Raw genomic sequence first — 56363 nt, 5'->3', positions numbered from 1 at the left:
CGCACCGGTGCCACGACCAAGACGATCCAGGAGTTTCGCTACGCGGCGCAGATGTCGGGGTCCGACGTCGCGACCGCTGATGCCGCGCTAGATAAGTTCGCCAAATCTCTCGGCCTCGCGCAGAGCGGCAGCGACCAGCAGGTGAAGCTCTTCCGCGAGCTTGGCGTCACCAGCAAGGATTTCGACGGTGCGCTGCGGCAGACGATGGACGGCCTGTCCAAGCTGCCGACGGTGCAGGAGCGCAACGCGACCGCGCTGACGCTGTTCGGGAAGTCGGCATCAACCCTCACCGTCCTATTGGGTCAGGGCACAGCGGCGTATGATGCGCTCGCATCTTCGGCCAACGAACTGGGCATCGTCCTGCGCGACGACGTGCTACGGAACGCCGGGCAGGTAAACGACAATCTCGACCGCCTGAAAATGATCATGGACGCGCAGTTTGCGGCCGCGATCGTCGCCAATGCCGACAAGATCGCGATGTTGGCGCAGATCGCGGCGGACTCGTTCTCGGCCATTACCCGCTACGCCTCAGACGAGGCGGATGAGATGACCGCCATCTTCGCGGGGCTAGGGTCGGTGTTCGATCCCCTGCTCGCGGGCGCGAAGGATGCGTTCGGCGGCATCCGCCGCGAGGCCAACTACGCGCGCGACACGATTGCCAACATTCTCGCGGGCGTCGACAGGGTCCGCAACTTCTTTCCCCGGATCCAGAACTGGGCGAATGGCGTCGACCGGAAGCTGTTCAGCAGCTCGTGGAAAGCCGATGCGGAGATCTCCGATCTATCGGGAGGCTTCCTGAGAAACGAAGGAGACGCTCGGCAACGACAGGAAGAGCAAGGTCGCCGCGCGCTCGGCCGCCAATGGAACCGCGGCCTGTATGGCGGTGGCGCGCGCGGTGCTGGCGGTGCGCTGCCGACCCAAGGCAACGGTGAGGCAGCCGCAGCAGCGAAGAAGGCTGAGAGCGATCAGAGGCGGGCGGCGGCGGAGGCCAAGCGAGCCGCCGAGAAAGCAAAGCGCGACCGCGAGCGGTACGAACAGGAGCTTTATCGCGCGTCAAACGAGTCGCTCGCCGCTCAGAAGGATCTCGCCATTGAGATTAGCGACCGTGCAGCGGTCGAACGTGAGCGCTTGGCCAACGAGCGCGCCGCTGCCAATCGCCAGGTGCAGGCCGATGATGACCTAACCCAAGCGCAGAAGCAGGTTCTGCTCGGCCTCAACAAGCAGATCTACGATCAGAAAGAGGCGTTGCTGCTGCGACAGCAGGCCGAGGATGAGGCCAAGGAAGCGCTCACCGCCGTTCAGGCTCGGGGTGACAACGAGGCCGACATCCTGCAAGCGCAGGTCGGGCTGGCGCGGACAGCGAAGGAGCGCGGCCGACTAGAGCAGCTGATCCTCGACGGTCAGTTCAAGCAGCTCCGCCTCACCCAACAGGCGATCATCGACAGCCAGACGGCGAGCCAGCAGGAAAAGGACCTCGCGACCGAGCGATTGAAGACCTTGGGAGTGCTGGAAGGCTACGCCCGCGAGCGCGCCAACCGCGACAACGCCGGACCGCTCCAGCAGTATTTCGACAGCCTGCCGCGCAACGCCGACGAGCTCAACGAGGCATACGAGCGGGTCGCGGCCGATGGCCTGAAGAACCTGAACGACGGCCTCGCCGATGCGATCACTGGCAGCCGTTCGCTGGGCGACGTGTTCAGCAGCATCGCCGATCAAATCATCGCCGACATGGCTCGCATCGCGATCCAGCAGATGGTGATGAAGCCACTCAGCCGGCTGCTCGGTGACACCAGCGGTGACGGCGGTGACGGCTTCTCGCTGCCCGGTATCTTTGGCGGCCAAGGTGGCGGCGGCGGTTTCTTCGGCATGTTCAAGACCAAGTCGCCAATTTCAGGGATGGGCAACGGACCCACGTGGGGCATGCCAGGGCACGAGGGCGGCTTTTTGCCAGGTCTCGCGACCGGCGGTCACTTCAAGGTTGGCGGGCGCGGCGGCATCGACCGCAACGTGCTCTCGATCAACGGCATCCCGCGCGCGATGGTGAGCGCGGACGAGCGGGTACACGTCAACTCGATCGGCAACGGCGGTGCTCGCCAGCCGGCTGAGTTCGTCTTCTACGCCGACGAGGGCTCTACCTTCCAGCCGCGGGTGCAGCAGATTTCGGGCGAGCAAGGCATTCAGATCCAGCGCGCCAGTAGCCGCACGTCAGCGGTGCGCGCGCGCCAATCGCTGGTGCGCTGATGATCGACCTTACCGCTTTGTCCGCGCAGGCGTCGGCGCCGCGGTTGCTCGACTTCGGCGGCTTTCTGACGCCAACGCTGGGTGGACCGATGCAGCGGGTCGACCGGCTCGGCAATCGCCACGCGCTCGACGTCACCCTGCCGCCCATGAGGGCTGATCCCGAGGGGCGCGTGTGGGTGTCGCGGTTGAAGCGCGCGAAGACCGAGGGTGCGTTCATGCGGTTCCCGCAGATCGGGCTGCGCAACGGCGTCAGCGGTGCACCCGTCGTGGCAGCAGATGTCGCTGCTGGCCGCACCGTGCCGGTGGCCGGGTTGCAGCCGCGCTGCGAGGTGAAGGAGGGCCAGTGGCTCTCGGTCATCCATGCTGAGCGCCGCTACCTGTACAGCGTGGACGCCGGCGTGCTGGCTGGCGCCGACGGCACTGCGATGCTGGCAATCACGCCCATGCTGCGCACCGCGCTTAGCGCCGGTGACGTGATTGAGCTCGTGCAGCCCCACATCGAGGGGCTGATCCTGGAAGACTTCGGCTGGACCATCGACAAGGCGCGCACGATCGGCCTGTCGTTCACAATCACGGAGGCGGCATGATTGAACGTATTATGCTTGCCGGCCTGATGCGGCTCGAGCTGCCCGGCCGCACCATCCGTCTCTGCGATGGTGGCGTCGTGCCTGCGTTCGGCGAGACGTTCGTCGGCGCTGATCCCGATTTCGGTACGCTCGCCGGCTTCGAGGCGCTGACCGAGGGTGTGGGCGACGAGGCGCCCGCGGGCACGATCGCCATGCTGCCTCCGTCACCTTCCGCCGCTACGATGCTATCGCGACCCGAATATCAGAACAGCCGGCTGCGGCTCTTCGTCGCGGAGCTCGATGTGGCTACTGGGCTGCCGATCGCCGAGCCCGACCAGCAGGCGGACTGGCAGACCGACACCACCGTTCTGCGCATCGGCAAGGGCACTCGCTCGCTGGAGATCGGCTGTGTCAGCCGTGCGCAGCGACTGCTCGCGCTCAACGAGGGCAACGTGCTGTCGAGCACCGCGCACCAGCGCGTTTTTCCAGCAGAGACAGGCTTCGACCAAGCGACTGGCCTTACGAACCAGGTCGCATGGGGCGAAGCCGCCCCACCGCGCGGTGTCGCATGAATCTCGCTGCGCGCGCGGAGGCGACCGAAAAGGTGGTCGCACGCTTCCGCAACCGGCCATTCGACTGGAGTGATCGCGCCACCTGCATCCATCTGGCGCGCGCGCAGATGCGAGCGCTCGGCCACCGCCCGCCCGCGATCCCGGACTTCCGCTCCGCGCTCGGCGCGCGCAAGGCGCTGGAGCGCACCGGTTACGCGAGCCTGGAAGCCCTGCTCGACAGCATGTTGCCGCGCATCTCGCCGCTGTCGGCGTGGGTGGGCGACCTGATGCTGGTGCCGGGCAAGGAGCCATTCGGCGAGGCATTGGCGATCAACGCGGGCGGCGCGCTGCTGATGTATCACGCGGAGGCGGACGGCGTAGCGAACGTGGTCGACGCGATGGTGCACGTGCGCGCGGCTTGGCGGCTATGAGCGAGGCGCTGTCGAAGGTCGGCAAGGTGGCCGGCGTGGTCGCGACCGTTGCGGCGTTCATCCCGGGCGGCCAGACGATCGCGCTGGTTGCTTCTGCGGTCGCGCTGGCAGCGAACATCGGCGCTGAGATCACGGCGGTAAAGCCCCCTGCGCGCGGCTCGGTCAATGCCATCGCGATCGGCAGCGACAACCCGACGCCGTACCTGATCGGGCGAACCTATTACGGCGGCACGCGCGTTTACCAACGCGGCTACGGTCCGACAATTGACCAGTTGCCGAACCCGTATCTGCTGTTGGTCGACATCTATTCGGGCGCCGGCCCGGTCGACGGACTGGAGGGCATGTACGCGGACTTTCAGCCGATCTCCTTCGCGGGTGATCAGGCCAGTGGGTACTTCTCAGGCTTCATGTGGCGGGACACGCAGGTAGGCGTCGCGCCGGAATTATCGGCTCTGACGCCGCATTGGTCAGGCGCGCCAAACTGGGGTGCCGCGGCCAAGCTCAGCGGCAAGGCGGCGATCGCGTGGTCGTTGAAGCGCGACAAGAAGGGCAAAGTGTTCGCCAGCGGGGTGCCACAGACCGGCGCTGTGTGGCGCGGCGTGCGCTGTTGGGATCCGCGTCTCGACTCGTCTTGGCCAGGTGGCAGCGGACCGTGCCGCTTGGCTGATCCGGTGACGTGGCCGTGGACGCGCAACCCTGGCCTGCACGGCCTGAAGTATGCGCTTGGCACGTACCATGCCGGACAGAAGGTGTTCGGCATTGGCATGCCGATTGACGGCCTGATCGTGTCCGACTTCCTGCATCTGGCCAACGTGTCAGACGCGAACGGCTGGCACTGCGATGGCGTGATCTTCGAGCCTGGCAACAAGTGGACCAACCTCAAGGATATTCTCGCCGCGGGTGCGAGCGAGCCTGTATTCGTCGGCGGGCGCCTGGGCGTCATGGTTGCCGCGCCGCGCGTCGCGCTGGACACGGTTACTGCTGATGACCTCGCCGATGACGAGATCGTGGTCGGCGCCGGTCGTGGCTGGGAAGCGCGGCTGAACACGATCGTGCCGAAATATCGGTCCGAGGCGCACCAGTGGGAATATGTGCAGACCGAAAATGCGGTTGCGCGCGCGGACCTGATTGCGATCGATGGCGAGGAGAAGAAAGAGGAGCGCCAGTATAATCTGGTGCAGGACGCGACGCAGGCGACCCAGCTTGCCGCGCTCGAGCTGCTCGACCGGCGCGAACTGGGCGACATCGAGATCACGGTGAAGCCACGCTTGCGGCGCTACGGTGCTGGCACGCTGGTGATCGTCGACCTTCCCGAGGCGGGTCTCGCCTCTACGCCGTGCGTCATCCTGAAGCGTACGCTTGATCCGCAGACGATGACGGTGAAGTGGGTGCTTCGCGGCGAGACGCCAGCCAAATACGCCTACGCGCTCGAGCAGACGGGCACTCCACCTGCCACCCCGGCGCTTCGGACGACAGCCGACTACGACGATGTCGCCACCGGAGCTGCGGCGATCAATCGCGCCGCGCACTGGATCCGCGCGCAAACAGTCGAATTTCCAGCCACGACAACTGCTACGTCGATCGAAGTGGTAGCATTTGGCGCCACTCTCGACGACGGCAGGGTCATCAACCTGCCCGCCGGTCAGATCGATGGCCTCGATGACGCGTCCAACTTCCGCCTGTTCTACGCGCTGGAGGATGCCACGCCCGCGTACACCGGGGCGACCGGCGAGGCGTTCACCGGGGCCGACGGTCAGGCATTCGCGGGCATCATCCCGGCCGGCAGCTACTATGCCGCACCGTCCGACTCGCTACTCGACGCCGCAAACCCCGCCTTCGTGGCGATCCGCCTTGTGACCACCGCAAACGCCGACGGCACGACCTATCCGCCGAGCGAGACCCCGCCCGCGGGCGACAGCGGCAGCGGCTATGGTGGCGGCGGGCGGTACCAGCAGCAGGTGGCGCAATGACCGAGCGCGTTCCCGAGGTCCGCCGATTGTGGGCGGTGATCAAGCCCGGCACCGCCGGCCGCGAGGTGCTGCACCTGACTGCGCGCGAGCCGGACTGCACCGGCATGTCGGGCGTGCTGCTGCTCACCGGCATGCTCGTCGACGATGGGCTCGAGCTGCAGCTGGACCTGGTCAGCGATCCGAAGCAGGATCCCGCGCTGACCGGACCGAGCGGCCCGAACGGCTGGACGCCAGTGCTAGCTGGCGAGGCGGACGGCACGCGGACGCTGCTGCGGGTGACCGATTGGATCGGCGGTCGCGGCGACAAGCCCGCCCTCGGCTACGTCGGCGGTAGCGGCTCGACAGGGCTGGTCGCGAAGGCCGACGCGTTCAACTTCAACGCCGTCAAACGCGTCGCGATCTTCAGCGGCACGACCGGCAGCGATGGCATCGCGACGATCGCCTTCTCGCCCGCCTTCTCGACCGTGCCCGCCACTGCCCTGCCCTCCGCCGTGCCGAATGTCCTGACCGGCCCGGTCAAGGCTGAGCTCGTCGCCGGTAGCCTGACCAAGGACGGCTGCAAGGTGAAGGTCACCGCCGCGGCGCTGTTAACTGGCGTCGTCGCTGCCCTCGCCGGCGCGACCGCGTCCGTCATCGTCATCGAAGCCTGACACCCTCCACCGGAGATTACCGACCATGCTGACCCGTACCGTCGCGGCGCTCGCCGCGGTGCTGCTGACGTGCGCGCCCGCGGCCGCGCAGCTCGACACGCGCACCATCCCGCAGGCACAGCCGCTCACCAGCACCGAGCGCATGCCCGCGGTTCAGGGCAGCGGATGCGCCGCAAAGACGACGCCGTGCGCGAGCGTGGCGATCACGCCCACGCTGATCTCGACGTTCCTGGCACCAGTGTTCCAGCCGCTCGATACCGACCTGAGCGCGATCGCAGCGCTGACCACCGCCAGCTTCGGCCGCTCGCTGCTCACCCAGGCCGATGCCGCCAGCGCGCGCTCGACGCTCGGCATCACGCAGCAGGGCAGCACCACCGTGCAGACCTTCACCGCGTCGGGCACGTGGACGAAGCCGGCGGGCGCGAAGACAGTGCGCGTGATCGTCAAGGGCGCGGGCTCGGGCGGCGGGTCGGGCAGGCGCGGCGCGGCGGCATCGGTGCGCACCGGCGGCAGCGGTGGCGCAGGTGGCGGCTATACCGAGATGGAGCTACCCGCGGCTTCGCTCGGCAGCAGCGAGACGGTGACGGTCGGCACCGGCAGCGCGGGCGGCACGGCGGTCACGGTCGATAGCACCAATGGAAATGCCTCGACCGCGGGCGGCGCGTCTTCCTTTGGTACGTGGGCCGTCGCGCGCGGTGGCAACGTGGGTCAGCCGGGCGGCACCACGACGGGCAGCGGTTCGACCGGCGGCACGGGTCTCTTCGCCGGCGGCAGTGGCGGGGCGACCACCACGACAGCTGGCATCGCGACCGCGACCGCGCTCTGGTCGGGCGGTGGCGCGCCGGGCGGCAGCATCACGGCTGCGGACGCCGTGATCACGCCTGGTGCCAGCGGCGCGCCGCTCGTCTCGGGTCTCGCCGGCTCGAGCAGCAGCCAGTCCGGCACTTCGCTCGGCTGGTCCTCGACCGGCGGGGGCGCAGGTGTCGCATCGACGTCCGCTGCCGGCGGCAATGGCGGCGACGGTGTGCTCGGCTCGGGCGGCGGTGGAGGCGCGGCGTCGGTCAACGGCTTCGCATCCGGCGGCGGCGGCAAGGGCGGCGACGGGGTCGTCGTTGTCATCGTCTATTTCTGACCTCGATCTCGCATCGGAGTATCTGCATGCCTGACACTACCGCTCGCCTTGACCTGTCGGTCTGGCGCAACGACGACATCTACGAGTTTCCGCTGCGCGTCGTGGGTGTAGATTTGTCCGGCGAGCCGGGTGTTGCGCTCGCGATGCAGGTTCGCCTTGGCCCTGACACTCCGGGCGCGCCGCTGGTCGATCTTATCAAAGTCACCAACGGCAACGCCGAAGGCCTGCGCGTAGCAGGTGTCACGGTCATCGACGGCGCTCCGGTCAGCGACGTACGGATCCGCATCAACAAGAGCACCCGGCAGGCGCTGCCTTATGCGGGCGAGGTGGGCGACTCCGCGCCACTCTCCTACGCACTGCTGATCGCGGGCGTGACGCGGCTCGTCGGCAGCTTCATCGTGCTGGCGCACACCTATGGCTCCGACAATGCGCCGGCGTCGCGGCCCACTGGGTACGGCGCGACCTCTACGACATCGGGTGTCAGCAGCGGCGCCACCCTGACCATCTCGCAGGATGGCGGTGCGACGCTGGTGATCGACGGCGCGGCGATCGTCGCGGCCGCAGCGGCTCGCGCGGAGGCAGCCGCTGCTTCGGTCGTCGCTGCACAGCGGGTGCTGACCGACAGCCATCTCGCGGACCTGTACCGCAACCTATGGCCGGAAACGATCGCCTTCGGCCCCGGCGAGTGCATCATGGACAGCGCCAATTTGTACGGCGGCGGGCAGGGTTTTTACGTGCCTCGTTCAATCGAGGTGCGGCGCGGCGATACGATCTACACCGCTGATCCGGTCAGCAATGGCGAGAGTGCTTCGGTGGGCGGGCACGTCTTCTTCGCTCGGGCTGCCAACGAGCTCGTCACGACCGCGCTCTGGTACGACGCGCGCGACAACTCGTATCAGTACAACCAGATCGGCTTCCTGACGCAGGCGCTGGCGGCCGGCTACAGCAAGATCGTCCCTCTGGCGGTTTTTCCGCCGCGTACAGGTTTGATCCACTCACCGGTGGCGTGGCGACGCAGCACCGACGATGTGGCCGCCAACGCGACCACCTGGGGCCCGGATATCACGGCGGCCCCGGTACGCTTCGCGGCGATGACCGAGGTGGCGGTCACCGATCAGACGCTGCTCAGCTGGGGCGTTACCAAGGCATTGAAGGCCGCGAACGGTCGCATCGCGTTCGTCGGCGCCAACTTCCCGGCATCGCTCGGCCAGTCGCGCCTGTTCTCGCGCATCGCCGTGATCAGCGGCGTGGACGGCACCTTCACACCACCTCAGTTCCAGTTCTACGGCTCAAACGGCTACATCAGCGAAGTCGGCATGGCACTGGATCGTGTCATCTCGCCCCGCGTGCGCACCTACACCGTCAGCGTTGAAGCACCTGCGGGCACGAGGCAGATCCTCGTTGGCACAAACCAGGGCGGCGACGATCGGCCGTTGCAGGGCATCGCGGGTTGGCAGTTGTCCTATACCGGCGCGCCGCGCTTCATCCGCTTCGGTGACTACGCGATAGTGGCACCCGTCAGTGCAGTCGCAAAAGGCGTGCTCAAGCCTACGGACACGACCACCCTGACCGGTGACAGCCGGATGTCGGATTATGATTTTCGTGCTCCGAATTGGTCGAGCGTGCTCGGCTGCACCGTGCTCGCGCGCGGGCAGTCGGGGCATACGGTCGCACAGAATGCCAGCAACGCCGACTTCGCCGCGTACTTCGCCGGGTCGGTTGTGCCGCGGCTCGTCGTGCATCTGCCGGGTGGAAACGACCTGGGCGTAGCGGGCTCAGTAGGCACGTTCTCCGGCACCAGTCCGAACGGCTTGGCGGGCGAGCCGATCGTCACCGAGACGGACGTGACGCAGGATTACGCCGTCTTGAACGCGAGCAACAACTTGTCGTTTGTCCAGGCGATCAGCCACTACATTCGCAAGTTCCGGCTGCAATTCTACGACATCCGCGCGCGCGCCGGGCTGACCGGGACGGAGACCGAGGACCAGAAGAACGCCAAGATCGCGGCCGTTGTGTCGCCGATGCTCGTGCTGCTGACCGACATTCCGCAGAAGCGACAGGATGGGCGTGCGGGCGATCCCGCCAACCTCGAACGCAAGCGGCAGGCCGTCCTGGAGTGCGCGCGCGAGTATCAGGTGCAGGTCGTGGATACGATGGGCGAGCTGTACTTCGACATGACCAAGGAGGTCAGCTATCCGCCGAGCGGCAATCCTAACGACAATGCGGGCGTGTTCTTCCTAGACGGGCTGCACCCGAACGCCTTCGGCGATCGGCGCATTGCTGACTTCGTCGCATTGAAGACGGGATTGGCGTGATAACCACCAGCCCGGCGTCACGATGATGCCGAGCGTTACTGAACGGCCGGGTCGCCCTTCGTGCAAGCCGCGTAGGCATTGACCTGGCTGTCTGTTGGTGATGTCGACGTGGTGACAGCTACGACGCTGCGGTAAGGACCGGGATTGTCGTTTAACTGCCGCGCCTGGTAGCTTGCGGGCAGACCGGCGCTACGCAGGCAGGCGTCGACCTGATCGGCTGGGCGCTGCGAATAGATGGCGGCGTATGCGTCCTTCGGCATCGGAACGGCGGTCTTGCCGCCGCCCAAGCTGATGCATCCGCTGAGCGCCACCAGCGCGCCTGCCGCTACGATCGCCTTCATACCTGCCCCTTCTCGCTGTCCTGCCGACGCTAAGCTCGCAGGCACACGCCGAGGTTCCACGGAGACACATCGATGGACAACGCATCCCTCGCGGCCCAGGCGGTCGCGAACAGCCCCGGCGTGATCGCGCCGGCCAGCTTCAATGGGGTCGAGTGGCTCGTTGCGCTCAACCTGGGGCGATGACAGCGGCCTTCCTTGTCGCGCTGATGGTCATCGCCACGTTGCTGACGGATGGGCGTCGCTACAAGGCATACGAGACGCCGGGCGTATCACCCGCGCGCACCTGGCGCTTGATCGGCCTCCTTGTGGCTACCGGCATTATGCTCCGCTGCGGCGCCGAGGCGCTGACGTTGTGGGGCTGGGACATTGAGCAGCCGGCGAAGACCGGCACGTTCCTATTCATCAAACGTCTGATCGATCCTTTCGCGGTGGCGAGCGGCGTGACTGCGATGATCCTGTTCGTGCTCTCGCTGCCCGGCATCATGCATCAGCTTCGCCGCGAGCCGCTGCCGTTCGACATGTGGCAGGCCTGGCCAACTGTGCGCCGCATGCTCTGCGTGGCGGTGCTCTGCTTCGTCGCAGCCGTCGGCGTGACGGTGACGCGATGATCTGGCGCGTGGGGGCACTCGCCGGCGCAACCGTGCCTGTCGTCGCGGCTGCGGCCGATCTTACCAAGGGGGCTGCCGTGACCGGACCTGTCGTATGGCACCTGCTCGGCTACCCGTTCGAGGCGGGCAGCATGATCGCCGCCCTGTGTGCATGCGTCGCGGTCCGCTTCTACGTCGTCCAGCACGGCGCCGGCGCAAACCGCTGGCTGCTCGACATTCCGGTGTCGGCGCTCGCCTTCATGTTCACGGCCGGCATCATCGTGACCGCCCGTCCCGCCCCGCTGACCGCGCTGCTGTTCGGCACTGGCGTCGGCGCGCTCGGCGCGGGCATCATCAAGCTGGCTAAGGGCTACGTCGACCGCTGGCTCGGCGAGAACACCGGAGGTGTGAAGTGATCGACGCACTCAAGCTCCAGCGCCGTCTCGGCGTCACGCCCGACAATCAGATCGGCCCAGCCACCCTGACTGCGCTGTTCCTGCGCTTCGGCGCCAAGCTCGACGTCGCCCAGGAACTCGGGCTTGCGGCAGCCGTGCACTTTCGCACCTATGGCATCCTCGACGCGCCGCTGCGGCTGGTCCACTTTATCGGCCAGTGCGGCCACGAGAGCGGCAGCTTCCGCTACATGGAGGAGATCGCCAGCGGTGCGGATTACGAAGGCCGCGCGGATCTCGGCAACTCGCAGCCGGGCGACGGCAAGCGGTACAAGGGTCGCGGGCCAATCCAGCTGACCGGTCGCGCCAACTACCGCGCGGATGGTGCCACGTTCGGCATCGACTTGGAGCGTCATCCCGAGATCGTCGCCATGCCCTCGATCGGTCTGCTAACCAGCTGCCTCTACTGGTCGCGCACCGGGCTGAATGCGCTTGCCGACACCGACGACGGGATCGCCATCGGTCGCTCGATCAACCGCGGCAACCCGCGATCGGCGAAGCCGGCCAATGGCGAGGCTGAGCGCACCGCCTTCACTGCTCGAGTGCGCGCTCTCGTGCTTGGATAGTGGCCCAGGTCGCTTTCAGCACCGCGCCGATGAGCAGACCAACGACGAACGGCCATCCAAACCGCAGATCTGCGTGCCGGAACATTGCCATCGCACCCGTAAGAGCGAATGCGATCCCTACCGGCCAGGCCAGCACCGTCGCGAACGTCTTCAACCAAGTCATCAGCATCCGATCAGTTTAACCACGGAGAAGACGCATGCCCAAGATCAATCTCGCCGCCATCTTCCGCATCGCCAAGGCGCTCGCGCCCGTTGCAATCGCGGTGGCGCCTGCCGTGAAGCAGGCGATCAAAAAGGCGAACAAGCCGGCTGCATGAAGGTCGCCGGCCGCACCAAACATCGCCAACGGCGATGGAGGGGGTGGTGCGGCCGACTTCGCGGGACATTTACGAGAAATGGGTGCCGCGCTCACCGATGATGAGCGCTCACTGTTACAGCGCAAGGACTGGCATGGCGGGTGTAAGGAATAGCCTGTGTGAATTAGTGGATGGTCCGACGTTTATAACGTCGCGCTGCATCGCGCATTGTTTCGGCATCTGCTTGCACCCGCGCCCTCTGCTTCGCGGTGCGCCAGCTGACCCATAGCAGTGCACCAATCGCGAGGATTAGGAATCCGAGTGCCAAGATAATTGAAGCGATCATTTTCAAGCCTCCAGCGAGCCTTCTACTTCTCCACAGCTACGCATCCACCTCGATCATCGCCTTTCAGGGAGGTGTCGACCTGCATTGGCTTGCGAGAAGCGGCTAAACGCGACATCATCGTTCCATGTGGCCAGCCTCGCGGATCTACGCACTCTGCACGACACTGCTAGCCATAGCTGCGATTGGCTTGGGACGAACCGGTTATGCGTTCGGCTTGGCCGTCATGTGCGCGATCATGTACCCGCGCATCAAGCGCCGCGAAGTTGAAGCGCCTGATTAAGAGCGGCGCTAGACCGGTCGCCCCTCCACTCTCGCGAACCTCGCGCCTGCCAGCTGCGCATATTTCTCCCGCCACACCCCGCGTCCGCCCAGACAATCTCACCATCTTCACACCGGCGCCACCCTGCGCCTGACCGCCTACACCGCCACGATCACGGCAGCGCACGCGTGGAGCGCATCGGGGCAACTGGTACCGTCCGAGGTGATGCCGGATATCGCCGGCCGCGTGTTTACTGTCCGTAGTGAGGCACGCGGCCGACTTCGCGGCGGCTCCCCCAAGGGAGGCGCCGCCACGCGAACCAACCATGCCCTTCTTGTCGGCGAGATACTACACCCGAGCGCGTCGCTTCTGCGCCGATCGCTGCCGCCTCGCCTGCTCCATCCGACGGCGCCGCTGCCTCACTGCCACGGTACGCGGTCGCGCGTTCGGGCGCTTTCTGCCCCGCCACGCACTGACCACCAGCATGCCGGCGAATACGGCCACCTGCGTCACCCAGGCCGCGAACAGCGCCCAGGCTCCCATCACAATCCACCACATCACTCGATCCCCAGATACGCGGGTTTCACTGGCCACGGTTAAACCGTGGCGCTGCAGCCTGTAACCGGCGTAATCTATGAAAGGTGCCGCGCATGACCGCGCCTGCCTCTCACCTCACCCCATGGCAGTCATTAAGCTAGATCAGCGTGCGATAACGACTTGCAACGACCTAAGTTAGCGATAGCATGCCGAGTTATGGAGAGAGCCTACAAAGGGCGTCCCGCTGCGCGCGGGTTCGCGATCGCCGTTGCATTATGCATCCCGTTCTGGGCGACAGTCGTGTTCGAGGTGATTTACTGAAGTTTAGTCATTCTTCTGCCGGCGAGCGGTTAGGGCAAGGTGGCAGCCGCTAAAGGCAACTGCGGCGATCAGCTGTATGAGCACCCACCTCACGGCAGCTACTCATGCATTGCGAAAGATTGTGGCGGTTCCATTCCGAGTGTAGGTTTTCCTTACAAGTCGACAATTTGCTAATATAGATTAGGTCGATACGGCTTCATGCTACATGTCTTATAAGTTACTGACTTATATCAGTTAAGCCGGGATTCGTCATGAGCGGAATGGTTGAACCACGGGACGTAGCACGGATTATTGCTACGCTCACCGACTTCTCTGTAAAGCTGGATATGCAGAAGAAGTCCCTCATCAGCATCGCGATAATTCGAAGCCGCGTGAGGAAAGACCAGCATTGGCACTAGCACGCTCGTTGATACGCTCCCGAGCAGCAGCACAGGCGCTCTTTCCACAAGACCTCTTTCAAGATCCAGCATTTGATATTCTGCTGACGGTGTTCGTGTCAGATGAGGAAGGGCATGACATGCCCGTCTCAGCTGCCGTGACGAGCGGTGGAACACCTATGACCACCGGGCTGCGATGGCTGTCGAAACTTGAGAAGCTTGGCATGATCTGTCGTCGTGGGGACAATTTCGACAAGCGTAAGCAGTACATCTCCCTTACTGAAGAGACGCGTTCTCTCGTGATTGAATGGCTGACGCCTCTGCCTTTTCTAGAGAACCGCTGAGAGCGTGCAGAGCCGAATCGAGATAAGGCGCAGCGTCCAGTTCTGACACCTCATCGAGTATGGCCAGCGCCTGTTCCATCAAATCGCGGGCTTGGCATAAGCGGTGCAACATCATGCCGGTATGCTAGGCTTGTAGCTTGGCACCAGCAACAGCGAAGCGTCATTGCGGCAGCGTAATGTAACGATCACTGTAATTAGGCTGTTACCTCGCAGCGCTCGCGTCGCCCCCTTTTCGGAGCCATAATGCATCTCGATCGTCGCCTGGGGCGGCCGAGTGTGGACTGTAGCAGCGGTGTCACACTTGAGCGAAGTTAAGACCACAGCGGAACGGTGCATACCTGGCACCGTTGTCAGCGTTCCAACGGAGACGCCGACCCATGCCGCTATGCCATCACACGATTGACGCTCGGCATGCCTATCTTCGCCAGGTGAACGCAAGCTGGGGCCTACTAGCACGCGAACTTGAGAAGATCGCGGATGAGGAAACGCCGCACTTCACGCCGTCTCGCTACCAGTCCGCCCCCGTCCAGCCTCAGGGCCGGTAGTTTGAACGGCGAGCGCGACACCGGGCGAAGATCAGCCCTCCAACGACTGTGACGACGATAGCTGCGATCAGCAGATAACCTAGAACAGAGTGCATCAGCACGATTTAGCGGCGCAGCGTGTAAGTGCCGCTTGCAAATATGTATTAGAATGCGCGCCCCTCCAGCGAAGCAAAACCCGCCCCGGCTAGCATCGCGTACTTTTCCCGCCACCACCCAGCATCCGCCCATACCATCTCACCCTCGCTGCGCCGACTCTCCCACAGCTTCTGTCCGACCGCCTAGGCAAGCCCATCCCGGTCATTGCTGGTGCACAGCAGGCAGCGGCCGTGCCGATCGGCGTCAACGCTGTCGGCGAGGACGCCAGCGAACCCGCGGTAAATCGCGCGGTACTCCGGGTAGCCGTCCCAGGAGAACCAATGCGTGCCGTCGCAGCGGGACTCGAACATATCCTTCGCGAGCTGCTCCACCAGCGCCGGCCGATCGTCCGTGCGGCACAGCGCGCAGCGGGTGAAAGTGCGGTGGTCGTGCTTCACGCGACCGGTCGCCACGGCATGCGCGCGCCAAGCGAAACCTCGTCTACGTCGAGCGCCATCGCCATACGCAGCCGATCATCTTCGTCGAGCTTGCGCGGCGTGCCTTGCTCCAGCCACTGCTGCACGAAGGCTTCGTTGCGGCCGATCATCCGGGACAGCGCGGCGAGGCTGATGCCACGCGCCTCCACGCGCGCGCGGACCACGGATCGCGGGTCCGCCATCAGTATGCCCGCCAGTCGATCTCGGCTTCGTCGACTGCCTCGAACAGATCGCCCTCGGCTTGCATCGCTGAAAGGTGGCGGCGCACGTCCTCAGGGCTGCCGTTGCGCGGAAACTTGCGGTCGACCTTAGCGCCGGCGACCAGCTGGCCAACCAGCCCTTCACGGTCGACTTGGACGCGCAGCCATGCGCCGAACGTTTCGCCGTGATGGTTCGTAGCGGGTGAATGCGACTCGATCATGCCCCCATGATGCCGCCCACGATCCTACAAAACCAGACTTTTGTTCGCGTTCTGTTCCGTGTCACAATGACGCATGGTTGGCGACCCGAAGACCCTGCACGATCTCGCCCGCGTTGACGGCGCGGTGCACGTGCAGTGCCGCGTCTGCGGGCACGTCGAGCTGAAGGATCGCGAGGAGATGATCCGCGGCCGGCTGTTCCACCGGTTGTCGTGCGACTGGGAGGTGGTGTGCCGAAGCCAGCGCTGCGGATCGCCGAAGTGCGACAGCGCCGACGTGCGGGTGTCGGTCGCGCCCTACTCGCAGGACATGGACGTGCTGAAGCGCAGACGGGGCGCGATGATTACGATCGGCCTGGCTCTGCATATCCTGCACCGTTCGTCGTACAGCGCGACACAGGCCGGCATACCGGTCGAGGCGGTGCGGCTCGTTCTGCGCGCCCTGCACCCGTTTGTTGGCGATCGCTCGCTACTCGAGCGGTACTGGGAGCTCTATTCGCGAGAGCGGGCGCCGCATGAAACGCTGACGCTGCCGTTCGGGTGGATTGTGCAGCGGCTGGTGGCGCGGGGGTATTCGGTCCCAGGTGAGATGCGGACGGGCTAGTCGTTCGAACGCACCAGCTCGCGGCACACATCTAGGCACCTCCCGGCGATCTCGCGCGTCTCGGGCGCGATCGCCGGATCGGCGAGCAGTCGTTCCTGGTAAGCGATCGCGTCGAGCAGTTCGGGCACGTCCATCGCTCCATAGGCGAGTGCCGCGAGTGCGACCTTCTGATCGAGGTCAGTCACACGCGCTTCTGACACGTCGGTAGGCCGCGCGCGTCGCGGCGGCACGTGGCTGTCGGCGTAGAGCTTCTCGCCAGCGCGGGTCACTTGTCGTTCGCCGAATTACCGAGTGTCGACCGAGGTCGGGGAGTGGCTTTCGGTAGCGGCACTGATCCGACAGCTAGGTCCGACACACTCGACTTCCCTTCTAACGCCTGAACGCGCTGGTTTAGCAGGTCCAAGTCAACCTGCTGCGGTGCGGCCTCGAGTGCGCCTACGCGTTTATCGAGATCATCGACGCGCCGTGTGAGCGCCTCCCGGAGGACGTTATCTTCAACGCCAGCGATGTCGCTCTTTAACGCTGCGACCTCGGCAGCCGCAACGTTCGTCGGGATGTCTTGGGTGGTGGTCGTTGGCTGGCTGCATGCGGTCAACAAAGCCAAAGCGACAGTCAGGATCGAGTAGCGCATCAAAAATCCAAGTTCCGTCGCTCCATCTCCGCGGGGATCGCGTCGGCGGTGAGATCGCCTACCTCCCAACTGCTGCGCTTCCACGCGTCGGCGCTGGCGTCGTCGGTCCATGTGGCGAGCGTTTCCGGGGTCAGGGACGAATCGATCATGTCGAGCGATCGTAAGCCCGATTCGCGCATTATAACAACGATCACCGTCACGAGGGGGAGCGTGCGGGGGACGAAGCGGGAATATGTATGAAGGCGCGTTGAAAACGCACGATTTCTACTCGACTGTTAATCGAGCGGCCGTAGGTTCGAATCCTACTCAGGGAGCCATTTTCTGCTGCGAAGGTCAGTGAATAGCGCACTGATAACGTCACTGATTGGCGCTCGTCTGTAAGGAGTCAAAGCAAGGTTGCCGCCTTTACGCTTATACGGCGCCTGACATCAAAGATTAGCTAACTTATACGCCCATGTTCGTCGACCGGACTCGGCCGTAAGATCATCGCACAAGCGTGTCGGTGGCATATTGTGCGATATCGCCCGACGTCACGCGACGCCGGGCGAACTCGTCTTAGTTGCTGTCCGAGTCGTCGTCGCCGTTGACGATCGCGATCACGCCAATTGCAACGATACCCGCTAAGATGGCAAGGCCGACGAAGCCGAAGCCGCCGTTGAGCTCGCTCGACTTAGCAGTCGGCGCGCTGGTGCGCGCAACCTTGGCCACCGACAGGTTTGCCGCCGGGTTGGTGGCGGCAAGCGCCGGCGAGATCGACAGCGATGCGACCGCGACGGTAGCGAGAATTCTCTTCAGCATGGTTTATGTTCCTTCAATGGTCAGACCAGCCTGCCGCCAAGACACATTCAGTCGTGGCGGCGCACAGGTTCAGGTTATCGCTCAACGATCCACGGCGCCTGTGGTGCCCGTCGCGACGATATCTCCGATTGCGTCCTGCTTTTTCTTGCGGCTTTGTTGTGTTCGCGTCACACTTGAGGGTGCAAGCGGCGAAAGACCGCGCAACAAGGATGAGGAAGAATGATGCTGTTCATCGAAATTGGGTTTGGCTTGGTCGCGGCTTCATTCGTCGCCGTTCCGGTCGCATTGGCGATGTTTCCGAATCCTAAGTCGACTGATCGTAAAACGCTGTAAAGACAGCAGCTTCGGCACGTCTGGAGCTATTCCGTTCATCGCACGTTCCACTCGCATCGGCTACGCGACTTGGGTCGCGCCCAGCCGGGCGTGAGCGGAGAGACGTGAGATGTTGAGGAGATTGATCCGCGGAGCGCTGGTGGTTGCGCTTGCCGCGAGTACGACCATCGTCGCAGGATGCGCGACCGAGACAGCCTACCGCCCGGCGACCGGGTCGGGCTTCTATCGCACTGGCTTCACCGATACGCGGATCACGCCGGATCGCTACCGTGTTACATTCGCGGGCAATTCGGTCACCGATCGCGACGTGGTGGAGCGTTACCTGCTGTTCCGCGCGGCGGAACTGACCACGCAGAACGGCTATGATTATTTCGTGATGGCGGATCGCGACACCGATCGGCAAGCACGGACCTATTCGACGCCGGGCGCGTGGGGACCGGGCTTCGGACCGTATAGCGGGCTCTGGGGTCCGCGCTGGGGCTTCTACGGACGCTTCGGTTACCGCGCTTGGGATCCCTTCTGGGGCAATGGCTGGGGCGGTTGGGGCGGCGGTGCGGACGTCCGCACGGTCGATCGTTACGAGGCAAGCGCCGAGATCGTCATGTTCAAGGGGCAGCCGGAACGTGGCAACGTTCGCGCGTTCGACGCGCGGCAGGTCATCGCCACGCTCGGCCCCACGATCAAGCTGCCCGAAGCGCGCTAACTTCTAGCAGGTACACGAAAGGCTCCTTGTCAGTCGACAGGGAGCCTTTTTTCTGTGCGCCTGGCAGAGGCTAGTCGGCACAACCTTGGCAGTTACCCATCGCCACCCGCGCTCACCTGCTAAGTCAGCCGACCCGTGGCACGAACTTTACCGCCGAACAGGACCATCGCGCCTTGCGGCAACAAACGGCGCGGCTATCCGCACGCCGCTTGCCATACCTCACCGGTCACACCGCGCCGTGGCAATGCTTGTACTTGCGCCCCGACCCGCACGGGCACGGCGCGTTGCGGCTCACCTGCCCTTCCCACTGCGCAGGATCGTCGCCGACGTCGACGGGGCTCGGCTGCACCATCTGCATCGGTGGGATCTGCGTCTGGATCAGGCCCAGCGTGCCCGCATCCACATCGGCGGAATTGTCCTCGCCGGTGAACGGATCGAAGTGCGTTGTGATGAAATCGGGTAGCTCGGGCAGTTCGGGCAACGCTTCCATCCGGAATTGCGCCTGCGCGATCGTCCTGGTCACGTCGACGCGGATCGCATCGAGCATACGCTGGAAGAGCGAGAACGCCTCCTGCTTATACTCGTTGATCGGCGTCTTCTGCGCATAGGCGCGCAGGTGAACGACCTGCCGCAGCGCGTCGAGCGTCGCCAGATGCTCCTTCCAATGATGGTCGAGGTTCTGGAGCAGGATCGACTTCTCGACCGACGTCCAGGTTTCGGGCTCCAGATCGGCCGCCTTCGCGGCGACCATGGTATCGGCCTCCGCCTGAACGCGCTCGGTTACCAATTCCGGATCGATCGCCTCTTCCTTCAACCACTCGTCGATTGGCGGCTGGATGTTGAGCACCTCGGCTAGCTGCGTCTTCATCCCCTCGATATCCCATTGCTCGGGATAGGAGTTGGGCGGGCAGGCATCGCCGACGATCGCGTTGACCGTCTCGGCGCGCATGTCCTCGACCACGTCGCCGACCGTGTCCGCGTCCATGATGTCGGCGCGCTGCTCGTAGATCACCTTGCGCTGATCATTCATGACGTCGTCATATTCGACGACCTGCTTACGCACGTCGTAGTTGCGCGCCTCGACCTTCTTCTGCGCGGTCTCGATCGCCTTGGTCAGCCACTTCGACCCGATCGCCTCGCCATCCTCCAGGTTGGAACGCATCATGCGCGCGAACAACGTGTCGGGGCCAAAGATGCGCAGCAGATCGTCCTCGAGGCTGAGGTAGAAGCGGCTAAGCCCCGGATCGCCCTGGCGTCCCGACCGCCCGCGCAGCTGGTTGTCGATGCGCCGGCTCTCGTGCCGCTCGGTACCGAGTACGAACAAACCGCCCGCCTCCAGCACACGCGCCTTCTCCGCCGCAATCTCCTGCCGGATCTGCTCCAGCGCCTGTTCGCGCTCCGGCCCCTCGGGCATCCCGGCGAGTTCGTCCTCGGCGCGGAACTCGAGATTGCCGCCCAGCTGAATGTCGGTACCACGACCCGCCATATTGGTGGCGATGGTGACCGCACTCAGCCGGCCCGCCTGCGCGACGATGTGCGCTTCCGACTCGTGGTAGCGTGCGTTCAGGACCGAGTGATCGACGCCTTCCTGGCGCAAGAACTCGCTCAGCAACTCGGACTTCTCGATCGACACGGTACCGACCAGCACCGGCTGGCCCTTGGCGGCATGCTCGCGAATCTTCTTCGCAATCGCGCGGAATTTGTCGTGCGTGTCCTTGTAGAACTCGTCCTCCTCGTCGACGCGATTGATCGGCCGGTTGGTCGGGATGGTGACGACGTTCATCTTGTAAATGTCGAAGAACTCGGCCGCCTCGGTCGAGGCGGTGCCGGTCATGCCCGACAGCTTGGGATACATGCGGAAGTAATTCTGGAACGTGATCGAGGCCATCGTCTGGTTCTCGGGCTCGATCGTCACGCCCTCCTTCGCCTCGACCGCCTGGTGCAGACCGTCGGACCAGCGGCGACCGTCCATCATGCGCCCGGTGAACTCGTCGATGATGACGACCTTGTCGTCCTTGACCAGATAATCGACGTCGCGCTTGAACATCACATTCGCGCGCAGCGCCTGGTTGAGGTGATGGACGACCTGCGTGTTCTCAAAATCGTAGAGGTTGGCGCCTTCGAGCAGGCCGGCACCCTCAAGAATACGCTCGACCTTCTCGGTCCCGTCCTCGGTGAGGACGATCGTCTTCTGCTTCTCGTCCTTCTCATAGTCACCGTCGTCGAGCTGCTTCACCACCGCGTCGACGCTGATGTACAGATCGCTCTTGTCGTCCGTCGGGCCGGAGATGATCAGCGGGGTGCGCGCTTCGTCGATCAGCACCGAGTCGACCTCGTCGACGATCGCCATCGCGAACGGGCGCTGCACCATGCTGCTGCGCTCGTACTTCATGTTGTCGCGCAGGTAATCGAAACCGAACTCGTTGTTGGTGCCGTAAGTGATGTCGGACGCATAGGCCTGCCGCCGCTCCTCGTCCGACAGGTTCGGCACGATCACCCCGGTGGTGAGACCCAGGAAGCCGTACACCCGGCTCATCCAATCGGCGTCGCGCGCGGCGAGATAATCGTTGACGGTGATGACGTGGACGCCGTCACCCGGCAGCGCGTTCAGATAGGTCGCGAGCGTCGCGACCAGCGTCTTGCCCTCGCCCGTGCGCATCTCGGCGATCTCGCCGCGGTGGAGCACGATGCCACCGACCATCTGCACGTCATAGTGCCGCTGACCGAGGACACGCCGCGCCGCCTCGCGCACGGTCGCGAACGCCTCGGGCAGCAACTGGTCGAGTGTTTCGCCGTTCGCCAGTCGCTCGCGGAACAGCACCGTCTGGTTGGCGAGCGTGGCATCGTCCATCGCCTGCAACGCGGGCTCGAACGAGGCGATCTTGGCGAGGATAGGATTAAGCGACTTGACGTAGCGGTCGTTGGACGAACCGAAGAGCGATTTGGCGATGCCACCGAACATGGTGCGGATCCTGTATCTGGAAGCGACGCGTCTCCTGCTCGGGCAGGGCGCGTGGGGAAGAATGACGAAAAAGGGTGCGGTGCCGCCGCGACGCTACTCGCGCCGACGCGCGGCGTAGAGCGGATGCACCGACCGAAGCACCAGGCTGCGCACCGATGGGATCGCGACCATGGCGACGATCGTCGGCAGTTGCTGCACCGGTCGCGCGGTGGCTGCGGCGCGGCGCAGCGGTGTCGCGAGCGCAACGCTTCCCTGCGCGACGGCCTGCACCACCTGAGTTCCGCGCGCGCCCCCACCGATCCCGGTGATCGCAGACAGGAGCGCAGACAAGAGCAGCAGCAGGTTCACGTGCTTCGACATAAGGCGCGTGTTCGCCACCGTCCACTGTTCAGCGCGCACGTCGCGTCGCGGCCGCTTACCGTGCAGACAGGCGGAACAAGGCGCTGTCGGCATCACGGTAGAGCGGCGCGCGTCCGGGCCATGGATCGCGCGCACCACGGGTGTTCAGCACCCACAAGTAATCGAAATACGCACGCGGTGTCGCCGCGATGCGCCGATGGAGTGCACTCAACCCCGGCGTCCCGCATCCGAACGCCGGCACGTGCTGTGACGGATCGTGCACCCACTGCACCGGTGCCGGGTAGACGACGCGCAGCAAGGGCGCTCCGACCAACGGCCATTGCGAATTGACCAGCGCGTCGCGTCGCACGATCGCCAACCCCGGCAGATGCGACCAGCCGTTCGCCGCCCACCCGGTGTGACACGCGTCATCGAGCACCACCGCGGAGATGCGCGCACCGCGCGGCACCAGATCGAGGGCGGTGAGCGCATGCGCGTAGCGACGATCGGCGGCGTACCAGCGCCCCGTCATTTCGGCGGTGCGCACCACGAACAATGCCGCGGCGAGCAGCATCAGCGCCCAGGCGTCACGCGCGCGCCCACGCGACCGCAGCGACAAGGCCAGCGCGATCGCCGCCGCAGGCGCGATCCGCTCGTCCGCCGCCCAACTCGAGAAGATCGTCGCCGGCATCACCGTGCACGCGATGCTCAACAGCACGCCGCCCGCCGCCATCCGCGGATCGATCACGAGCGACCGTCGCCACAACAGCACACCGACCGCGAGCAGCAGCAGGATCGGCACGCCGATGTCGAGCACCGGATCGCCGCCGCGCAGGATCGTGACCCAGGTCATCACCTTGCGCTCGATCAGCTCGGACGTGTCGCCATAGCTGAACAGCGCGCCACCGCCGCCCTGCCGCCACGACAAGGTCAGCACCACCGGCGGCACGAAAGCGAGCACCATCGCGCCCACCTGCCGCAGCGCCGGTGCACCGATGCCGCGCTGAACCAGTCGCGTCCCCTCGAACCCGGCGACCAGCAACGCCAGCACGGCCCAGCCCATCGCGTGCGCGACCCATACCAGCAGGACCAGCGGAGTCAGCACCAACAATCGCGACACGAGTGACCGCTCCGCCATCCGCACCCAGGCGGCAAAGACGAGCAAAGCTAGACCGAGCGACAGGCAGTAATTGACGAAGCCGAAGTGAAACGGATTGCCGAACACGAAGCAAGCGGCGACCACCGCCGACGGCTGGACGCGCCCGTGCACCGCGCGGCTCACCGCCGCGATCCCTGCGATCGTCAGCAACGGCACCAGCGCGACCATCGCGCGTGCCGCCGCCTCGACACCCAGCACCGGTCCGATCACCGCAACGATCAGGTCGCCACCGAGATTACCGACGACGTGCCAATCGAAACGGTAGTAGCGCGCGCGCCACGGCGAGCGGCCCGCATCCAACATGACGTGAAAACGCCCCACATGATCGAACAGGTCGGTCATCGTCGGCAATCGCACCAACGCGAACGGCAACAGCGCGCACAACAGCAATCCCGCCAGCACGAACACGACGCGACGTTCGGTCAACGCGTGGGTCGTCGGGTGATCGTCCGGATGGCCTATGCGCACGATGGTGGTTCCGCGTTCATCCCGCCGTTGCTGCCACACGCGTGGTCAAGATCAGGTGAACGCGGGAGAACAGCCAGTCCCGTGCGACATGGGGGTTATCGGCGCAGTGGCAGTCGCTTGGTTGCTGAACGAAGTCTCGTTGCAGATACTTGTAAGCGGTCAGTCGTGCGGCAAGACCCAGCGTACGGGGATCTGGCGCGTTGCTTCGATCGCCCTGCCGGCGGCGTCACGCGCCGGCTCGAACGCACCGCGTCGGACAAGTATGTCGCACGTTGCGGCGTCGAGGCGTGGATGACCACTCAACGTGACGATGCCGCACGATCGAACGCGGCCATCGCGGCCGATCAGGATGCGTGAAACGGTGCGCCCTTCTTCCTCGTTCCTGATCGCTTCAGCCGGGTATGCCTCGGCCCCGAACCACGCCGCCGGGCTGCCCTTCGCCGTTGCCGCCCGCGAAGGCGACGCGATCGCAGCAGGCGGTGCTGCGATGGGTGCAGGCGGCAGAAGCACAGGCGCAGGCGCAGGCGCGACCATCTTGGGCTTGCCATGTGTCCACCATCGCCACGCATCTTGCGCGAGCCACACCGTCGTGACCCCGCGCAGGCCGATCAGCACGGCAACCAGCGCCAGTACGAGCAACATCAGCCCCTTGCCCGAACCGACGAACCACGGCTGCGGCCGCGCGTGGCTCGGATCGAGCCCGTTCTGCGCGCGTGCCTGGCGCCGTGCGAGATCCTCCAGATCGTCCATCAATCGCCCTACCCAGTGCTGCCGACGCAGCCTATGGCGCCCGCATGTCTCAGTCCACGTCCGCTTCGCCGCTCGCCCTGCCGTTTCCTGACATGTCGCCGATCGCAGGCGTGACGTTGCGCACCGCGCGCGCGCGCTACAAGGCATGGGACCGCGCCGACCTGACCTATGTCGAACTCGCGCCCGGCACCGCGGTCGCGGGCGTGCTGACGCAGTCGAAATGCCCCTCACCCGAGGTCGAATGGTGCCGCCGCGCTTTGGTGATGGGTGAAGCGCGCGCCCTGGTCGTGAACGCGGGCAATTCCAACGCCTTCACCGGCAATCGCGGGCGCGCCGCGGTCGAGGCGATCGCAGCGCGTACCGCGAGCCAGCTCGGCTGCCAGCCGTCCGACGTGTTCATCGCCTCGACCGGCGTGATCGGCGTGCCGCTGCCGATCGACAAGGCCGAGGCCGGGCTAGACGCCGCCTTTGCCGCGGCCCCGACCGGCTGGCGCGACGCCGCCGACGCGATCGCCACCACCGATACCTATGCCAAGGGCGCGAGCGCGACCGCAATCGTCGATGGCCGCACGGTCACGATCGCCGCGATCATCAAGGGATCAGGCATGATCGCGCCCGACATGGCGACGATGCTCGGCTTCATCTTCACCGATGCCGCGGTCACGCCGGGCTACCTCCAAGCTGCGCTGTCAGCCGCGAACGAGCGCAGCTTCTCGTGCATCACGGTGGATGGCGATACCTCGACCAGCGATACCGTGCTCGCCTTCGCGACCGGCCAAGCGGGTAACACCCCGCTCGCCAGCGACGACGACGCGGGCGCCGACGCGTTCCGCGCCGCGCTTGCCGACGTATGCCGCCAACTCGCGCTGCTGGTGGTTCGCGACGGCGAAGGCGCGTCCAAGCTGATCGAGATCACCGTTGAAGGCGCAGAGAGCGACCGTTCGGCGCACCGCATCGCGATGAGCATCGCCAACTCACCGCTGGTCAAGACCGCGATCGCGGGCGAGGATGCGAACTGGGGCCGCGTCGTCATGGCCGTCGGCAAGGCCGGCGAGCCGGCCGAGCGTGACCGGCTGTCGATCCGCTTCGGCGCGACGCAGGTGGCGAGCGCGGGGCTAGCGGTCGAGGGCTACGACGAGGCACCGGTCGCCGCGCACCTGAAAGGTCAGGAAATCGAGATCGGCGTCGACCTTGGGCTCGGCGACGGCACCGCGCGCGTGTGGACCTGCGACCTGACGCACGGCTACATTTCGATCAACGCCGACTATCGTAGCTGAATGCCGGTGGACGCGCTCGACCAGACCATCCTCCGATTGCTCGAACGCGTCGCCGCGGAGGTGATCCTGCCGCGCTTCGGCCGCCTCAGCGCTGCCGACACCGCGGAGAAGACGCCCGGCGACTGGGTGACGATCGCCGACCGCGAGAGCGAGGCGATCATCACTGACGAACTGCTACGGCTAGATCCGCACGCGCGCGTCGTCGGCGAGGAAGCCGCGTCGGCCGACCCGTCGCTGATCGACACGGTCGGACACGGCCGCGTCTGGCTGGTCGACCCGCTCGACGGGACCAACAACTTCGCGGAAGGCCGCGAGCCATTCGGCATGATGGTCGCGCTGGTCGAAGACGGCGTCACGCAAGCCGGCTGGATCTACGCGCCCGTTACGAAGCGGCTATGCTCGGCGCGGCGCGGCGCTGGCGCGTTCATTGACGGCGTGCGGGTCACGGCCGCGCGCCCGACTGACCGAGTGCCGGTCGCGACCTACTCCAATTATTGGTTCTCACCCGGAGAAGCCGCCGCAATCGAGACCGCGGCCGCTGGCGTGCTCGACCTGCGCCACGGCCTACGCTGCGCGGCGGCGCAATATGCCGCGCTGGTCGACGGCACGCACGACATCGCGCGGTTCGAGCGCATCTATCCCTGGGATCACGCCGCGGGATCGCTGTTCCTGACCGAAGCCGGCGGCCACATCGCGCGCCCAGACGGTCAGCCCTATCGCTCGACCGACACCGGCAAGGGCTTGCTCGCGGCAGCGTCTCATGAAATGTGGGAGTGCGGCGCGCGCGTCCTCGGCCAACCGCTGGCCTAATCGCCCGACGACTACGTGCCGATCAGCGTCGCCGCATTGGCAGGATGTCGGAGGCAGGTCCAAGGTCTTCCTGCGCGACAATCTCGATCACGTCGATATCGCTCGCCTGGCCGGAGGTAGGCGGACAAGGGCCGTGTCGGTTGAACGTTTCAATCGATGCCGCGCGCTCGACACCGATGAATTCGACCCGGAATACATGGTCCAACGGCCACAGTCCGACGGAGGCGTGCTGCCGCGCTTTGTCGCGGTTGAACCATGCAAACGGCGTCATCCGCGATATCACGGCAACGTCACCATTCTCGTAGAAACGCTGCGCTTCGAACTCGTTTACGAACACACCAGTCATGCGGCGCGGCGCAGACACCGGCCCCCAAGCGCAAGGATCAACCGGCGCTGCTGCCTGGAGCAGCAGCGCCGCCAGGATCACGCCAGCTCGCCCTCAAGCCAAGCCTTGATGCGACCCTTGGGCTCCGCACCAACCTTGGTCGCGGCCGGCACACCGCCCTTGAACAGGATCATCGTCGGGATACCGCGCACGCCGTACTGGCCGGGCGCATCGGGGTTTTCGTCGATGTTGATCTTGGCGATCGTCACCTGCTCGCCCAACTCGTCGGACAGCTCCTCCAGGCTCGGCCCGATCATCTTGCACGGCCCGCACCACTCGGCCCAGAAATCGACCAGCACGGGCTTGTCGGCCGACAGCACGTCGTTCTGGAAGCTGGCGTCGGTGATCTTCTTGGTAGCCATCGTAAACTCCTTGTGTTGCCCAGCATCTAGGATGCGCGCGGCCAGCGCTCAACCATCCGCGACCAAGCTTTGCTCCGCCGCCGCCAAGCCGCGCTTGCCGCGCGCGAGTGCCGCATCGTCGAGCGGGATCAGCACCGGACCACCGGTATACAACAGCGCGACCTCGACTGCGTGATCAGGGAAGATCACCGCCAATGCCGCCTGATACGCCGCCATCTGCTTCAGGTGATAGTCCGGCACCGCCGACGCGTCGCGTGGCACCTGCCGCCCGGTCTTGTAGTCGATCACGCGCACGCGAGCCTCGTCGATCAAAAGCCGATCGACCGTGCCCGAGACGACGCGCCCGTTTTGCAACACCGCGCTGATCGGCGCCTCAACCAGAGCCTCGGGCCCGAACAGATCGGCGAAGGCGGGATCGTCGAGCACGCGCAACACGGGCGCGACGATCGCCGGCCGGTCTGCCACCGGCACCTCACGTGAGGCGAGCCATGCATCCGCCGCCGCCTCTCGCGTCGCCGGCGCGACCGCGGGCAGCCGCTCGAACAGCGCGTGCATCAGCGTGCCCCGCTCGGCCGCGGCCTGCATCTCGGACGTCGGCGGCGCGTCGCCTGCGTCGTCCTCGCCCAGCGACGAGGGCGCGAGCGGGCGCGGCGGACGCTGCTCCTCGGGCGCCGGCGTGCGCGCCCAGGCGGGCAGCGGCAGTTCGTCGCGCGCTTCCGCCGCCTTCGTGCGGCGCACTGATACCGGCGCCCGCGGCTCGGTGCCGTGAAACACCCGCGGCTCGCCGTGTGCCTTAGCCACATTCAGCGCATCAAGCGTCCGCTCGGTCACCGCGTACCAGCTCGCCGGCGGTGCCTCGCCCTTCAACTTGGCGCTGAGCGAACCCGTCACCACCAGCCGCTCCTCCGCGCGCGTCGCCGCGACGTAGAACAGCCGCCAATGCTCCTCGCGCTCGCGCCGCTCCGTCTCGGCCAGCGCCGCGTCGATCTCGCCCGCGCGCTCGGCCTTTCGCGGGCGGAACACCGGGATCGGCTCGTCGAGCCCACCCGGCTGCCACATCACGGTCGAGCGCGGTGCCGAGTCGGGGTCAGCGGTCGCGTCCGCCAGGATGACGAGCGGCGCCTGCAGTCCTTTCGCCCCATGCGCGGTCATCACCCGCACCGCATCGAGCGGCGCAGCGGCGTCGCGCACGATCTCCACCTCGTCGCGCTCGAACCAATCGAGGAAGCGTTGCAGCGATGGGGTGGTCGTGGTCTCGAAATCGAGCGCGGCGTTGAGCAGCTCCTCGATCGGATCGCGCGCTTCCTCGCCCAACCGCGACAGCAATTTGCGCCGTCCCTCCAGCGGCCCCGACAGAATTATCTCCAGGAACTGGTACGGCGTGCGGAAGTCGGCACGCGCCAGCATCAGCTCGAGGTCGCCGAGCAGCGACGGAACCGTCTCGCTCAGGTGTCGCCACAACGTCCCCTTGCGCGGCACCGCGCGCGCCAGCAACTCGTCCTGCGTCCAGCCGATCAGCGGCGAGACCAGCAGGCTGGCGAGGCTCAGATCGTCGTCGGGTTGCAGCACGAAGCGGATCGCGGCGAGCAGATCCTGCACCGCCAGCGGCGCGCTCAACCGCAACCGATCGACGCCCGCGACCGGCACACCCTCGGCATAGAGCCTGGCGACGAGCAGTTGCGCCAGCTCGCCGCGCCGCTTGACCAGGATCATCACGTCCTCGGGCCGCAGCGCACGCCCCTTGCTCTCCAGCATCAATCCGCCATCAAGCCAGCCGCGCACCAGCTTCGCGATCCGCGTCGCGTTGGCGCGCACCGCGTCGTCGATCCAGCCCTCCTCGCCGCCTTCCTCCGCCTCACTCGTGCCGGCGGCGATCGCAGGGATCAGCATCACCTGCCCCGGCCCGGCGATCCGGCTGCCGTGCGGCGGGATCGCATCCTCACCCGCGAACTGCGCCGGGCCGACTTGCTTAATCGCCGCGTCGACGAACTCGAGCACCGGCGCGGTCGAGCGGAACGAGTCGACCAGCGACAAGCGATCGAACGGAAGCCCGCGCTCATCGGCCGGCATGTCGTTGTCGCCAGCGACCATCGCCGCGCGCATCTCGAAATAGCGCTCCGCCGCCATGAAGTTGACGGGATCGGTGCCTTGGAAGCCGAAGATCGCCTGCTTGGTGTCGCCGACCGTGAACAATGTGCGGACCGAGGGCGCATAGACGCCGCGCCCGACAAAATATTCGTCCACCAGCGCGCGGATGATCGTCCACTGCGCGACGTTGGTGTCCTGCGCCTCGTCGACCAGCACGTGCTCGGTGATCTGATCGAGCTTGTAGCGGATCCAATCGCCGATCCCCTCCTGCCTGAGCAGGTTGACCGTCGCGCGGATCAGATCGTCGAAATCGACCGCCCCCGCCCGCCGCTTCGCCGCCGCATAGCCGCGCGCATACTCGCGCCCGACCTCCAGCGTCGAGCCGAGCAGATCGGCGTAGGCGGCGCGTACCTGCAAACCTAACAGGTCGGCGCACGCGTTGCCGAGCTCCTCAGCCAGCGCGACGTAATCGGCCTCCGCCGCGATCAGCTTCGCCGACGCCTTGCGCGGCTCGCCCGTGCCGGTGCGCACCACCGCCATCAACGCGCCCAGTTGCTCGACCCGTCCCGCCGCGTCCGCCGCGAGCCATTCGGCGACCGTGTCGGCGTGCTTCAACCCGGTCGCCGTCCCCCAGGCTGCGTTGGCCGCGGCGACGCGCCGGATCGCTTGTTCGTCCAGCCCCGCGCAGCGCTCGCGCACGTGCGCCGCGATGACGCCCAGCGGCACGCCCAGTGCACCACGGATGAACGCGGCAACCCCGCTCGGCAGCGCCTCCAGCGCGCTGCCGGCGCGCGCGCACTCGTGCAGGAACTGCTCCGCCCCCTGCTCGCCCAGCCGGACGCTCAGCGCGCCGATCGTCGCGACCGGCGCGTCGCGTCCTTCGCGCTCGGCGGCGACCAGCATGTCGGACAATGCCTGCCGCCTGAGCAGCGCTTCCTCGCGCGGCTCGATCGGGCGGAAGCCGGGGACGAACCCCGCCTCGACCGGAAACGACGCGAGCAGGCTCTGGCAGAAGCCGTGGATCGTCAGGATACGCAGGCCGCCGCCGGGCGCATCGAGCACCTTGGCGAATAGCGTCCGCGCGCGCGCGATCTGCCGCGGATCGCCCGGCTCGCCCAAGGCCCGCAGGTCCGAGAACAGCGCGGTGTCGTCCATCCGCACCCAGGCGGCGAGCCGCCGGCTGATCCGCGCGGTCATCTCCGCCGCGCCCGCCTTGGTGAAGGTCAGGCACAGGATCGCCGACGGATCGGTCCCGCCCAGCAGCAGGCGGAACACCCGGGCGGCGAGCACCTGCGTCTTGCCCGTCCCGGCCGAGGCGGACAGCCAGACATGCGCGTCCGGGTTGCTCGCGCGCTGCTGGTCACCCTGCAACGCCGGCAATGGCGCGAGCGCGTCAGCGTTCACGGCCATACCATTCGTCGCGGCGCATCAACTGGTCGTATTCGGCGAACGGCGCGAACTCCGGGTGCAGCTTGGCGACGAACGCTTCCTCGCCGGTCAGCCAGCGCGCCGCGGCCTCGGCGAAGCTGTCGCGCGCGGCGCGGGTGAAATCGTCGGTCATGATGCGCCCGTTCTTGCCCGCCGGATCGGCCGGGCTGGTCACCGCGCCGAACCCGTCGCGTCCCTTTGCGAGCGACCAATATTCGAACCCGCCCGCGCGGCCCTCAACGCCCTCGAACGCGCCCTCCTCCGCCATCGCGCCGAGCAGCCCCAGTTGCAGGTTGAACCCGCCGCGCACTGCCGCGACCGACGGCGCCTTGCCGGTCTTATAGTCCACGACGATGATCGACCCGTCCGCGGCGCGGTCGACACGGTCGAACCGGCCGGTCAGCTTGATCCCCGACAGCATCGTGTTCCCCTGGCCCTCGGCAGCCAGGATATCGCGCCCCTCGGCACGGTTCGCCTGCATCGTCGCGGCGATCCACTCGATCCCCGCGATCAGCCGCGGTTGCCAGAGTGCGCGCAGCAGCGGGTGCGCCGCGGGATCGTCGAGCATCGCCAGCGCACGCGGCACCAGCCGGTCGGGCGCGCACGCGTCGTGCTCCGCCCATTCCTCCAGCACGCCGTGGACCGCGGTGCCGCGCCACGCCGCACTCGGATCGGCATCGACCGCGTCGAGCGGGATTAGTTTAAGAATACGCCGCGCGTAAAAGGCGAACGGATCGGCCTTCAACCGGTCGACTTCGGTGACCGAGATGCTGGTCGGCCTGAGCCCGGCGCTTGGGCTCGGCGCGGGCCGCTCCGCCGGCTTGGGCGTCGCGCCGTCGTCGAGCAGCCGCGTCCACCGCTCCAGCCGATGCGCGCGCACGAAGCGCTCGCCCGCCATCGCCTCCAGCCGCAACCAGAAGCGCGACGCGAGCGCCGGACTGCGCGCGTCGCGCCGGCTGCGCGTGATCAGCACCCGCGGCGCACCCAGCCCCTGTCCGAAATCGTGCGCCGCGGTGCCGATCGCGCGCTGCAATCCCGATAGCCCCAGCTCGGCACGGATGCGCGGCGCGAGCCACGGGTCGGGCGGCGGGTTGCCCGGCCACACGCCCTCGTTCAACCCGCCCAGGATCATCAGGTCGGCGGTCTGCAACCGCGCCTCGATCAGACCGTAGATCGCCAGCCGCGGATGCTCGCCCTGGATCTGCCTGACCGCGACCTCATCCATCAGCAAGCGCAGCAGTGGCGCGAACCCCGCCGCCGATGCGTTCGCCGGGCCGAGCGGCGCCTGCCGCTCCAGGTTGGTCAGCAACTCGGCCGCGCACCGCCCCGCCGGACCGCGCCACACCTCGTCCCCGGCGAGCGCCTGCGCCGACTCGCGCAATCCCGCGACCAGTTCGGGCAAGCTCGACGTTCCGCGCCCGAACACGGCGGCGACCGGCTCCAGCAGCGCGCGCGCTTCTTCCCACCACGGCAGCGCGGCGCGGCGCAACTCGCGTTCGCGCTCCGGCCCGTCGTTCAGATGCGCGGTGATGCCGGCTAGCCCCGGCGCCGGGCGCGGTCCGCGGAGCGCACGGTCGAGCCGGCGCACCCCCTCCAGCCAACGCCCGCGCGCGTCGCCGCTTCTGACCAGCGGATGCTTGAGCAAAGTCAGCAGCGCCATCGGTGCGAAATCCTGCGCCGCTGCCTCGATGATCGCGAGCAGCAGCGTGCCCGGCGGCAGGATCGACAGCGCACGCCCCGCGCTGTCGTCGATCGGAATATTCCAGCGCGCGCAATGCGCCGCCACCCGCCGCGCGAGCGCACGATCGGGGGTGACGAGCGCCGCGGTCCGCCCAGGCTGCTCGATCCACTCGCGCATCGCCAGCGCGATCGCCTGAGCTTCCTCCGCCGGAGTGGCGAGCTCCGCCGCCTCGACCCCGGTCAGCCGCCGCTCGGCCGCGTCCAGGTCGGTCCACTTGCCGGTGAAGTCGGCCGGCGCCAGCGCGTTGGCGATCGCGCGCCCACGCACTGCGCTCGCGTCATGGTCGCTGCCGCCGACCCAGGTCCTGACCTCGCCGCGTCCAACCCCCATGCGGTCGAGGATCAGCTTCAGGTGGAATTGCGGATGCACCTCGATCGCGCGCCGCCGCATGCCCGTCACCGGGTCGGGAAGATGCGGGCCCAGCGCCTCCCATTCCTCCTCGGGCATCCGCGTGTCGAGGTTGGCGAATGCGACCATTCCCTGCGGCAATCCCGCCACCACGCGCAGCAGCCGCGCGATCGCGGGCGCAGGGTCGGTGATACCGACCGCGCAGACGAACCCGCCCGGCGGCGTCTCACGCCAGCGCGCCGCCTGCGCGTCGAGCAGCTTGATGCGCCGCACGCCCGCCTCGATCCGGCCCAGCCTGTCGCGCTCGGCGGGCCAGCGATCGAGCACGATGCGGAACAGCTCCAGTGCGCGCTGCCAATGCTCGGTCAGCCCCTCGCCCGGATCGATCTCGGCCAGCCGCTTCGGGTCCACCTCCTCGACAATCAACTGGTCGAGCGTCCGCGCCAGATCGCCCGCCAGCCGCACCGCTTCCGCCGCATCGACCGGGTGCCCGACTCGCGCGCGCTCCTCCTCGACCATGCGCGCGAGCACCATGCGGCGCTGGAGCGGGTCGATCGCGGGCGGCAGCAGCGGCGTGACGCCCGCGGGGTCGAGTGCGGCACCCAGCGCCTCGCCCAAGTCATCGCCCGCCAGACTGACGATCCGCGGCAGCAGCAGCGCACCGCCGCTCGCGCGCACGAACGCGCGCGTCATCGCGATCCCGGCGCGGTTGTTGGGCACCAGCACGAGGCCGCGCGCGAGCGTCAGCCGATCACCGCCGAACCGCCGCAGCAATCCCGCCACCGCAGCATCGGCGATCGCCCGGTGCGCCGGAATGGTAAAAAGGTGGAGCCCGCGCGCCTCGTTCACCGGCGCTCAGCCATCCGCCAGGATCGCCTCGGTCCGCGCGATCGCGCCCGGCGTGCCGACGTCGAACCACAATCCCTGATGCACCACGCCGAACGCGCGCCCGGCGGCAATCGCGCGATCCCAGAACAGGTTGGTCGAGAATGGACCCTCGGGCCAGTCGGCGATCACGCGCGGCGACAGGATCTGCACGCCGGTATAGACGAACGGCGCGACCCGGCTCGCGCGGCGTCGCCCGGTGATCCGCCCCGCCGCATCGATGTGGAAGTCACCTTGCCCGCGATGATTGTGCGCGCGGGCATAAGGCACCAGCAGCAGCAGCGCGTCCATCGCCGCGTCGTCCCACTGCGACGCCAGCAACCGGATCGCGTCGGTCGGCCCATCCAGCCACAGATTGTCGCTGTTGACGACCAGCACGGGCTCCTCACCCAACAGCTCCCGCGCCTTGACCAGGCCGCCGCCAGTCTCGAGCAATTGCGCGCGCTCGTCCGACACCACGATATCCAGCCCGGAAACGCGGTGCGTGACGTGCGCCTCCAGCGCGTCGGCGAGGTAATGGACGTTGACCACTGCACGCTCGACGCCGGCGTCGCGCAGCCGGTCGAACACGTGATCGATCAACGGCTTGCCCGCGACCGGGATCAGCGGTTTCGGACGCAGCGCGGTCAACGGGCGCATCCGCTTGCCCAGCCCCGCCGCCATGACCATCGCGATCTTGGGCACGCCGGCGTCGGGCACCGGTCGGATGTAGCGCGGCCGCGTCACGCCGCGCCCCCGCGCACCAGCATCGGGTCGCCGCGCAGCTCGGGCGAGATGTTCGCGTCGAACCAGCGCGCGACGGGTGCCAGCACAGGATGGCTCAAGTCGCGCTCCAGATAGGCCCAGACGCGCGGGCACAATGCCGGATAGCGCGGCTTGCCGTCGCGCTGCCACAACCGCGTGAAGATGCCGACGATCTTCGCATTCCGCTGCGCGCCCAGCACGTGATAGGCATCGAGGAACGTCGCTCCCGCTCCGGTGGCGGCGGTGTAGCGCGCCAGCATCGCATCCTCAATCGACGGCTCCACGTCACGCCGCGCATCCTGCAACAATGACACCAGATCGTATGCCGGATGCCCTGCAAGCGCGTCCTGGAAGTCGAGCAGCCCGAGCGAACGCTCCGCACCCACCAGCATCAGATTTTCGGCATGATAATCGCGCAGCACGGTCACCGGTTGCTCAGTCAGCGCATGGTGCAGCACCTCGTCCCACGCCGCGCGGTAACCCTCGGCATCGATCGCAAGCTGGATCGCCGGACAGTACCACTCGACCAGCAACCCCGCCTCACGCTGCAACTCGGCCAGATCATAGGCCCGCCACTCACCCGCGGGATGCCGGTGCAGTTCGACCAGCACGTCGACCGCGGCCGAGTAGAGCGGCATCAGCGCGTCGGCGTCGGCGTCGACCGTTTCGCGCATACGCACGTCGCCGAAATCCTCCAGCAGCACCAGCCCGTGCTCGAGATCGATCGCGTGGATCGCAGGAGCAGCAAAGCCGCGCTCGTTCAGCCACTGCGCCACGCTGATGAACGGACGCGGGTCCTCGTGCGGCGGCGGCGCGTCCATAAGCACCGCGCCACGCCCCCCTGCCTCGACGCGGAAGTAACGTCGGAACGAGGCGTCACCCGCCAACGGCTTGATTGTGGCGCCGTGCCAACCAGCGCTGTCCAGAAACGCGGCGGCGTGCGCCGGTGGGGTCATGTCGCCAGAATTCATCTCGGTGCCCATCGCCGCTCCCATGCCGCCGACGCGTGCCAAGTCAAGCGGCGCCCGCCCGACTGCCCGGCGGCAAAGGTCAGCAGCAGCGGATCGCGCCAGAAATGCGCCGGCACGCGCTCCGGCCACTCGACCAGCAGCGCCGAGTCGTACAGCGCGTCATCCAGCCCCAGTTCGTCGAGCTCGCCCGCATCCTCGATCCGGTACAAATCGGCGTGCACGACTGGCATCCGCAGCTCGGGCGGTGCATAGGGCTGCACAATCGCGAACGTCGGGCTCGGCGCCTCGCCCGCCAGCCCCAACGCCGACAGCACGCCGCGCGCGAAGCTCGTCTTGCCCATCCCCAGTCCGCCCGACAGCAGCACCACGTCGCCCGCGCGAAGAACGGGCGCTAGGCTCCGACCCAGCGCCTCGGTCGCCGCCGCGTCGGCCAGGAACAACTCTCCGCTCATCGCCGCGGCAACTCGACCGTGACGAGCGAGCCCTGCCCGGGCTCACTCACCAGCGACACGCGGCCGCCGTGCGCCTCGACGAACTGCTTGGCGAGCGGCAGGCCGAGCCCCAGCGCGCGCTCCTGACCCGGCGTGATGCCCGGCTGCGCGAAGCGGTCGAACGCGCGCGCCGCTTCCTCCACGGTCATCCCAGCGCCATCGTCCGACACCACGATCCTCGCCCGCTTCGAATCGCCGTCGACGTGTAGCAGCACGCGCCCCCCGCTGCGCGTCGCGCCGATCGCGTGGCGCAGCAGATGCTCCACCGCCTCGCGGATACGGCGGCGGTCGACGTGGACGCGCCCGGCGCTGCGCAGCACCTCGACCACGAACTCGATGCGGTGCCGCCTCGCCGACGCGGTCAGCGCGTCCGCCGCCGCGCGCACCACCGCACCCAGCTCGACGTCCTCGCGCTCCAGCGTCGCACTGTCCGCCTGCGTCAGGTCGAGCACGTCGTCGATCAGCACGCCGAGCCGCTCAACCGAGTCGAGGATCGCGTCGACATAGGCGATCGCCTCACCCGACAGCGTCCCCGCATAGCCGCCGTGCAGCATCTCGGCGAACCCGCTGATCGAGGTGAGCGGGGTGCGGAGTTCGTAGCTCATGTTGGCGACGAAGGCGGTCTTCACGCGGTCCGCCGCCTCCAGCGCCTCGTTGCGGTCGCGCAGCGCCTGCTCGATCCGGCGGCTGTCGGAGATGTCGAGCATCGTCACCAGTGCGTTGCCGTCGGGCAGCGGCACCGCCGCGAACTCGAAATGTCGCCCGTCCGCCAGCGCGACACGCCCGCCGCGCTGCTTGCGCTCCGCGGTCGCGTAACGCACCAGCTCGGGCACCAAGGCCGAGCGTGCCTGATTGGCGAGTTGCGGCGCCAGCCGCTCGGCGATCGCGTCGACGCGCGGGTGACCGGCCAGGAACTCCTCTTCGAAGTTCCACAATGCGCGAAAGCGGTTGTTCCACAATTGCAGCCGGCCGTCGGCGGCGAACACGCCCAGCGCCTCGAACAGATTGTCGAACGTCGCAGTGCGCACGCGCAGCAACGTGTCACGCGCGCTGGCGAGTTGGACCTGCTCGGTGCGATCCTCGAAGATCAGCAGCAGCCCGCCGTCAGGCAGCGGCTGCGCCACGACGCGCAAATGCGTGCCGCCGGGCAGATGCCAATTTTCCTCCGCCGCGCCGTCGGCGTTCAGGAACCAGCCGCGCCGCTCCGCCTTCCAGCCGGGAAAGTCGCGCACCTCGGGCACGCGCCCTGCCTCGCGCATCCGTTCCAGTACGCGGTCGAACTCGGGCCGGTCGGACAACCACTCGCGCCGCATCGCGAACATGCGCCGGAACGGCTGGTTGCAGAAGATCAGGCTCCGATCGCGCCCGAACTGTACCACGCCCGCCGACAATCGGTCGAGCATCGCGCGCTGCGCCTCCGCGAAGCGCTTCTCGCGCGCATTCGCCTGTTCCAGCTCCTCGATGTCGATCGCGAAGCCGGCAATGCCGCCGACCGGCAGCGGCACGTCGTAGAGCCTGAGCGCGCGCCGTGCGCCGCCGATCGTCGCTGGCAGCACGCGCTGCTGCGGCTTGCCGCTCTCCTTCGCCGCAACCGCACCGCCGCGCGGTCCACCCTGCCCCGATCCTTCCACCAGCTCGATCCCGCGCGCGATCACCGCGGCAGCGTCCTGCGCCTCGACCGCGCCGACGTACGCCGAGTTGACCATCGCTAGCTGCAGGTCGGCGTCGCGGTACCACATCGGCAACGGCGCCGCCTCGATCAGACCACTCAGCGCCGCAAAGGCCTCGTTCAGCTCCGCTGCCTCCGTGCGCGAGCGTGCTACCTGATCCTGGCTCGCGGTCGCATCGGCGAACCACAAGACGGCGGCATCGCCGCGCCGCTCGCCGATCACGCGCAACGCGCGCGCGCCGTCGCTGGTACGCACCAAACGCTCGAACGGTCGCGACGCGCGCAGCACCGCGTCGACGTCGCGTTTCAACGCGGCGCCATCGTCGGCCGGCAATCCCCAATTGGCGGCGTGCAAGTCGGACAGGCTGCGCGGCTGGCTCGACCAGCCAAGCCACTCGCTCACCCGCGGCGACACCTGAAGTCGCCCTTCTGCGCGAACCAGCACCGCTTGCGCCGGCGCGGCCGCCAACAACGCCTCTAGCTCGGCATGCGCACGAACCATCTCCGCCGCCGCGCGCCGCATACGCAACCCCTGCACCATCAGATACACGCCCGCCGCGATCAACAGCGCGAGCACGACACCCACCCCCATCGCGGCGAACGCTCCCAGCACGATCATCGAACAGGCTTGTGGGTCACGAGCATCGTGGCTGGTCTATCCGCGTTGCCGGACACCAGCAAGAAACCCCTGCATGTTGCACAATTGCAACAATTGTAAGATTTTCGTGGCAGCATCTGTGCCATAGCTATCAAGCAACCTTTGTCGCGCATACAGCGCGCGCATCGGAGAAGGGAAAGCAGCGCTGTCCCTCTCCTCACCAACGTGATCGAGAGGGTTTCATGACATCAACTTCGCGCCAGCGGCTGCTGGCCACCACGCTTCTCGCGGGAACGGTGATCTTCGCCGCACCTGCCTTCGCGCAGGATGCAGCCAACCCCGCACGCGCCGCGCAGGCCGGCACCCCCGCCGACGCCGCCAGCACCGCACCCGACGCCACACAGACGCAGGGCGGCGTGAACACGCAGGACCCAACCGCGGTCAGCGCAACCGATCCCGCCGCGCAGGCGAACGGCGCCGCCGGCCAGGGTGACGAGCCCGCGGGCGACATCGTCGTCACTGGCTCGCGCATCGCCTCGCCCTCGGCAACCGCGGCTTCGCCGCTCCAGGTGATCGGCGCCGCGCAGATCCAGCAGTCGGGCGTCATCAACGTCCAGGACGTGCTGCTCCAGAACCCGACCTTCGGCACGCCGGGCGTCAGCCGCACCAATTCCAGCTTCGCCACGCAGGGCGCCGGCATCGCGACCGTCAACCTGCGCAACCTGGGCGAGGACCGCACGCTGGTGCTCGTCAACGGCCGTCGCTTCGTCTCCGGCTTGCCTGGCAGCCAGGCAGTCGACCTGAACGTCATCCCGACGCAGTTCATCGAACGCATCGACACGCTGACTGGCGGCGCCTCGGCCGTATACGGCTCGGACGCGGTCGCGGGCGTCGTCAACTTCGTCTACAAGACCAAGTTCGACGGCGTGCAGCTCGACGCGCAGACCGGCATCTCCGAGTACGGCGATGGCTTCGACCGGCAGGTCAACCTGCTCGCGGGTAAGAATTTCGCCGACGGTCGCGGCAACATCATGGTGTTCGGCGGCTATTCGAAGCAGGGCACCGTGCTCAAGCGCGACCGCTCCACCGAGGCGGGGTCGAGCGCGATTGACCGCACCAGCCTCGCCAACCTGACCGGCCGCGACGAGGATCTGTTCGTGCCGACGACGCTGCTGTCGGGCTTCACGCCGGGCGGCCGCTTCTACGCCGGTGATCGCACCTTCAGCTACGGCACCGACAACGTCCTGCGCGACTGCTCGGATGTCAGCTGCGGTGGCTTCAACCGTTCCGACTTCCGGTACCTAGCGGTCCCGGTCGAGCGCTACACCGCGGCGCTTCGCGGCAATTTCGAGGTTTCGTCGGCGCTCAACTTCTTCGTTGAAGGCAATTACGCGAAGACCAAGGCCAGCACCGTCATCGAGGCGTTCCCGCTCTCGTCCGACCTCGTGAACCTGACGAACGGCGGCTACATCAACGTCGAGAATCAGTTCGGCCGCAACCCGTTCGTGCCCGACGCGATCTTTAATGCAGCGACCGACGAGGACGGTGACGGCTTCCGCGACATCTACTTCGATCGTCGCCTGGGCGACTTCGGTCCGCGTACCAGCCGCTCCAACCGCGATCTGTTCCGCATCGCAGGCGGCGCCAACGGCAAGTTCGGTGCAGAGCAGCAGTTCAACTACGAGATCTACGGCATCTACGGCGAGACCAAGGACGATCAGACCGGCAGCGGCCAGTTCGACAGCCGCCGCTTCGTTCAGGCGCTGAATTCGTATCGCAATCCGGCGACCGGCGCGATCGAGTGCGTCGATGCCGCCGCACGTGCCGACGGCTGCATCCCGGCCAATCTGTTCGGCATCAACAGCCTCGCACCTGCCGCCGCTTACATCCAGGCGCCGACGACGCTCAGTTCCAAGGTCACGCAGACGGTTGCCGGCGCGAACGTGTCGGGCAAGCTGTTCTCGCTGTTCGGTGCCGACCCGATCGGCTTCAGCGTCGGCGGCGAGTATCGCCGCGAGACGAGCCGCAACGAGTTCGACCTGCTGACGCAGCAGGGGCTGAACGGCAACAACGCGCTTCCCTCGACGCGCGGCAGCTTCGACCTATTCGAAGGCTTCGGCGAGACGATCGTGCCGTTGCTTCAGGATCGGCCGTTCTTCCACTCGCTGTCGGTCCGCGGTGCGGTGCGCGTGTCGGATTATTCGACCATCGGCACCACCGTCAGCTACAATTACGGCGGTGAGTGGGCTCCGATCCAGGACGTCCGTTTCCGCGTCATGCAGGCGCGCTCGGTGCGTGCGCCCAACATCAACGAATTGTTCCAGCCCGCGCAGCAGGACTTCCCCTCGGGCCTGCAGGATCCCTGCATCGGCGTCACCGCCGCGACCGGCGGCACGCTCGGCACGCAGTGCCGCGCCGCACCCGGCGTCCTCGCCAACATCGCGGCGAACGGCGGCGCGTTCGCGGTCAGCCAGGCCGATCTCCAGGGCATCACCAGCTTCGGTGGCGGCAACCCGCTGTTGCAGGAAGAGAAGGGCGATTCGTTCACCGCAGGCGTGGTCATCAACCCGCGCTCGATCGCGGGCCTGCGCAACCTCGTCGTGACGGTGGATTACTACAACATCCGCATCAAGGACGCGATCGTCAGCACGCCGCTGCAGTTCACGCTCAACCAGTGCTACAACGGTGGTCTGCAAGGGTTCTGCGATCAGATCGTTCGTCGTGCGGGCCCGGTCGGGCCGAACAGCGCCGGTTCGCTCGACGAGGTCAACACCTCGCCGATCAACAGCGGCGGTGTGAAGACGTCGGGTCTCGACGTGGTGGTCGACTGGCGCAGCAACCTCGCCGACATCGGTCTGGCGGGTAATCTGAACCTGAAGGGCTCGTACACCCACCTGATCAGCGGCTACTCCGTGCCCGCACCCGGCGCCGACCGCGATTATTTCGCGGGTGAGCTCGGCGCGTCGCGCGATCGCTTCACGATCCAGTCGGGCTATGATCTGGAGGGCGTCGGCCTGACCGTCACCGGCACCTGGCTCGGCCAGGCGAGCCTCGACGATCAGCTGACCGGCGCGCGGCCGGGCAGCAACATCGCCTACCGTGTCCGCCCGCAATTCTACCTCGACTCGCAGCTGCGCTTCCGCGCGGCGGAGAACTTCGAGTTCTACGTCGGCGGGTTCAACCTCCTGAACAACAAGCCGCCGTTCGTCGCCGACATCGGGGCGGACGCGGGCCAGGACACGTACACCAGCGCCTATGATCCGCTGGGCCGCCGCTACTATGCGGGCGTGCGCCTCAACTTCTAACGATCGCCGCCGCCAGGCTGCTATCAGGGCGTCGCGAGGAACCACCTCGCGGCGCCCTTTCTTTTGCGCCGACGCGACGCGCAACAAAAAAGGGCGGAGCCGAAGCCCCGCCCTATCCGTCGTCAACCTGGTGGTCGGCGATCAGTAGCGATAGTGATCCGGCTTGAACGGGCCTTCCACCGGCACGCCGATGTAACCCGCCTGCTTCGGGGTCAGCTGCGACAGCTTCACGCCCAGCTTCTCCAGGTGCAGCGCCGCGACCTTCTCGTCGAGGTGCTTGGGCAGGACGTAGACCTGGTTCTGGTAGTTCTCACCCTTGGTCCACAGCTCGATCTGCGCGAGCGTCTGGTTGGTGAAGCTCGCCGACATCACGAACGACGGGTGGCCGGTCGCGCAACCCAGGTTCACCAGGCGACCCTTCGCCAGGATGATGATCTGCTTGCCGTCGGGGAACTTGACGAGGTCGGTGCCCGGCTTGACCTCGGTCCACTCGTAATTGTCGAGTGCCGCGATCTGGATCTCGCTGTCGAAGTGGCCGATGTTGCACACGATCGACATCGGCTTCATCGCCTTCATGTGATCGGCGGTGATGACGTCGGCGTTGCCGGTCGCGGTGCAGAAGATGTCGGCGCGCTTGACCGCCTCGTCCATCGTCACGACCTCGAAGCCTTCCATAGCGGCCTGCAATGCACAGATCGGATCGATCTCAGTTACCATCACGCGCGCGCCGCCATTGCGCAACGACTGAGCCGAGCCCTTGCCGACGTCGCCGAAGCCCGCGACGCAGGCGACCTTGCCGGCCAGCATCACGTCGGTCGCACGGCGGATCGCGTCGACCAGCGACTCCTTGCAGCCGTACAGATTGTCGAACTTCGACTTGGTGACCGAATCGTTGACGTTGATCGCGGGGAACGGCAGCTCGCCCTTCTTCGCGATCTCGTACAGGCGGTGGACGCCCGTCGTGGTCTCTTCCGACACGCCCTTCAGGTTCTTGACCGTCGCGGTCAGGTAACCCGGCTTCTTCGCGATGAACGCCTTCAGTGCGCGCTGGAACTCGACTTCCTCGGCGTTCTCGGGCTCGCCGAAGCTCTCACCGCGCTCGAGCTTAGCGCCCCAGAGCGCGAACATCGTCGCGTCGCCGCCGTCGTCGAGGATGATGTTGGCGGTCTGACCCTGACCGTCGTCCCAGTCGAAGATGTTGCCGACATAGTCCCAGTAATCGGCCAGCGTCTCGCCCTTGATCGCGAACACCGGAATGCCCGCCGCCGCGATCGCGGCCGCCGCGTGATCCTGCGTCGAGAAGATGTTGCACGTCGCCCAGCGCACGTCGGCGCCGAGCGCGGTCAGCGTCTCGATCAGCACCGCGGTCTGGATCGTCATGTGGAGCGAACCGGTGATCCGCGCGCCCTTGAGCGGCTGCGACGCGCCGAACTCCTCGCGCAGCGCCATCAAGCCCGGCATCTCGGTTTCGGCGATCTCGATCTCCTTGCGACCGAAATCGGCGAGGCCGATGTCTGCGATGACGTAATCGTTGTTGTCCAAAACGGGGGCGGTCGCCACGGCGTTTCTCCAATCGTGTGAGGCCGCCCAAGGTGAACACACGCACCGGACGACATGCGCGGCGCTTTAACGACGCGAGCGCGACGGGGCAAATATAAAGATATCTTTATATGTCGAGTGAGGTCAGCTAGCCGAAGGGCCAGGCTGCCCTCACTCAACCGGCCGGCGGCGCCAAAGCGCCGACCGACGACGCGGGATTAACTCCCGCGTCGCGAGCCTCTACAAAGCCACGCTCTTCTTAGAACACCGCCTCAAGCCCGCCCCGCCTCAATCCCCAGCAACCGCGGGTCCACCCCCGCGACCCGGAACCCGCGCCGCCAGCGCTCCTCCGCCGCCGTCTCGAACAGCATCGCGTCCTCGTCCGCGACGTTCAGCCACCCATGCCGCGTCAGTTCCTCGTCCAACTGCCCCGCGCCCCAGCCCGCGTAGCCGAGCGCCACGATCCACCGCGCCGGCCCGGTGCCGCCCGCGATCGCGCGCAACACGTCGAGCGTGCTCGACAATGCCCAGCGCCCCGCGACCGACAAGGTGTCCTGTCCGCCCCAATCGGTCGAATGCAGCACGAACCCACGCCGCGCCTCCACCGGCCCGCCGAAATGCACCGGCGCGTCCGGCGCGACACCCGGCGCGATCTCCAATTGTTCCAGCACGTCGTGCAGCCCAAGACCGTTGATGATCGCGCCCACCCCGATGCCCAGCGCGCCGTCCTCGTCGTGGCTGCACATCGCGATCACCGAATGCTCGAACCGCGGGTCGCCGATCCCCGGCATGGCGAGCAGGAACTGCCCGGTCAGGTAACGCGTCTCTTCCATGCTGCGCAGTCTAGGCTGGTGCGCCCACGTGCGCCAAGACTTGTGTTAAGCGCTCGTGCTTGCGACAGCGCGGCCGAACTGCCCCTCAGGAGTAACGAAGATGACGATCAGCGTCGGCGAGCAACTGCCGCAGGTGAAGCTCACCAAGATGACCGCCGACGGCCCCGAGCCGGTCGACACCGGCGATTACTTCAAGGGCCGCCGCGTCGCGCTGTTCGCGGTGCCCGGCGCGTTCACCCCGACCTGCTCGGCCAAGCACCTGCCCGGCTTCGTCGAGAAGGACGGCGAGCTGAAGGCGAAGGGGATCGACGAGATCGTCTGCACTTCGGTCAACGATCCGTTTGTCATGGGCGCGTGGGGCAAGTCGTCGAACGCCGACGGTGTGACCATGTTGGCGGACGGCAACGGTGACTTCGCCGAAGCGCTGGGCCTGACGATGGACGGCAGCAAGTTCGGCATGGGCACGCGCAGCCAACGCTACTCGATGGTCGTCAACGACGGTCGGGTCGAGCAGCTGAACGTCGAGGGTCCCGGCGAATTCAGCGTCAGCTCCGCCGACCACCTGCTCGGCCAGCTCTGACGCGACGAAAGGGGGCAATCCGGTGCCCCCCCCCCCTCCCGTCATCCCGGACTTGATCCCGGATCCCGCTTCCTCGCCCGCTCCGGAGAACCCAGACTACGTTCGGCTCAACGAGCCGGCCAAGCATGCCTCAGCCCGGCGCGTTCCACTCACCGGACTTGAAAGCGCAACACAGCGAGCATAATCGCTGGTGATGACTGCTGCCGACATCGTTCGCGAACTGAACCGCCTCTACACCGCATCGGTCGAGCGGCTGAAAACCGCCGTCGCTGCCTATATCGCCGACCGGACCGAACCCGATCCGGCGTGGCGCAAGGACGGCTCGTTCGCATACCCTGAAATCCGCATCCGCTTCTCCGGCGCGCCATCGCGCACCGCGCCGCCGCGCTCGTTCGGCCGCCTTGTCACGCCGGGCGAGTACCGCATCAGCGTGACCAAGCCCGACCTGTTCCACGACTATCTCGTCGAGCAGTTGACCTTCCTGATCGAGGATTACGAGGTCGAAGTCGACGCCGTCCCCGGCCGCCAGGAGATCCCCTTCCCCTACGTGCTCGACGCCGGCAGCGCCTTGAGCCTCGACCAGGTGTCGGCCGCCGAGCTCGCGCGCTGGTTCCCGACCACCGAGCTCGCTTACATCGGCGACGAGATCGCCGACGGCCTATGGGCCTCGTTCGATGGCACGCGCCCGCTCGCCTTGTTCGATGGCCTGCGTACCGATTTCAGCCTCGCGCGGCTGCGCCATTATACCGGCACTCCGCCCGAGCACGTCCAGCGCTACGTGCTGTTTACCAACTACCACCGCTACGTCGATGAATTCGTCCGCTGGGCCGCGGCCCAGGTCGGCGGCGACTCGCGCTTTACCGCGCTCTCGGGTCCGGGCGGTGTCATGTTCCGGGCGGGCGACGATCCCGCCATGCTCGACGACAGCGCGTGGCGACGGTTGCAGATGCCGGCCTATCACCTGATGGCCGACGACCGCACCGGCATCACGCTCGTCAACATCGGCGTCGGTCCGTCGAACGCCAAGACGATCTGCGATCACCTGGCTGTCATGCGGCCGGAGGCGTGGCTGATGATCGGTCACTGCGGCGGGCTGCGCCCCAGCCAGCGGATCGGCGACTATGTCCTCGCCCATGCTTATTTGCGCGACGACCACGTGCTCGACGACATGCTGCCACCCGAGATTCCTGTCCCCGCCATCGCCGAGGTCCAGCAGGCGCTCGCCCGCGCGGCCGAGACGATCTCGGGCCAGTCGGGCGAGGAGCTCAAGCGCCGCCTGCGCACCGGCACGATCGTTACCACCGACGACCGCAATTGGGAGCTGCGCTACGCCCGCTCGGCATTGCGCTTCTCGCTCAGCCGCGCGGTGGCGATCGATATGGAATCGGCCACCATCGCCGCGCAGGGCTATCGCTTCCGCGTCCCCTACGGCACGTTGCTGTGCGTCTCCGACAAACCCTTGCATGGCGAGCTGAAGCTGCCGGGCCAAGCCAATCGCTTCTACGAGCGCGCGATCAGCGAACACATGCGGATCGGCATCGAGACGTGCGAGGAACTGCGCCGCGAGGGCGACCGCCTCCACAGCCGCAAGCTGCGCGCGTTCAACGAGCCCCCATTCCGGTAATGGCGGCCCGCTGATCGACTGATCCAGGTTGGCGTAGCCGCGGTGGAAACCCGCGGCGGGCCATGCGTTACGCAGGCGGAATCATTTTTGCTGGGAGCTGACGATGGCCGACGAGAGCGACACCCCGACCCCGCCGCAGGGCAACGCTCCCGCCACCCCGCGCCGTCGCGCGCCGCGCAAGGCCGCCGCGCCCAAGTCTACGGCGACGAAGGCACCGACCAAACCGACCGAAGCCGCGCCCGATCCAACCGCCAAGCCCGCGCCCAAACCCGCCAAGGCACCGCCCAAGCCGCGCTCGTCCAAGCGCAGCACGCCCAAACCAGCCGCCAAGCCGCGCGCCCCCGCCACCAAACGTGTCACCGATGCCGTCGCCGACGCCGCGCACGACGTCAGCGAGGCGGTCACCGCCGCCGAGGAGCGCGCCGCCAAGATCACCAAGACTGCCGCACGCCGCACCCGCGCCTCCGCCCGCAAGGCGGGCACCTCCGCTGCGGAAACGACCGAGAAAGTCGCCGGCAAATGGGGTGCGGCCAAGATCGCGGGCGGAGTCGCGGTGCTCGGCGCCGCTGCCACGGCGGCGCTGCTGTCACTGCGCGGTTCATCCAGGTCAGGCCCCACCTACAAGCCCGCGCTGCTCCCGAACGCCGCCAAGGAACCGCAACCCGCCACTCCGACCGTGACCGCGCATCAGCCCGACGGCACCGACTCGTCCAAGTCGTTCGAAGCCGGCAGCGCCGACGAGAACACCATTCCTGACGCTTAAAGGGTAAGCGGCGAGTTGCCGGTGATGCTCAGACGACGCTGAGGCACGAAGGGATCCCGGATCGAGGCGGGGATGACGAGGACCGGGCTCGATACCCGATCAGCGTCCGACCGCGTCATCAAACAGGGTCTTACCCCGGCCATACGTCGCCCCGGACTTGATCCGGGGGCCCCACTACCTTTTCACAATCCGCAGGGCCAAACCCACCAAACTTACCGCGCCAGAAAAGCCGCGATCGCCTCCCCCAGTTCCGGCTTGGTCACCGCGCTCATGTGATTGCCCGGCACCTCGGCATACTTCCCCGCCGGCAACGCCGCGGCGAGGTCGGCGGCCGATCCGTTGTCGTCGTCCTCGACACCCGACACGACCAGCACCGGCTGCGTGATCGCGGCCAGCGCCTCCCGCGGCGTATCGACGAACGTGTCGAGCACCCGCAGCAGCGCTTCCGGATCGCCCTTGGTCGTCTTGAGGAATGCCTCGGTCAGCCACTCGCGGCTGCCGCGCTCGAACGTGCCCAGATTGGTCAGCACGTTGCGAAAATACCCGCCTCGTCCCGCGGTCGAGGTGATCCCCGCCAGCCCCATGCCCGACAGCACCACCCGCTTCGGCGTCGCCCCGTTCGCCAGCATCCTGACGGTCGTGCGCGCACCCAGCGAGTAGCCGCCCAGGTCATAATCGCTCAGCCCCAGATGCGCGACCAGCGCCAACCCGTCGCGCATCAGCGCGTCCGCCGGGTAGCTCGCGGCGTCGTGCGGCTTGGCGCTGTCGCCGTGCCCGCGCAGGTCGGGCATGATCACGCGAAATCCCTTCGCCGCCACCGCCGCCGCGTGGCCGTACCGCAGCCAGTTGGTCTTCGCGTCGGAGAAGTAACCGTGGATCAGCACCACCGGCCGCCCCCCGCCCAGCTCGCGCCACGCGATCCGCGCGCCGTCGAAACTCTCGAAGAAGTGCGGCTCCACCTCGTTACGCGTCACGCACCTTCTCCCATTTGTCGACCAGCGGCTGATATTCGTCGCTGCGCAGATGTGGCAAGCCCGTGGTGTCGAGCCAACCTGCGTGATGGCTCTCCCACCCGAAATGCGTCTTTGGGCGAAAGCGCGACGGATCATCGAAACTGCCGACGGTCAGGTCGATCTTGGTGGACCCTTCCACATATTCGAACGTCAGCGGGGTGCCGCAGCGCGCGCAGAACCCGCGCCGCGCGATCGGCGAGGAAGCATATCGATCGGGCTCGCGCGTCCACGTCACCGCGTCACGTGCCACCTGCTTCAACGCCGCCGCCACCCCGCCCGTCGCGCGTTGGCACATCCGGCAATGGCACAGATACGCCTCGTCGTTCTCCATCTTCACCATGTAGCGCACACGCCCGCACTGGCAGCCACCCGTCATCCGCTCGCTCATGCCCAACAGGCTACCGCGCGCCCGTGGTCGCGTCGAGCGGATGTAAGGACCGCTCGCGACGCGGCCATTAATGCGCGTGCACGCTTGCCCGAACCAGACACAGGTATGATCGAGAAGCTGAAAACCGTCGCCTGGTTCGCGCGCCGCCCGCGTTTCTGGCCGCACATGGCCGCGCTCACCGCGCAGCGGCTCGGCGGCGCGACGCGGCACGAGGCACAGAAGAACGCCGCTGCCGCTTGGGCAGCCGAGCGCGTAGTCGGCATCGGACCAGCCCTCGCCGCGGTCGGCATCACCGAGGCCGCGCCGCAACCACTCGACCCTAAGCTGATCGACGAGGGCGAGCGCCGCGCGGTTCGCTCGGGCGTCCGCATGGGCGGCCCCGGCGACCTCGACCTGATCCACCGCGCCGTCCATGCCACGGGTGCACGTCGCGTGGTGGAAACCGGCGTCGCTTACGGCTGGAGCAGCCTCGCCGCGCTCGCCGCGCTCCGCGACACCGACGGGCGCTTGGTCAGCGTCGACATGCCCTATCCCAAGATGGGAAACGGGCCGTTCGTCGGCATCGTCGTCCCGCCCGAGTGGCGCGACCGCTGGACGCTGATCCGCGAACCCGACCGCCACGGCATCCGCCGCGCGCTCGCCGCCTTCGCTGGCCAAGTCGACCTCGTCCACTACGACAGCGACAAGACCTACGCCGGGCGCATGTACGGCTATCCGCTGCTCTGGAACGCGCTGGTACCCGGCGGCTTGTTCATCTCCGACGACATCCAGGACAATTTCGGCTTCCGCGACTTCGCCGCCCGGCTCGGCCTGACGCCCGCCGTGGTGGAGAGCGGCGGCAAATACGTCGGCCTGCTCCGAAAGCCGTAAGCTGCCCGCAGCACCACGCGCCTCGAACCTTCGTCACTCCAGACTTGATCCGGGATCCCGCTTCTTCTTGCAACCGCCTAAGTTAGCGGGACCCTGGATCAAGTCCGGGGTGGCGGTCAGATGGCGAACCTCGCCAACCGACGCACCGTTACCGCACATACACGCTCGTCGTCACGGTCGCGACCCGCCACACGCCATCGGTCCGCCGCTGCCAGACATTGAAGCCGGTGTCGGCGTGATGCACCTCGATCATCGCGCGATCGCCGATAACCACTGGTCCACGCAGGTCGAAGCACCCAGCACTCGTTCCCACGGCAACGCCACCGATCGAAGCGCCCTTGATCCCGCCTCCGCCCAGGAACGACGGCGTGGTGTAGAAATCGTCATACCCCGGCGGCGCTGGCGGGTCGACGCGCCGCGCCGTCGTCGCCGGCTGCCACGGCGCAATCACGCGGTCGACGCACAAGCGCTGGCCCTGCGCCGTGCGCGCGACTTCCTCCATCGCGACGCCCGCGATCGTCGTGATTTCGTTGCGCGGGTTTGGCTGGCACGCGGTCACGGCGAGGAGCACGATCAACCCCGCCGCCCCGCGCCGCATCGGCGTCAGTCCGCCTTCTTCAAATGCCGCCGCCCGAGCAGCTCGGCAATCTGCACCGCGTTCAGCGCCGCGCCCTTGCGCAGATTGTCGCTGACGCACCACAAGGACAGGCCGTTGTCGACCGTCGGATCGTCGCGCACGCGGCTGACATAGGTCGCGTCGTCGCCCGCCGCCTCGATCGGCGTGATGTATCCCTCGTCCTCGCGCTTGTCGACGAGCAGCACGCCCGGCGCCTCGCGCAGAATGCGCTGCGCCTCCTCCGCCGAGATCTCGTTCTCGAACTCGACGTTCAGCGCCTCGGAATGACCGACGAACACGGGCACACGCACGCAGGTCGCGACGACCTTGATCTTCGCGCCCAAAATCTTCTTGGTCTCGACCACCATCTTCCACTCTTCCTTGGTCGACCCGTCGTCAAGGAAGCTGTCGATGTGCGGAATGACGTTGAACGCGATCTGCTTGGTGAACTTCTTCGCCTCAGCCGGATCACCGACGAAGATGTTGCGGCTCTGCTCGAACAGCTCGTCCATCCCGACCTTGCCCGCGCCCGAGACGGATTGATAGGTCGCGACCACCACGCGCTTGATCGTTGCGGCATCGTGCAGCGGCTTCAACGCCACCACCATCTGCGCGGTGGAGCAGTTCGGATTGGCGATGATGTTCTTGGTACGATAGCCGTCGATTGCGTCCGCGTTCACCTCCGGCACGATCAGCGGCACGTCCGGGTCCATGCGGTACAGCGACGAATTGTCGATCACGGTGCAGCCCGCCGCGGCGAACTTCGGCGCGTACACCTTGGTCGCGTCCGATCCGATCGCGAACAGCGCCATGTCCCAGCCTGCGGGGTCGAAGTGCTCGATGTTCTGCACCTTGAGCATGCGACCCGTGTCGCCATACTCGATCTGGTCGCCCTGGCTGCGCGACGACGCCAGCACCGCGATCTCGTCGGCGGGAAACTGCCGCTCGGCCAGGATGTTGACCATCTCGCGCCCGACATTCCCGGTCGCACCCGCGACCACCACCCGGTAACCCATCAATCCAACCCCTCAATCGATCGCCGCCGCCTTAGCCGCCGCGTCCACTCCACGCCAACCAAGCTTTACTTGGCCGTGCCCTTCGCGCCCGCCGGCCTATTCTTCACCTCGCGGTCGAGGAAGTTTAGGATCGTCGTCCACAAATGCTCGCTGATGCCGGGGCCGCCGACGCGGTGCGTCTGGCCCGGGTACATCATCATCTCGAACGGGGTCGCGGTCTTCTGCAACTCGGCCGCCAGCTTGGTCGAATTGTCGAGAAACACGTTGTCGTCCGCCATGCCGTGGATCAGCAGCAATGGATCGCGGATCTTCGCCGCATCCGTCACTGCGCTCGATGCGGCATAGGCCTCGGGCACCTGCCGCGGATCACCCATGTAGCGCTCGGTATAATGCGTGTCGTACAGCTTCCAATCGGTCACCGGCGCGCCCGCCACCGCAGCGGCGTACACGCCGGGTGTCTTTTCCAGCATCTTGACCGACATGTACCCGCCATACGACCAGCCGTAGGTCGCCACCTTGCCCGCGTCCACGAACGGCAGCGTCTTCAGGTAATCGGCGCCTGCCTTCTGGTCCTCGACCTCGACCGTGCCCATCGCGTGGTAGATCGTGTCCTCGAACGCCTTGCCGCGATTGATCGAACCGCGATTGTCGAGCTGGAAGAAGATCCAGCCCTGGCTGACCAGATATTGCGCCAGCGCGCCGTTCCAGTTGCGCATGACCGTCTGGCTGTGCGGCCCGCCGTAATGCTGGAAGAACACCGGATAGCGGCGTCCCTTTTCCAGCTTTGGCGTGATCATCTGCCAGTGGAGCGGCGTGCCGTCCGCCGCCTTGATCGTGCCGAACTCGGTCGGCCGATGCGCGGCCATGAACGGGGCGTACGGGTGATCGCCCGCGACGCGGTTCTCGTTGATCCACGCCACGCGCTTGCCGCTCGCGTCCGCCAGATAGGTCTGCGCCGGCTGCTGCGGGTTCGATCGCGTCACGATGAAGCGCGAGCCCGACCCGTCGGCGGTGGCGCTGTTCCACCAACCCCGCTCGGTCAATCGCGTCAGCCCACGCGTCTTCAGGTCGAGCGCGTAGAGCTGCTGCTCCAGCACGTCGTCCTTGTTGCCAAGGAAGTAAACGCGCCCCGCCGCCTCGTCGACTGCGACTAGCCCGGTCACCACCCACGGCCCGCTCGTCAACTGCTGCCACGTGCCCGCGCGCCACAGCCACAGATGCCCGAACCCGTCGCGCTCCGACCGCCACAGCACGCTGCCGTCACCGAGCACGCGGTACGCGTCCGTCAGGTTGATCCAGCTCTTCGCGCCCGATTGCTCGCTGAACATCACGCTCGACTTGCCTGTCGCCGGATCGACACGCAGCATGTCGAGCCGCGTCTGCGCGCGGTTCTCGCGCTGAACCAGCAGCGCCGAGCCATCGGGCGTCCAATCGACCCGCGCCAGGTAGATGTCCGGGTCGGAACCGAGGTCCACCTTCACCTGTCCCGATCCGTCGGGCTTCATGACGTAGAGGTCGACGATCGCGTTGGGCGTGCCCGCCGCGGGATAGCGCTGCTGATAGATGCTCGTCCCCGCCGCGCCGATCGATGCACGCGTCGCGACCTGCACCGGTGCCTCGTCGAACCGCTCGACTGCGATGTAGCGCTCGTCGGGCGACCACCAGTAACCCGTGCGGCGGTCCATTTCCTCCTGCGCGACGAACTCCGCCTCGCCCCAGTGGACCGTGCCCGCACCACCCTTGGTCACCGCCCTCGCCGCGCCACCGGAAAGCGGCGCGACCTGCAAATTCTGATCACGCACGAACGCGATATAGCGCCCCCGCGGGCTGATCGTCGGATTGAGCGCGCCCTTCGTCCCCTCCAGCTTGCGGGCGCTACCGTCACGCGCCGCCAGGAACAATTCGCCGTCGATCGGCACCAACAGGCTCTGCCCGTCGGGCGACCAGTCATATTGCAGCACGCCCGTCTTGCCGGTCAGCGAGCGATCGCGCTCGCGCTGCATCTTGGCAGCTTCCGACAGTTCCGCGCCGCTGCCGAGCTTGCGGCTGTCGACCAGCATCCGCTCCGCACCCGTCTTGGTGTCGAGCGCCCATAGATCGTAGCGCTGCCGCTCGTCTGCGCGGTTGCGAACCGAGGTCAGCAGCGTTCCGTCGGGCGACAAGCGTAGCGACTGCGGCTGCGGCCCGGCGAGGTCGGGACTGCCGAACACGCGTGCCAGCGTCAGCGCCTGCCCAGTCGTGTCGCCACGCATCGCGGGCGTGACCTGCCGGTCAGCGGCCATCGCACTGCCTCCAACGACGCACGCGACCGCCATCAGACTCACGCTCCACCATGCCCGCATCTCGTCCCTCCGCGCCACCACGCGGCGGCTTGTCCCAGCCCGCTTAGCGAGCCAGACCGCGATAGGCCATGCCACCGTGTCGATCCGCGTTGATCCAGGTCAGCCACTATCGCGCATGCTGGTGGAACCGCGCCCGCGAGTTTGTGTTGCTCGCGTAATGACCACCGACGACTGCATCATCGTCGGCGGAGGCCCGGCCGGCCTCACCGCCGCCATCTACCTCACGCGCTTCCGCCTGCGCACGCGCTTGTTCGACTGCGGGTCGAGCCGCGCGTCGTGGATCCCATGCACGCGCAATCACGCGGGCTATCCCGAAGGAATCAGCGGCAACGACCTGCTCGCCCGAATGCGCGAACAGGCGGATAAATACGGGGTCGAGCGGCAGGACGCGCGCGTCGAGCGGCTTACTCCGGAGGACGACGAGACGTTCACCGTCCACGCTGGCGACCAGACCTACCGCGCGCGCACCGTCCTCCTCGCGACCGGCGTCGTCAACCATCGCCCGCGCCACCTCACGCCCGAGGTACACGATCCCGCGGTCGCGCGCGGGCTGCTGCGCTACTGCCCGGTGTGTGACGGCTACGAGGTGACCGACCGCAAGGTCGGCGTGATCGGCACCGGCGACCACGGCATGCGCGAGGCCTTGTTCCTGCGCAGCTACACCCGCGACGTCACGCTCATCGCGCCCGAGGCCGAGCACGCGCTCGACCCCGCCTGCGCTGCCAAGCTCGACGACGCCGGCATCGCGCGCATCAACGGACCGTGCGGCGGCTACGCGATCGAAGGCCACCAGCTCGCCTTCGATACCGCACGCGGGCGGATGGCGTTCGACAGCGTCTATCCCGCGCTCGGCTCGCGCATCCGCTCGCGCTTGGCGGTCGAGGCGGGTGCGAAGGCGACCGACGAAGGCTGTCTGGAGGTCGACGACCACCAACGCACCACCGTGCCTGGCCTGTTCGCCGCCGGCGACGTGGTGAAGGGGCTGGATCAGATCAGCCACGCGATGGGAGAAGCCGGCGTCGCTGCCACCACCATGCGCAACCTGCTGAGCGAGCAACGACCCTTGCGGCGATGATCGACCCGCGTCCGACGCGCGCATGCTGACCCCGCGCCCCGCCCAACCGCGCGAGCCGCTCGCATTGCGTCGCCGCAGCACCGCGCCCGCCTGGGTGCCGGTCGCGTGGCGGCTGCTGCTGGCACTCGGGCTGATCAGCATCGCGCTGGCGGTTCACTGGTTCGATCGCGACGGTCTGCGCGACAATGTGGACGGCGCGATCAGCTTCGTCGACGTGCTGTATTTCACAATGATCACCGTCACCACGGTTGGCTACGGCGACATCGTGCCGGTCACGCCGCAGGCGCGACTGTTCGACACCTTCGTCGTCACGCCGATCCGATTGTTCGTGTGGCTGATCTTCCTGGGGACCGCTTATGACTTCCTGCTCCGCCGCGTCTGGGACCGCCTGCGCATGCGCCTGATCCAGCAGAATTTGCACGACCACGTCGTCGTCGCCGGTCACGGCGATGCGGGGCAAGAGGCGGCGCGCGAGCTGATCCGCCGCGGCATGCCCGTCGAGCAGATCGTCGTGATCGACCAGCACGCCGCCGCACTCGAACCGGCGGAAAAGGTCGGTGCCGCGGTGATGGAGGCAGACGCCACCCACAATGCCACGCTGGAGGCAGCGCAACTCGACCGCGCCCGCGCGATGATCGTCGCCGCGGGTCGCGACGACACCTCGATCCTGATCGTGCTGACCGCGCGCCGCATCGCGCCCGACGTGCCGATCAGCGTCGTGATCCGCGCCGACGAGAACGAACCGCTCGCGCGGCAGGCGGGCGCCAACACCGTCATCAATCCTGCGAGCTTCGCCGGACTGCTACTCGCGAGCTCGACGCAGGGCCGCCACGTTGCCGACTGCCTCGCCGACCTCGCCAACATCCACGGTCAGGTCGCCTTGTGCGAACGCGTCGTCACCGCCGCCGAAGTCGGCCACCCGCTCGACGCGATCAGCACGGGGAAGGCACTACGCCTCTACCGTGGCGTTCGATCCTACGGCTTCTGGGACACGGAAGCACGACAGCTACAGCCGAACGACCGTATCGTAGAGGTCATCCGACCACAGCGTCACGACTAAGGCGGAACGTTCGTCATCCCAGCCTTGAACCGGTATCCCGCTGCCTTGCTGTTTCTGGCGAACGCCCCGGCTTGTGACACAGCGCACGCGCCACATTTAGCTCGAGACATGGGCCACGGCAGACTTGAGCGCGCGGCCGACTGCCTTCGATCAGTTCAGGACGAGGCGAGCGCACGCGTCATGTCCGACCCCCAGCTTCGCGAGGCAGATCGGCTTACACCCTCAGCAGCCGCAGCCGCAGCCGCAGCCGCAGCCGCAGCCGCAGCCGCGACGTCACTCCACGAACGCGGCGTCGATCACCAGACGTTGTTCATTCCATTCAGGCACCGCGCTCATCGGCACCATGAAACGCTTGCCCGGACGCCCGTCCTCGGACGGCCGCTCGACCTCGACCACGTCACCCGCGCCGAAATTCTCCACCGCCACGACCTGCCCTAGAGCGTCGCCCGCGGTCGACACTGCGGACAGGCCGATCAAGTCGGCATGATAATATTCGCCCTCGTCCAATGCCGGCAGGGCGGCGCGCGGCACCGTCAGCAACGTTCCCCGCATCGCCTCGGCGGCGTTGCGGTCGGTCACTTCGGCGAAGCGGGCGATGTTGTTGCGCAATGTCACGATCGTCAGCGCGCCGTCGTTGAACGAGCGGTGCGCCTCGATCTGCTCGGCAAAGACCTTGAGCTTCACCTCGCCGCCCACACCGTGCGCGCCAATCACTGCGGCGAGCACCACCTGACCCGATGCGACGATTGCGGCCGCGGCCGGAGCGCGTGTCGCCACGTCGCCGGCCGGAGCCTTCCCCGCATCACTCGGGCGCGGGGGAGCCTTCGTCGCGGCCGGCTGCGTCGTCGCTGCCTTCGGCGGGTTCGGTGGCCGAGATACCGTGGTTCGTGGCGTCTTCATGCTCGTCCGGCTGCGTCTGCGTATCGGGATCGGTCAAGGCAGGTTCCTCTCGTTGCACAAAGGGAACGCACGATGACC

52 protein-coding genes (1 of these 52 only partly in view) are annotated in these 56363 nt (G+C 66.9%); 23 read left to right on the top strand and 29 right to left on the bottom strand.

All coding sequences use genetic code 11. The annotated features are described in order from the left end of the window. The 8 genes in view from HRV97_RS03130 to HRV97_RS03095 are tightly spaced (at most 26 nt apart) and all read left to right on the top strand, a layout consistent with a single transcriptional unit that may run on beyond the window. Nucleotides 1-2241, top strand: partial view of a phage tail tape measure C-terminal domain-containing protein gene (locus HRV97_RS03130; protein ID WP_174192204.1) — the 3' portion only. The gene continues 261 nt to the left of window position 1, outside the view; 2241 of the gene's 2502 nt are visible here — the last part of the coding sequence; its start codon lies off the left edge, out of view; its stop codon occupies nt 2239-2241. Next, a complete protein-coding gene (locus HRV97_RS03125; protein WP_174192203.1) occupies nt 2241-2828 on the top strand; it encodes a hypothetical protein in 588 nt (195 codons plus the stop codon). The genes HRV97_RS03130 and HRV97_RS03125 overlap by 1 nt, the downstream gene beginning before the upstream one ends. Beyond that, nucleotides 2825-3379: a hypothetical protein gene (locus HRV97_RS03120; protein WP_174192202.1), complete on the top strand. Its 555-nt coding sequence runs from the start codon at nt 2825-2827 to the stop codon at nt 3377-3379. The genes HRV97_RS03125 and HRV97_RS03120 overlap by 4 nt, the downstream gene beginning before the upstream one ends. Further along, nucleotides 3376-3789 (top strand): DUF6950 family protein, encoded by a 414-nt coding sequence (locus tag HRV97_RS03115; RefSeq protein WP_174192201.1) that lies wholly within the window; start codon nt 3376-3378, stop codon nt 3787-3789. The genes HRV97_RS03120 and HRV97_RS03115 overlap by 4 nt, the downstream gene beginning before the upstream one ends. Continuing rightward, on the top strand, nt 3786-5759 hold the full coding sequence (locus tag HRV97_RS03110; protein WP_246248488.1) for a phage tail protein: 1974 nt from the start codon (nt 3786-3788) through the stop codon (nt 5757-5759). Before HRV97_RS03115 ends, HRV97_RS03110 begins: the two co-directional genes overlap by 4 nt. After that, the gene (locus HRV97_RS17610) at nt 5756-6409 is read left to right on the top strand and encodes a hypothetical protein (RefSeq protein ID WP_174192199.1); all 654 of its coding nucleotides are present in this window, start codon (nt 5756-5758) and stop codon (nt 6407-6409) included. The genes HRV97_RS03110 and HRV97_RS17610 overlap by 4 nt, the downstream gene beginning before the upstream one ends. A 25-nt stretch (nt 6410-6434) precedes the next feature. Next, complete coding sequence (locus tag HRV97_RS03100) at nt 6435-7541, top strand: glycine-rich domain-containing protein (protein WP_174192198.1); 1107 nt, start codon at nt 6435-6437, stop codon at nt 7539-7541. Between the two features lie 26 nt (nt 7542-7567). Then, nucleotides 7568-9856: an SGNH/GDSL hydrolase family protein gene (locus HRV97_RS03095; protein ID WP_174192197.1), complete on the top strand. Its 2289-nt coding sequence runs from the start codon at nt 7568-7570 to the stop codon at nt 9854-9856. Between the two features lie 35 nt (nt 9857-9891). On the opposite strand, the gene HRV97_RS03090 is transcribed toward HRV97_RS03095, so the two are convergent. Continuing rightward, a complete protein-coding gene (locus HRV97_RS03090; RefSeq protein WP_174192196.1) occupies nt 9892-10197 on the bottom strand; it encodes a hypothetical protein in 306 nt (101 codons plus the stop codon). A 206-nt stretch (nt 10198-10403) separates the two neighbouring features. Here HRV97_RS03090 and HRV97_RS03085 point away from each other — a divergent pair, with 206 nt between their 5' ends. From HRV97_RS03085 to HRV97_RS03070, 4 genes are all read left to right on the top strand, one after another. Continuing rightward, the gene (locus HRV97_RS03085; protein WP_174192195.1) at nt 10404-10805 is read left to right on the top strand and encodes a hypothetical protein; all 402 of its coding nucleotides are present in this window, start codon (nt 10404-10406) and stop codon (nt 10803-10805) included. Continuing rightward, nucleotides 10802-11200, top strand: coding sequence for a hypothetical protein (locus tag HRV97_RS03080; RefSeq protein ID WP_223176550.1), 399 nt, complete (start codon nt 10802-10804; stop codon nt 11198-11200). Before HRV97_RS03085 ends, HRV97_RS03080 begins: the two co-directional genes overlap by 4 nt. Continuing rightward, nucleotides 11197-11802 (top strand): glycoside hydrolase family 19 protein, encoded by a 606-nt coding sequence (locus HRV97_RS17330; RefSeq protein ID WP_343044415.1) that lies wholly within the window; start codon nt 11197-11199, stop codon nt 11800-11802. The genes HRV97_RS03080 and HRV97_RS17330 overlap by 4 nt, the downstream gene beginning before the upstream one ends. 2165 nt (nt 11803-13967) lie before the next feature. Next, nucleotides 13968-14282, top strand: coding sequence for a helix-turn-helix domain-containing protein (locus HRV97_RS03070; RefSeq protein WP_223176549.1), 315 nt, complete (start codon nt 13968-13970; stop codon nt 14280-14282). Nucleotides 14283-15105: 823 nt separating this feature from the next. Here the strand turns inward: HRV97_RS03070 and HRV97_RS03065 are convergent. The 3 genes from HRV97_RS03065 to HRV97_RS03055 are packed head-to-tail and all read right to left on the bottom strand — an operon-like array spanning nt 15106 to nt 15820. Beyond that, nucleotides 15106-15360: a hypothetical protein gene (locus HRV97_RS03065; RefSeq protein WP_174192193.1), complete on the bottom strand. Its 255-nt coding sequence runs from the start codon at nt 15358-15360 to the stop codon at nt 15106-15108. Continuing rightward, nucleotides 15357-15563, bottom strand: coding sequence for a hypothetical protein (locus HRV97_RS03060; protein WP_174192192.1), 207 nt, complete (start codon nt 15561-15563; stop codon nt 15357-15359). Before HRV97_RS03060 ends, HRV97_RS03065 begins: the two co-directional genes overlap by 4 nt. Before the next feature lie 17 nt (nt 15564-15580). Next, nucleotides 15581-15820 (bottom strand): hypothetical protein, encoded by a 240-nt coding sequence (locus HRV97_RS03055; RefSeq protein WP_174192191.1) that lies wholly within the window; start codon nt 15818-15820, stop codon nt 15581-15583. A gap of 73 nt (nt 15821-15893) precedes the next feature. Between HRV97_RS03055 and HRV97_RS03050 the strand changes: the two genes are divergently transcribed. After that, nucleotides 15894-16421, top strand: coding sequence for a hypothetical protein (locus HRV97_RS03050; RefSeq protein ID WP_174192190.1), 528 nt, complete (start codon nt 15894-15896; stop codon nt 16419-16421). On the opposite strand, the gene HRV97_RS03045 is transcribed toward HRV97_RS03050, so the two are convergent. The 4 genes from HRV97_RS03045 to HRV97_RS03030 form a co-directional block, all read right to left on the bottom strand. Then, nucleotides 16418-16690 (bottom strand): hypothetical protein, encoded by a 273-nt coding sequence (locus tag HRV97_RS03045; RefSeq protein WP_174192189.1) that lies wholly within the window; start codon nt 16688-16690, stop codon nt 16418-16420. The two genes, HRV97_RS03050 and HRV97_RS03045, sit on opposite strands and share 4 nt — an antisense overlap. Further along, entirely contained in the window at nt 16687-17052 is a 366-nt protein-coding gene (locus HRV97_RS03040) for a hypothetical protein (protein WP_174192188.1), read from the bottom strand. Before HRV97_RS03040 ends, HRV97_RS03045 begins: the two co-directional genes overlap by 4 nt. Then, the gene (locus HRV97_RS03035; protein ID WP_174192187.1) at nt 17052-17201 is read right to left on the bottom strand and encodes a hypothetical protein; all 150 of its coding nucleotides are present in this window, start codon (nt 17199-17201) and stop codon (nt 17052-17054) included. Before HRV97_RS03035 ends, HRV97_RS03040 begins: the two co-directional genes overlap by 1 nt. A 406-nt stretch (nt 17202-17607) precedes the next feature. Next, complete coding sequence (locus HRV97_RS03030) at nt 17608-17850, bottom strand: hypothetical protein (protein ID WP_174192186.1); 243 nt, start codon at nt 17848-17850, stop codon at nt 17608-17610. A 442-nt stretch (nt 17851-18292) separates the two neighbouring features. On the opposite strand from HRV97_RS03030, the gene HRV97_RS03025 reads away from it, so the two are divergent. Next, nucleotides 18293-18886, top strand: a complete 594-nt coding sequence (locus HRV97_RS03025) for a CC0125/CC1285 family lipoprotein (protein WP_174192185.1) — start codon at nt 18293-18295, stop codon at nt 18884-18886. A 226-nt stretch (nt 18887-19112) separates the two neighbouring features. Here the strand turns inward: HRV97_RS03025 and secA are convergent, their stop codons facing one another. The 4 genes from secA to HRV97_RS03005 all read right to left on the bottom strand — a co-directional run bounded on the left by secA (nt 19113) and on the right by HRV97_RS03005 (nt 24564). After that, on the bottom strand, nt 19113-21848 hold the full coding sequence (gene secA, locus HRV97_RS03020; protein WP_174192184.1) for a preprotein translocase subunit SecA: 2736 nt from the start codon (nt 21846-21848) through the stop codon (nt 19113-19115). Nucleotides 21849-21941: 93 nt separating this feature from the next. Further along, nucleotides 21942-22196: a hypothetical protein gene (locus HRV97_RS03015; protein ID WP_174192183.1), complete on the bottom strand. Its 255-nt coding sequence runs from the start codon at nt 22194-22196 to the stop codon at nt 21942-21944. Between the two features lie 67 nt (nt 22197-22263). Further along, complete coding sequence (locus HRV97_RS03010) at nt 22264-23772, bottom strand: hypothetical protein (protein ID WP_174192182.1); 1509 nt, start codon at nt 23770-23772, stop codon at nt 22264-22266. Between the two features lie 201 nt (nt 23773-23973). Then, nucleotides 23974-24564 (bottom strand): energy transducer TonB, encoded by a 591-nt coding sequence (locus HRV97_RS03005; RefSeq protein WP_174192181.1) that lies wholly within the window; start codon nt 24562-24564, stop codon nt 23974-23976. Nucleotides 24565-24608: 44 nt separating this feature from the next. Between HRV97_RS03005 and argJ the strand changes: the two genes are divergently transcribed. Both argJ and HRV97_RS02995 read left to right on the top strand, forming a co-directional pair. Continuing rightward, nucleotides 24609-25841, top strand: coding sequence for a bifunctional glutamate N-acetyltransferase/amino-acid acetyltransferase ArgJ (argJ, locus tag HRV97_RS03000; protein WP_174192180.1), 1233 nt, complete (start codon nt 24609-24611; stop codon nt 25839-25841). Continuing rightward, nucleotides 25842-26651, top strand: a complete 810-nt coding sequence (locus HRV97_RS02995) for an inositol monophosphatase family protein (RefSeq protein ID WP_174192179.1) — start codon at nt 25842-25844, stop codon at nt 26649-26651. Nucleotides 26652-26673: 22 nt separating this feature from the next. Here the strand turns inward: HRV97_RS02995 and HRV97_RS02990 are convergent, their stop codons facing one another. From HRV97_RS02990 to HRV97_RS02955, 8 genes are read right to left on the bottom strand one after another with little or no spacing between them, the layout of a single operon-like run. Further along, a complete protein-coding gene (locus HRV97_RS02990) occupies nt 26674-27078 on the bottom strand; it encodes a hypothetical protein (protein ID WP_174192178.1) in 405 nt (134 codons plus the stop codon). Then, on the bottom strand, nt 27075-27398 hold the full coding sequence (gene trxA, locus HRV97_RS02985) for a thioredoxin (protein ID WP_019517237.1): 324 nt from the start codon (nt 27396-27398) through the stop codon (nt 27075-27077). The genes HRV97_RS02990 and trxA overlap by 4 nt, the downstream gene beginning before the upstream one ends. A gap of 48 nt (nt 27399-27446) precedes the next feature. Further along, the gene (gene addA, locus HRV97_RS02980) at nt 27447-30896 is read right to left on the bottom strand and encodes a double-strand break repair helicase AddA (protein WP_174192177.1); all 3450 of its coding nucleotides are present in this window, start codon (nt 30894-30896) and stop codon (nt 27447-27449) included. Next, nucleotides 30880-33852, bottom strand: a complete 2973-nt coding sequence (addB, locus tag HRV97_RS02975; RefSeq protein ID WP_174192176.1) for a double-strand break repair protein AddB — start codon at nt 33850-33852, stop codon at nt 30880-30882. The genes addA and addB overlap by 17 nt, the downstream gene beginning before the upstream one ends. Before the next feature lie 6 nt (nt 33853-33858). Continuing rightward, the gene (locus HRV97_RS02970; protein ID WP_223176612.1) at nt 33859-34557 is read right to left on the bottom strand and encodes a nucleotidyltransferase family protein; all 699 of its coding nucleotides are present in this window, start codon (nt 34555-34557) and stop codon (nt 33859-33861) included. 53 nt (nt 34558-34610) lie between these two features. Continuing rightward, nucleotides 34611-35588 carry an aminoglycoside phosphotransferase family protein gene (locus HRV97_RS02965; protein ID WP_174192670.1) on the bottom strand — a complete coding sequence of 326 codons (978 nt, stop codon included), beginning with the start codon at nt 35586-35588 and terminating at the stop codon, nt 34611-34613. Nucleotides 35589-35599: 11 nt separating this feature from the next. Then, nucleotides 35600-36055 (bottom strand): tRNA (adenosine(37)-N6)-threonylcarbamoyltransferase complex ATPase subunit type 1 TsaE, encoded by a 456-nt coding sequence (gene tsaE, locus HRV97_RS02960; RefSeq protein WP_174192174.1) that lies wholly within the window; start codon nt 36053-36055, stop codon nt 35600-35602. Then, the gene (locus HRV97_RS02955) at nt 36052-38382 is read right to left on the bottom strand and encodes a sensor histidine kinase (RefSeq protein ID WP_174192173.1); all 2331 of its coding nucleotides are present in this window, start codon (nt 38380-38382) and stop codon (nt 36052-36054) included. Before HRV97_RS02955 ends, tsaE begins: the two co-directional genes overlap by 4 nt. 221 nt (nt 38383-38603) lie before the next feature. Here HRV97_RS02955 and HRV97_RS02950 point away from each other — a divergent pair, with 221 nt between their 5' ends. Further along, a complete protein-coding gene (locus tag HRV97_RS02950) occupies nt 38604-41666 on the top strand; it encodes a TonB-dependent receptor domain-containing protein (RefSeq protein WP_174192172.1) in 3063 nt (1020 codons plus the stop codon). A gap of 141 nt (nt 41667-41807) precedes the next feature. Here HRV97_RS02950 and ahcY read toward each other — a convergent pair whose 3' ends face one another. Next, a complete protein-coding gene (gene ahcY, locus HRV97_RS02945; RefSeq protein WP_425505719.1) occupies nt 41808-43226 on the bottom strand; it encodes an adenosylhomocysteinase in 1419 nt (472 codons plus the stop codon). Nucleotides 43227-43477: 251 nt separating this feature from the next. Continuing rightward, nucleotides 43478-44038, bottom strand: coding sequence for a YqgE/AlgH family protein (locus HRV97_RS02940; RefSeq protein ID WP_174192171.1), 561 nt, complete (start codon nt 44036-44038; stop codon nt 43478-43480). 100 nt (nt 44039-44138) lie between these two features. On the opposite strand from HRV97_RS02940, the gene HRV97_RS02935 reads away from it, so the two are divergent. The 3 genes from HRV97_RS02935 to HRV97_RS17605 all read left to right on the top strand — a co-directional run bounded on the left by HRV97_RS02935 (nt 44139) and on the right by HRV97_RS17605 (nt 47005). Further along, complete coding sequence (locus tag HRV97_RS02935; RefSeq protein ID WP_174192170.1) at nt 44139-44618, top strand: peroxiredoxin; 480 nt, start codon at nt 44139-44141, stop codon at nt 44616-44618. Between the two features lie 193 nt (nt 44619-44811). Beyond that, on the top strand, nt 44812-46242 hold the full coding sequence (locus HRV97_RS02930) for an AMP nucleosidase (RefSeq protein ID WP_174192169.1): 1431 nt from the start codon (nt 44812-44814) through the stop codon (nt 46240-46242). 103 nt (nt 46243-46345) lie between these two features. Further along, a complete protein-coding gene (locus HRV97_RS17605; protein WP_174192168.1) occupies nt 46346-47005 on the top strand; it encodes a hypothetical protein in 660 nt (219 codons plus the stop codon). Nucleotides 47006-47217: 212 nt separating this feature from the next. Here the strand turns inward: HRV97_RS17605 and HRV97_RS02920 are convergent, their stop codons facing one another. Beyond that, nucleotides 47218-47979, bottom strand: coding sequence for an alpha/beta fold hydrolase (locus HRV97_RS02920; protein ID WP_174192167.1), 762 nt, complete (start codon nt 47977-47979; stop codon nt 47218-47220). Beyond that, entirely contained in the window at nt 47969-48406 is a 438-nt protein-coding gene (locus HRV97_RS02915; RefSeq protein ID WP_174192166.1) for a GFA family protein, read from the bottom strand. The genes HRV97_RS02920 and HRV97_RS02915 overlap by 11 nt, the downstream gene beginning before the upstream one ends. Nucleotides 48407-48511: 105 nt before the next feature. On the opposite strand from HRV97_RS02915, the gene HRV97_RS02910 reads away from it, so the two are divergent. Then, nucleotides 48512-49276: a class I SAM-dependent methyltransferase gene (locus HRV97_RS02910; RefSeq protein ID WP_174192165.1), complete on the top strand. Its 765-nt coding sequence runs from the start codon at nt 48512-48514 to the stop codon at nt 49274-49276. Nucleotides 49277-49424: 148 nt separating this feature from the next. Here HRV97_RS02910 and HRV97_RS02905 read toward each other — a convergent pair whose 3' ends face one another. The 3 genes from HRV97_RS02905 to HRV97_RS02895 all read right to left on the bottom strand — a co-directional run bounded on the left by HRV97_RS02905 (nt 49425) and on the right by HRV97_RS02895 (nt 53250). Next, nucleotides 49425-49874, bottom strand: coding sequence for a hypothetical protein (locus HRV97_RS02905; protein ID WP_174192164.1), 450 nt, complete (start codon nt 49872-49874; stop codon nt 49425-49427). Between the two features lie 5 nt (nt 49875-49879). Beyond that, on the bottom strand, nt 49880-50908 hold the full coding sequence (locus HRV97_RS02900) for an aspartate-semialdehyde dehydrogenase (RefSeq protein ID WP_174192163.1): 1029 nt from the start codon (nt 50906-50908) through the stop codon (nt 49880-49882). Between the two features lie 65 nt (nt 50909-50973). Further along, entirely contained in the window at nt 50974-53250 is a 2277-nt protein-coding gene (locus HRV97_RS02895) for a S9 family peptidase (protein ID WP_174192162.1), read from the bottom strand. Nucleotides 53251-53407: 157 nt separating this feature from the next. On the opposite strand from HRV97_RS02895, the gene HRV97_RS02890 reads away from it, so the two are divergent. Both HRV97_RS02890 and HRV97_RS02885 read left to right on the top strand, forming a co-directional pair. Beyond that, complete coding sequence (locus tag HRV97_RS02890; protein WP_174192161.1) at nt 53408-54325, top strand: NAD(P)/FAD-dependent oxidoreductase; 918 nt, start codon at nt 53408-53410, stop codon at nt 54323-54325. 22 nt (nt 54326-54347) lie between these two features. Continuing rightward, the gene (locus HRV97_RS02885) at nt 54348-55385 is read left to right on the top strand and encodes a potassium channel family protein (RefSeq protein ID WP_174192160.1); all 1038 of its coding nucleotides are present in this window, start codon (nt 54348-54350) and stop codon (nt 55383-55385) included. Nucleotides 55386-55658: 273 nt separating this feature from the next. Here HRV97_RS02885 and rimM read toward each other — a convergent pair whose 3' ends face one another. Both rimM and HRV97_RS17600 read right to left on the bottom strand, forming a co-directional pair. Beyond that, on the bottom strand, nt 55659-56162 hold the full coding sequence (gene rimM, locus HRV97_RS02880; RefSeq protein WP_343044414.1) for a ribosome maturation factor RimM: 504 nt from the start codon (nt 56160-56162) through the stop codon (nt 55659-55661). Nucleotides 56163-56187: 25 nt separating this feature from the next. Next, nucleotides 56188-56322 carry a hypothetical protein gene (locus tag HRV97_RS17600; protein WP_281356763.1) on the bottom strand — a complete coding sequence of 45 codons (135 nt, stop codon included), beginning with the start codon at nt 56320-56322 and terminating at the stop codon, nt 56188-56190. Nucleotides 56323-56363: the final 41 nt, after the last annotated feature.

It is taken from the genome of Sphingomonas hominis, assembly GCF_013328205.1.
GTDB lineage: Bacteria > Pseudomonadota > Alphaproteobacteria > Sphingomonadales > Sphingomonadaceae > Sphingomonas > Sphingomonas hominis.
Note: the sequence above shows the minus strand (reverse complement) of the source record. Positions and strands in the feature narration are given on the sequence as shown.

Excerpts from the sequence above, each read along its gene's own strand:
- HRV97_RS03120 (WP_174192202.1), top strand. The coding sequence starts at position 2,825 with ATGATTGAACGTATTATGCTTGCCGGCCTGATGCGGCTCGAGCTGCCC.
- HRV97_RS03025 (WP_174192185.1), top strand. The coding sequence starts at position 18,293 with ATGTTGAGGAGATTGATCCGCGGAGCGCTGGTGGTTGCGCTTGCCGCG.
- HRV97_RS03035 (WP_174192187.1), bottom strand. The coding sequence starts at position 17,201 with ATGATCGATTCGTCCCTGACCCCGGAAACGCTCGCCACATGGACCGAC.
- HRV97_RS02885 (WP_174192160.1), top strand. The coding sequence starts at position 54,348 with ATGCTGACCCCGCGCCCCGCCCAACCGCGCGAGCCGCTCGCATTGCGT.
- HRV97_RS02910 (WP_174192165.1), top strand. The coding sequence starts at position 48,512 with ATGATCGAGAAGCTGAAAACCGTCGCCTGGTTCGCGCGCCGCCCGCGT.
- secA (WP_174192184.1), bottom strand. The coding sequence starts at position 21,848 with ATGTTCGGTGGCATCGCCAAATCGCTCTTCGGTTCGTCCAACGACCGC.
- HRV97_RS03005 (WP_174192181.1), bottom strand. The coding sequence starts at position 24,564 with ATGGACGATCTGGAGGATCTCGCACGGCGCCAGGCACGCGCGCAGAAC.
- HRV97_RS02890 (WP_174192161.1), top strand. The coding sequence starts at position 53,408 with ATGACCACCGACGACTGCATCATCGTCGGCGGAGGCCCGGCCGGCCTC.
- argJ (WP_174192180.1), top strand. The coding sequence starts at position 24,609 with ATGTCTCAGTCCACGTCCGCTTCGCCGCTCGCCCTGCCGTTTCCTGAC.
- HRV97_RS02895 (WP_174192162.1), bottom strand. The coding sequence starts at position 53,250 with ATGCGGGCATGGTGGAGCGTGAGTCTGATGGCGGTCGCGTGCGTCGTT.
- HRV97_RS02955 (WP_174192173.1), bottom strand. The coding sequence starts at position 38,382 with ATGATCGTGCTGGGAGCGTTCGCCGCGATGGGGGTGGGTGTCGTGCTC.
- HRV97_RS03115 (WP_174192201.1), top strand. The coding sequence starts at position 3,376 with ATGAATCTCGCTGCGCGCGCGGAGGCGACCGAAAAGGTGGTCGCACGC.
- HRV97_RS17605 (WP_174192168.1), top strand. The coding sequence starts at position 46,346 with ATGGCCGACGAGAGCGACACCCCGACCCCGCCGCAGGGCAACGCTCCC.
- HRV97_RS03040 (WP_174192188.1), bottom strand. The coding sequence starts at position 17,052 with ATGCGCTACTCGATCCTGACTGTCGCTTTGGCTTTGTTGACCGCATGC.
- HRV97_RS17610 (WP_174192199.1), top strand. The coding sequence starts at position 5,756 with ATGACCGAGCGCGTTCCCGAGGTCCGCCGATTGTGGGCGGTGATCAAG.
- HRV97_RS02950 (WP_174192172.1), top strand. The coding sequence starts at position 38,604 with ATGACATCAACTTCGCGCCAGCGGCTGCTGGCCACCACGCTTCTCGCG.
- HRV97_RS02995 (WP_174192179.1), top strand. The coding sequence starts at position 25,842 with ATGCCGGTGGACGCGCTCGACCAGACCATCCTCCGATTGCTCGAACGC.
- HRV97_RS03030 (WP_174192186.1), bottom strand. The coding sequence starts at position 17,850 with ATGCTGAAGAGAATTCTCGCTACCGTCGCGGTCGCATCGCTGTCGATC.
- HRV97_RS03095 (WP_174192197.1), top strand. The coding sequence starts at position 7,568 with ATGCCTGACACTACCGCTCGCCTTGACCTGTCGGTCTGGCGCAACGAC.
- HRV97_RS03085 (WP_174192195.1), top strand. The coding sequence starts at position 10,404 with ATGGTCATCGCCACGTTGCTGACGGATGGGCGTCGCTACAAGGCATAC.
- HRV97_RS02965 (WP_174192670.1), bottom strand. The coding sequence starts at position 35,588 with ATGACCCCACCGGCGCACGCCGCCGCGTTTCTGGACAGCGCTGGTTGG.
- HRV97_RS02940 (WP_174192171.1), bottom strand. The coding sequence starts at position 44,038 with ATGGAAGAGACGCGTTACCTGACCGGGCAGTTCCTGCTCGCCATGCCG.
- HRV97_RS03110 (WP_246248488.1), top strand. The coding sequence starts at position 3,786 with ATGAGCGAGGCGCTGTCGAAGGTCGGCAAGGTGGCCGGCGTGGTCGCG.
- HRV97_RS02935 (WP_174192170.1), top strand. The coding sequence starts at position 44,139 with ATGACGATCAGCGTCGGCGAGCAACTGCCGCAGGTGAAGCTCACCAAG.
- addA (WP_174192177.1), bottom strand. The coding sequence starts at position 30,896 with ATGGCCGTGAACGCTGACGCGCTCGCGCCATTGCCGGCGTTGCAGGGT.
- HRV97_RS03050 (WP_174192190.1), top strand. The coding sequence starts at position 15,894 with ATGGTTGGCGACCCGAAGACCCTGCACGATCTCGCCCGCGTTGACGGC.
- HRV97_RS02970 (WP_223176612.1), bottom strand. The coding sequence starts at position 34,557 with ATGGTCATGGCGGCGGGGCTGGGCAAGCGGATGCGCCCGTTGACCGCG.
- HRV97_RS02900 (WP_174192163.1), bottom strand. The coding sequence starts at position 50,908 with ATGGGTTACCGGGTGGTGGTCGCGGGTGCGACCGGGAATGTCGGGCGC.
- tsaE (WP_174192174.1), bottom strand. The coding sequence starts at position 36,055 with ATGAGCGGAGAGTTGTTCCTGGCCGACGCGGCGGCGACCGAGGCGCTG.
- HRV97_RS03090 (WP_174192196.1), bottom strand. The coding sequence starts at position 10,197 with ATGAAGGCGATCGTAGCGGCAGGCGCGCTGGTGGCGCTCAGCGGATGC.
- HRV97_RS03055 (WP_174192191.1), bottom strand. The coding sequence starts at position 15,820 with ATGATCGAGTCGCATTCACCCGCTACGAACCATCACGGCGAAACGTTC.
- HRV97_RS02930 (WP_174192169.1), top strand. The coding sequence starts at position 44,812 with ATGACTGCTGCCGACATCGTTCGCGAACTGAACCGCCTCTACACCGCA.
- HRV97_RS02905 (WP_174192164.1), bottom strand. The coding sequence starts at position 49,874 with ATGCGGCGCGGGGCGGCGGGGTTGATCGTGCTCCTCGCCGTGACCGCG.
- trxA (WP_019517237.1), bottom strand. The coding sequence starts at position 27,398 with ATGGCTACCAAGAAGATCACCGACGCCAGCTTCCAGAACGACGTGCTG.
- HRV97_RS03100 (WP_174192198.1), top strand. The coding sequence starts at position 6,435 with ATGCTGACCCGTACCGTCGCGGCGCTCGCCGCGGTGCTGCTGACGTGC.
- HRV97_RS03125 (WP_174192203.1), top strand. The coding sequence starts at position 2,241 with ATGATCGACCTTACCGCTTTGTCCGCGCAGGCGTCGGCGCCGCGGTTG.
- HRV97_RS03080 (WP_223176550.1), top strand. The coding sequence starts at position 10,802 with ATGATCTGGCGCGTGGGGGCACTCGCCGGCGCAACCGTGCCTGTCGTC.
- HRV97_RS02915 (WP_174192166.1), bottom strand. The coding sequence starts at position 48,406 with ATGAGCGAGCGGATGACGGGTGGCTGCCAGTGCGGGCGTGTGCGCTAC.